The organism is Nocardia sp. NPDC023852, from assembly GCF_040639505.1.
Lineage (GTDB): Bacteria > Actinomycetota > Actinomycetes > Mycobacteriales > Mycobacteriaceae > Nocardia.
In genome coordinates, this window is sequence record NZ_JBFAAB010000010.1 from 115344 (window position 1) to 172223 (window position 56880).

51 protein-coding genes and 1 pseudogene (2 of these 52 running past the window's edge) are annotated in these 56880 nt (G+C 67.8%); 32 read left to right on the forward strand and 20 right to left on the reverse strand.

Translation table 11 applies throughout. The features are described from left to right. The 10 genes from AB0H00_RS16265 to holA form a co-directional block, all read left to right on the forward strand. Positions 1-592 carry the 3' portion of a macro domain-containing protein gene (locus AB0H00_RS16265; protein WP_357266421.1) on the forward strand. 86 nt of this gene lie to the left of the window's left edge, so 592 of the gene's 678 nt are visible here — the last part of the coding sequence; its start codon lies off the left edge, out of view; it ends in the stop codon at positions 590-592. 325 nt (positions 593-917) lie between these two features. Then, the gene (gene nadD / locus AB0H00_RS16270; RefSeq protein WP_357266622.1) at positions 918-1559 is read left to right on the forward strand and encodes a nicotinate-nucleotide adenylyltransferase; all 642 of its coding nucleotides are present in this window, start codon (positions 918-920) and stop codon (positions 1557-1559) included. Positions 1560-1587: 28 nt separating this feature from the next. Then, complete coding sequence (gene rsfS, locus AB0H00_RS16275; protein WP_357266423.1) at positions 1588-1998, forward strand: ribosome silencing factor; 411 nt, start codon at positions 1588-1590, stop codon at positions 1996-1998. 22 nt (positions 1999-2020) lie between these two features. Beyond that, positions 2021-2719: a histidine phosphatase family protein gene (locus AB0H00_RS16280; protein WP_357266425.1), complete on the forward strand. Its 699-nt coding sequence runs from the start codon at positions 2021-2023 to the stop codon at positions 2717-2719. Positions 2720-3521: 802 nt separating this feature from the next. Beyond that, positions 3522-4256, forward strand: a complete 735-nt coding sequence (gene octT, locus AB0H00_RS16285; protein WP_357266624.1) for a diglucosylglycerate octanoyltransferase — start codon at positions 3522-3524, stop codon at positions 4254-4256. A gap of 3 nt (positions 4257-4259) precedes the next feature. Continuing rightward, positions 4260-5102 carry a DegV family protein gene (locus AB0H00_RS16290; RefSeq protein ID WP_357266427.1) on the forward strand — a complete coding sequence of 281 codons (843 nt, stop codon included), beginning with the start codon at positions 4260-4262 and terminating at the stop codon, positions 5100-5102. A gap of 296 nt (positions 5103-5398) precedes the next feature. Then, on the forward strand, positions 5399-5887 hold the full coding sequence (locus tag AB0H00_RS16295) for a GNAT family N-acetyltransferase (RefSeq protein ID WP_357266429.1): 489 nt from the start codon (positions 5399-5401) through the stop codon (positions 5885-5887). Between the two features lie 186 nt (positions 5888-6073). Beyond that, positions 6074-7057, forward strand: coding sequence for a helix-hairpin-helix domain-containing protein (locus AB0H00_RS16300; protein ID WP_357266431.1), 984 nt, complete (start codon positions 6074-6076; stop codon positions 7055-7057). Continuing rightward, on the forward strand, positions 7054-9999 hold the full coding sequence (locus tag AB0H00_RS16305; RefSeq protein WP_357266433.1) for a ComEC/Rec2 family competence protein: 2946 nt from the start codon (positions 7054-7056) through the stop codon (positions 9997-9999). Before AB0H00_RS16300 ends, AB0H00_RS16305 begins: the two co-directional genes overlap by 4 nt. 491 nt (positions 10000-10490) lie before the next feature. Beyond that, a complete protein-coding gene (holA, locus tag AB0H00_RS16310) occupies positions 10491-11462 on the forward strand; it encodes a DNA polymerase III subunit delta (protein ID WP_357266435.1) in 972 nt (323 codons plus the stop codon). A 378-nt stretch (positions 11463-11840) separates the two neighbouring features. Here the strand turns inward: holA and AB0H00_RS16315 are convergent, their stop codons facing one another. From AB0H00_RS16315 to AB0H00_RS16325, 3 genes are all read right to left on the reverse strand, one after another. Continuing rightward, a complete protein-coding gene (locus AB0H00_RS16315; RefSeq protein WP_357266437.1) occupies positions 11841-12473 on the reverse strand; it encodes a maleylpyruvate isomerase family mycothiol-dependent enzyme in 633 nt (210 codons plus the stop codon). Positions 12474-12553: 80 nt separating this feature from the next. Beyond that, on the reverse strand, positions 12554-12742 hold the full coding sequence (locus AB0H00_RS16320; RefSeq protein WP_357266439.1) for a DUF2798 domain-containing protein: 189 nt from the start codon (positions 12740-12742) through the stop codon (positions 12554-12556). Between the two features lie 38 nt (positions 12743-12780). Further along, positions 12781-13851: an aldo/keto reductase gene (locus AB0H00_RS16325; protein WP_357266441.1), complete on the reverse strand. Its 1071-nt coding sequence runs from the start codon at positions 13849-13851 to the stop codon at positions 12781-12783. Between the two features lie 435 nt (positions 13852-14286). Between AB0H00_RS16325 and AB0H00_RS16330 the strand changes: the two genes are divergently transcribed. Then, a complete protein-coding gene (locus tag AB0H00_RS16330; RefSeq protein WP_357266442.1) occupies positions 14287-15135 on the forward strand; it encodes a helix-turn-helix transcriptional regulator in 849 nt (282 codons plus the stop codon). Here the strand turns inward: AB0H00_RS16330 and AB0H00_RS16335 are convergent. After that, positions 15119-15367, reverse strand: a complete 249-nt coding sequence (locus AB0H00_RS16335) for a hypothetical protein (protein ID WP_357266444.1) — start codon at positions 15365-15367, stop codon at positions 15119-15121. The two genes, AB0H00_RS16330 and AB0H00_RS16335, sit on opposite strands and share 17 nt — an antisense overlap. 203 nt (positions 15368-15570) lie before the next feature. Beyond that, complete coding sequence (rpsT, locus tag AB0H00_RS16340) at positions 15571-15831, reverse strand: 30S ribosomal protein S20 (RefSeq protein ID WP_357266447.1); 261 nt, start codon at positions 15829-15831, stop codon at positions 15571-15573. A 685-nt stretch (positions 15832-16516) separates the two neighbouring features. Between rpsT and AB0H00_RS16345 the strand changes: the two genes are divergently transcribed. Continuing rightward, positions 16517-17305 (forward strand): aquaporin, encoded by a 789-nt coding sequence (locus AB0H00_RS16345; RefSeq protein WP_357266449.1) that lies wholly within the window; start codon positions 16517-16519, stop codon positions 17303-17305. A 61-nt stretch (positions 17306-17366) separates the two neighbouring features. Here AB0H00_RS16345 and AB0H00_RS16350 read toward each other — a convergent pair whose 3' ends face one another. Continuing rightward, on the reverse strand, positions 17367-17921 hold the full coding sequence (locus AB0H00_RS16350) for a type II toxin-antitoxin system PemK/MazF family toxin (RefSeq protein ID WP_357266452.1): 555 nt from the start codon (positions 17919-17921) through the stop codon (positions 17367-17369). Positions 17922-18202: 281 nt separating this feature from the next. Here AB0H00_RS16350 and lepA point away from each other — a divergent pair, with 281 nt between their 5' ends. After that, positions 18203-20080 (forward strand): translation elongation factor 4, encoded by a 1878-nt coding sequence (gene lepA / locus AB0H00_RS16355; protein WP_357266455.1) that lies wholly within the window; start codon positions 18203-18205, stop codon positions 20078-20080. A gap of 17 nt (positions 20081-20097) precedes the next feature. Here lepA and AB0H00_RS16360 read toward each other — a convergent pair. Then, positions 20098-20285 (reverse strand): annotated as a pseudogene (locus AB0H00_RS16360) (ATP-binding protein); the annotation flags it as partial. 577 nt (positions 20286-20862) lie between these two features. Between AB0H00_RS16360 and AB0H00_RS16365 the strand changes: the two are divergent. Then, positions 20863-23208, forward strand: a complete 2346-nt coding sequence (locus AB0H00_RS16365; protein WP_357266458.1) for a hypothetical protein — start codon at positions 20863-20865, stop codon at positions 23206-23208. Positions 23209-23287: 79 nt separating this feature from the next. Beyond that, positions 23288-25093, forward strand: a complete 1806-nt coding sequence (locus AB0H00_RS16370; RefSeq protein WP_357266461.1) for a dynamin family protein — start codon at positions 23288-23290, stop codon at positions 25091-25093. 23 nt (positions 25094-25116) lie between these two features. Here the strand turns inward: AB0H00_RS16370 and AB0H00_RS16375 are convergent, their stop codons facing one another. Further along, positions 25117-27105, reverse strand: coding sequence for a glycoside hydrolase family 15 protein (locus tag AB0H00_RS16375; protein WP_357266464.1), 1989 nt, complete (start codon positions 27103-27105; stop codon positions 25117-25119). A 108-nt stretch (positions 27106-27213) separates the two neighbouring features. Between AB0H00_RS16375 and AB0H00_RS16380 the strand changes: the two genes are divergently transcribed. Beyond that, the gene (locus AB0H00_RS16380; RefSeq protein WP_357266466.1) at positions 27214-27492 is read left to right on the forward strand and encodes a hypothetical protein; all 279 of its coding nucleotides are present in this window, start codon (positions 27214-27216) and stop codon (positions 27490-27492) included. 84 nt (positions 27493-27576) lie between these two features. On the opposite strand, the gene AB0H00_RS16385 is transcribed toward AB0H00_RS16380, so the two are convergent. Next, positions 27577-28632: a M48 family metallopeptidase gene (locus tag AB0H00_RS16385; RefSeq protein ID WP_357266469.1), complete on the reverse strand. Its 1056-nt coding sequence runs from the start codon at positions 28630-28632 to the stop codon at positions 27577-27579. Between the two features lie 71 nt (positions 28633-28703). On the opposite strand from AB0H00_RS16385, the gene AB0H00_RS16390 reads away from it, so the two are divergent. The 8 genes from AB0H00_RS16390 (at position 28704) to AB0H00_RS16425 (ending at position 37378) form a co-directional block, all read left to right on the forward strand. Then, entirely contained in the window at positions 28704-28793 is a 90-nt protein-coding gene (locus tag AB0H00_RS16390; protein ID WP_357266472.1) for an Ms4533A family Cys-rich leader peptide, read from the forward strand. Between the two features lie 205 nt (positions 28794-28998). Further along, on the forward strand, positions 28999-30045 hold the full coding sequence (locus AB0H00_RS16395) for a sulfate ABC transporter substrate-binding protein (RefSeq protein ID WP_357266475.1): 1047 nt from the start codon (positions 28999-29001) through the stop codon (positions 30043-30045). A 136-nt stretch (positions 30046-30181) separates the two neighbouring features. After that, complete coding sequence (gene cysT, locus AB0H00_RS16400; RefSeq protein ID WP_357266627.1) at positions 30182-30982, forward strand: sulfate ABC transporter permease subunit CysT; 801 nt, start codon at positions 30182-30184, stop codon at positions 30980-30982. Positions 30983-31120: 138 nt separating this feature from the next. Further along, a complete protein-coding gene (gene cysW / locus AB0H00_RS16405; RefSeq protein WP_357266478.1) occupies positions 31121-31927 on the forward strand; it encodes a sulfate ABC transporter permease subunit CysW in 807 nt (268 codons plus the stop codon). Beyond that, positions 31924-32919: a sulfate ABC transporter ATP-binding protein gene (locus tag AB0H00_RS16410; RefSeq protein WP_357266481.1), complete on the forward strand. Its 996-nt coding sequence runs from the start codon at positions 31924-31926 to the stop codon at positions 32917-32919. The genes cysW and AB0H00_RS16410 overlap by 4 nt, the downstream gene beginning before the upstream one ends. 560 nt (positions 32920-33479) lie before the next feature. Next, on the forward strand, positions 33480-34643 hold the full coding sequence (locus tag AB0H00_RS16415; RefSeq protein ID WP_357266483.1) for an Hsp70 family protein: 1164 nt from the start codon (positions 33480-33482) through the stop codon (positions 34641-34643). 136 nt (positions 34644-34779) lie between these two features. Continuing rightward, the gene (locus AB0H00_RS16420) at positions 34780-35787 is read left to right on the forward strand and encodes a diiron oxygenase (protein WP_357266630.1); all 1008 of its coding nucleotides are present in this window, start codon (positions 34780-34782) and stop codon (positions 35785-35787) included. 7 nt (positions 35788-35794) lie between these two features. Next, the gene (locus AB0H00_RS16425; RefSeq protein ID WP_357266486.1) at positions 35795-37378 is read left to right on the forward strand and encodes an FAD-dependent oxidoreductase; all 1584 of its coding nucleotides are present in this window, start codon (positions 35795-35797) and stop codon (positions 37376-37378) included. A gap of 148 nt (positions 37379-37526) precedes the next feature. Here the strand turns inward: AB0H00_RS16425 and AB0H00_RS16430 are convergent, their stop codons facing one another. Beyond that, positions 37527-38288, reverse strand: a complete 762-nt coding sequence (locus AB0H00_RS16430; RefSeq protein WP_357266489.1) for a glucose 1-dehydrogenase — start codon at positions 38286-38288, stop codon at positions 37527-37529. Between the two features lie 501 nt (positions 38289-38789). Here AB0H00_RS16430 and AB0H00_RS16435 point away from each other — a divergent pair. Both AB0H00_RS16435 and AB0H00_RS16440 read left to right on the forward strand, forming a co-directional pair. Further along, the gene (locus AB0H00_RS16435; RefSeq protein WP_357266492.1) at positions 38790-41081 is read left to right on the forward strand and encodes an Hsp70 family protein; all 2292 of its coding nucleotides are present in this window, start codon (positions 38790-38792) and stop codon (positions 41079-41081) included. 98 nt (positions 41082-41179) lie between these two features. Next, positions 41180-41974, forward strand: a complete 795-nt coding sequence (locus AB0H00_RS16440; RefSeq protein WP_357266493.1) for an HAD family hydrolase — start codon at positions 41180-41182, stop codon at positions 41972-41974. Between the two features lie 261 nt (positions 41975-42235). Here AB0H00_RS16440 and AB0H00_RS16445 read toward each other — a convergent pair whose 3' ends face one another. Next, on the reverse strand, positions 42236-42913 hold the full coding sequence (locus tag AB0H00_RS16445) for a TetR/AcrR family transcriptional regulator (RefSeq protein WP_357266496.1): 678 nt from the start codon (positions 42911-42913) through the stop codon (positions 42236-42238). A gap of 99 nt (positions 42914-43012) precedes the next feature. Between AB0H00_RS16445 and AB0H00_RS16450 the strand changes: the two genes are divergently transcribed. Further along, positions 43013-44434: an NAD(P)/FAD-dependent oxidoreductase gene (locus AB0H00_RS16450; protein WP_357266498.1), complete on the forward strand. Its 1422-nt coding sequence runs from the start codon at positions 43013-43015 to the stop codon at positions 44432-44434. Between the two features lie 48 nt (positions 44435-44482). Here AB0H00_RS16450 and AB0H00_RS16455 read toward each other — a convergent pair whose 3' ends face one another. Beyond that, a complete protein-coding gene (locus tag AB0H00_RS16455) occupies positions 44483-45247 on the reverse strand; it encodes an anti-sigma factor (protein WP_357266501.1) in 765 nt (254 codons plus the stop codon). A 225-nt stretch (positions 45248-45472) separates the two neighbouring features. Then, complete coding sequence (locus AB0H00_RS16460; protein WP_357266503.1) at positions 45473-45883, reverse strand: VOC family protein; 411 nt, start codon at positions 45881-45883, stop codon at positions 45473-45475. A gap of 97 nt (positions 45884-45980) precedes the next feature. On the opposite strand from AB0H00_RS16460, the gene AB0H00_RS16465 reads away from it, so the two are divergent. Next, positions 45981-46931, forward strand: coding sequence for a WYL domain-containing protein (locus tag AB0H00_RS16465; RefSeq protein ID WP_357266506.1), 951 nt, complete (start codon positions 45981-45983; stop codon positions 46929-46931). Positions 46932-47274: 343 nt separating this feature from the next. Here the strand turns inward: AB0H00_RS16465 and AB0H00_RS16470 are convergent, their stop codons facing one another. The 6 genes from AB0H00_RS16470 to AB0H00_RS16495 form a co-directional block, all read right to left on the reverse strand. Further along, positions 47275-48048 carry a sirohydrochlorin chelatase gene (locus AB0H00_RS16470; protein WP_357266633.1) on the reverse strand — a complete coding sequence of 258 codons (774 nt, stop codon included), beginning with the start codon at positions 48046-48048 and terminating at the stop codon, positions 47275-47277. A 133-nt stretch (positions 48049-48181) separates the two neighbouring features. Continuing rightward, positions 48182-49471 (reverse strand): GTP-binding protein, encoded by a 1290-nt coding sequence (locus AB0H00_RS16475; RefSeq protein ID WP_357266509.1) that lies wholly within the window; start codon positions 49469-49471, stop codon positions 48182-48184. Between the two features lies 1 nt (position 49472). Then, positions 49473-50405: a sulfate adenylyltransferase subunit CysD gene (cysD, locus tag AB0H00_RS16480; RefSeq protein ID WP_357266512.1), complete on the reverse strand. Its 933-nt coding sequence runs from the start codon at positions 50403-50405 to the stop codon at positions 49473-49475. A 149-nt stretch (positions 50406-50554) separates the two neighbouring features. Then, positions 50555-51283 carry a phosphoadenylyl-sulfate reductase gene (locus AB0H00_RS16485; protein WP_357266515.1) on the reverse strand — a complete coding sequence of 243 codons (729 nt, stop codon included), beginning with the start codon at positions 51281-51283 and terminating at the stop codon, positions 50555-50557. A 20-nt stretch (positions 51284-51303) separates the two neighbouring features. Beyond that, the gene (locus AB0H00_RS16490) at positions 51304-53109 is read right to left on the reverse strand and encodes a nitrite/sulfite reductase (protein ID WP_357266518.1); all 1806 of its coding nucleotides are present in this window, start codon (positions 53107-53109) and stop codon (positions 51304-51306) included. Between the two features lie 136 nt (positions 53110-53245). Further along, on the reverse strand, positions 53246-53347 hold the full coding sequence (locus tag AB0H00_RS16495) for an Ms4527A family Cys-rich leader peptide (protein WP_357266521.1): 102 nt from the start codon (positions 53345-53347) through the stop codon (positions 53246-53248). A 201-nt stretch (positions 53348-53548) separates the two neighbouring features. On the opposite strand from AB0H00_RS16495, the gene AB0H00_RS16500 reads away from it, so the two are divergent. From AB0H00_RS16500 to AB0H00_RS16510, 3 genes are all read left to right on the forward strand, one after another. Further along, on the forward strand, positions 53549-53944 hold the full coding sequence (locus AB0H00_RS16500) for an SgcJ/EcaC family oxidoreductase (protein ID WP_357266524.1): 396 nt from the start codon (positions 53549-53551) through the stop codon (positions 53942-53944). Between the two features lie 210 nt (positions 53945-54154). Then, positions 54155-55315, forward strand: coding sequence for a radical SAM family heme chaperone HemW (hemW, locus tag AB0H00_RS16505; protein WP_357266635.1), 1161 nt, complete (start codon positions 54155-54157; stop codon positions 55313-55315). A 246-nt stretch (positions 55316-55561) separates the two neighbouring features. Then, a complete protein-coding gene (locus tag AB0H00_RS16510) occupies positions 55562-55777 on the forward strand; it encodes a hypothetical protein (protein ID WP_357266527.1) in 216 nt (71 codons plus the stop codon). A gap of 7 nt (positions 55778-55784) precedes the next feature. On the opposite strand, the gene AB0H00_RS16515 is transcribed toward AB0H00_RS16510, so the two are convergent. Beyond that, entirely contained in the window at positions 55785-55952 is a 168-nt protein-coding gene (locus AB0H00_RS16515; RefSeq protein ID WP_357266530.1) for an AraC family transcriptional regulator, read from the reverse strand. 125 nt (positions 55953-56077) lie between these two features. On the opposite strand from AB0H00_RS16515, the gene AB0H00_RS16520 reads away from it, so the two are divergent. Further along, positions 56078-56880, forward strand: the 5' portion of a protein-coding gene (locus AB0H00_RS16520; RefSeq protein ID WP_357266533.1) for an LLM class flavin-dependent oxidoreductase. The gene runs 118 nt beyond the window's last position; only the first 803 of its 921 coding nucleotides appear in the window; its start codon is at positions 56078-56080; its stop codon lies off the right edge, out of view.

Sequence of the window (56880 nt, forward strand, 5' to 3'; positions counted from 1 at the left end):
CGCCGACAACCCCGAGATCGAGATCCATAGAGGCTCAATTCTCGAGAAGTACGTCGATGCCTGGGTCACCCCGACCAACTCCCGGGGTCGGATGGACGGAGGGGTCGACGCGGTCATCAAGCGGCACCTCGGGGCGGGGATCCAACTGCGAGTGCAGCGGACGATCCGTGATCAGTGTGCAGGAAGACTTCCGGTTGGAAGCGCGGTGTGCGTTCCGTCCGGGGCGACCAACCCGAAGTTCCTGATCTCCACGCCGACTATGGAAACGTCGGCACAGAACGTCAGCGAAACCCTGAATGTGGCCTTGGCGTGTGCTGCCGGGTTCCAGGCGATCCACCGACAGAACAACGAGGCGCCAGGCAGCATCGAGTCTGTGGCGCTGGTCGGCATGGGCGCCGAAACCGGCCGTGTGCCTGCCCGCGTGTGCGCCAACCTGATGTGGACGGGCTACACGTTGTTCAAGGACTACCGGTTCGAAGACTACGACGACCTGCGCAGCACAATCATCGCGCAACTCGACGACATCGAAAATGCGCCCACCGACCAGCGGGTACGCATCGTGCGACCCGAACGCTCCGCGACCGGCCGCTGATCGACCGGCATTCTCGGACGGTGCGGTCACCAGGTCCAGCGCACGTCGCGGGCGCCCGCCTCGAGATCATCCTTCACGAAGGCGTGTGAACTCGAAGAACCCGACGGGCCATGCGCTGCACTTCACTCCTGGCGGGTGGGAATCTTTCACCGTTGACGTGCAGGAATGGCGAGTTCACTGCCTCTGGAGCTCGAGAAAGCCCTGTGCGATGCGTGTCATGTCGACCATGGTGCCGAGCCCACCGCGTGGGCGGTCGTCCGCAGTTGACGTCCGCCCCGCTGACCGGCCCGAGCAGGCCGGAGCCGACCCGTTAAGCTCGGCAGTCATGCACGAAACAGGTCGGCGCCGCCGCAAGCTGGGCGTGATGGGCGGCACGTTCGACCCTATCCACCACGGTCACCTGGTCGCGGCCAGTGAGGTCGCGAACCGCTTCGACCTGGATGAAGTGATCTTCGTCCCAACCGGCGAGCCATGGCAGAAGGCGCATAAGCAGGTCAGCCCGGCCGAGGACCGCTATCTGATGACCGTTATCGCGACCGCGTCCAACCCCCGGTTCTCGGTCAGCCGCATGGACATCGACCGTGGCAAGGTCACCTACACCGTCGATACGCTGCGGGAGATGCAGACGCAGAATCCCGACGCCGAGCTGTACTTCATCACCGGTGCTGACGCTCTGGCCAGCATCCTGACATGGCAGGATTGGGCGGAACTGTTCGAACTGGCGAAGTTTGTCGGGGTGAGCCGTCCGGGGTACGAGCTGAACACCGATCATCTCGAGGAGCATCTGCGGGATTTTCCGGCCGACGCGGTGACCATGATCGAGATCCCGGCGCTGGCGATCTCGTCGAGCGAATGCCGTCGCCGCGCCGCCGAGAACCGGCCGGTGTGGTACCTCGTCCCCGACGGCGTGGTGCAGTACATATCGAAGCGGCACCTGTATGTGCCCGGAGCAGCGGAAGGTAGCTGAGCGTGAGCGAGCGCAGCGAGGTGCGGGTATGACGGCGTCTGTCGAGTCGGTGGAGATTGCGCAGGTAGCCGCGCGTGCGGCGGACGAGAAGCTGGCCGCCGACGTGGTGGTGCTCGACGTGTCCGAGCAACTGGTGATCACCGACTGCTTCGTGATCGCTTCCGCGCCCAACGAGCGCCAGGTGAATGCCATCGTCGACAACGTGGAAGAGAAGCTGCGCGCGGCCGGGCACAAGCCGGTCCGGCGCGAGGGCACCCGAGAAGGCCGCTGGGCACTGCTGGACTACGTCGACGTCGTGGTGCACATTCAGCACAACGACGAGCGCAATTTCTATGCCCTGGAACGTCTGTGGAAGGATTGCCCGGTCGTGCCGGTCGAGGGGATCACCGGCACGCCGGAGGTTCGGTCCGGCGCGGCGACGGAGGACGAGGCCCGGTGAGCGAACGAGCTGTCGCGACAACATGCTTCGCGGCCACGCCGATCATCGGTGGGGCGAGACCGTGAGCAAATACGCCGGAGTGCGCACCTTGATCCTGCTGCGCCACGGGCAAACCGAATGGAATGCCACCGACCGGATGCAGGGCCAGATCGACACCGATCTCACCGAGCTCGGTCGCAGGCAGGCCAAAGAGGCTGCCCGCGAACTCGTGTCGCGCAACGCCATCGCGATTCTCTCCTCGGACCTGCGCCGTGCGTTCGACACCGCTACGGCGCTTGCCGACCACACCGGGCTGACCATCGCCCCGGACACCCGGCTGCGGGAGACCGACCTCGGCGACTGGGAGGGATTGACTCACCTCGAGGTCGACGCCGACTACCCGGGCGCGCGCATGGCGTGGCGGCTCGACGCGAGCTACACCCCGCCGAACGGTGAGAGCAAACTCGAGGTCGGCGCGAGGTCGCTGCCGGTGGTCCAGGAATTGCTTGTCGAGCGGCAGGACTGGCCCGGCCGGACTATCATCCTGGTGGCGCACGGCGGGCTGATCGCAGCCCTCACGGCCGCGCTGCTCGACCTGCCGCCCCAGAACTGGCCCATCCTCGGAGGACTGGCCAACACCAGCTGGGTGCAGCTCAGCAGCCACGGCCCGAGCATCGAACAGCCCGGCTGGCGTCTGGATGTGTGGAACGCAGCGGCGAAGGTAGCACCCGATGTCCTCTGAAGAGCCGATCAGGTCGGTCCCGGACGAACTGTTCCGGAAGGTTTCGGCCAAAGCCGAACGACACTTGCCGGACGCGCTGTTCGGCGGCCCGCCACCGGCTCGACACGAATCCGGTGTCCAGCCCGACGGAGCGTCGTCGGGCGCGATCGGTGAATCCGGCGCGGCGGAAACGCCATCCGCCGAGGAATCCGATGGAGCGGACGCGGAGGGTGACGCAGCGGTAGCCGATGCTGTCGGAGTCGTCGTCGCGGATGGTGATGTCGCGGCTGCCGCCGTGGTGGAGTCTGCTGATCCGGCAACCGATTCCGTCGTCGTGGGGGTCGAGACCGGCCCATCCGCCGCAGCCGCCGTCGATATCGACCGCATCCGCGACGACGAGCTTGCCGTCGGGGTCGTCGCCGACGCCGAAGCCGCCACCGCCGCGTGGCCTGCGGCTGACGCCGAGGTTGCCGCCGACGTGGCCCGTGCCCTGAACGCGGAGCTTGCGGCTGATGCGGAGCCTGCCGCCGACTCGGAAGTCGCTGCCGCCCAGTGCGCCGCCGATGCGGAGGTTGCCACGGACGCGGGGCTTGCCGCCGCAGACTCGGCCGCGGATGCGGAAGTTGCCGCGGCCGCGGGGCTTGCGGCTGATGCGGAGCTTTCCGTGGACCCGGAAGTTGCCGCCAACGCCGATTCTGCCACCGGCCTGGTTCTCGCAGCGGAGTCGGAATCAGTTGCCGAGTCCGCCGCTGACGCGGTAATTCAGGAAGCAGAGTCTGTCGTAGTTGCCGAATCTTCCTCTCCCACAGCAGAATCGGTGGAAGTGGAAGAACCCGCCGAACCGCGGAATTCCCCGCGCCCCGTGCTGCTGGTGATCGCCGACTCGCTCGCCTATTTCGGGCCGAAGGGTGGGCTGCCCGCCGACGATCCGCGGATTTGGCCGAACCTGGTTGCCGCCGAATTGGATTGGGACGTCGAACTGGTCGGCCGTATCGGCTGGACCTGCCGCGATGCCTACTGGGCACTCATCGGTGATCCGCGCGTGTGGGCCGCGGTACCGCGCGCCGGTGCGGTGGTCTTCGCCGTCGGCGGCATGGACACGCTACCCTCGCCACTGCCGACCGCGCTACGTGAGCTGATCCGTTACGTGCGCCCGCCCGCCATCCGCCGCGCGGTCCGCGCCACCTATACCTGGTTGCAGCCGAAACTCTCGAAACTCGGCCGTCCCGTGGCGCTTCCGCCGAAGGTGAGCGTCGACTACCTGGAACAGTCGCGCGACGCGCTGGCTCAGCTGCGGCCCGATCTGCCGGTTGTCGCGGTGCTGCCGTCGGTGCATCAATGCGACGCCTACGGGCGCGTACACTCCGGTCGGGAGCGCGCCGTCAAGGCGTTGCGAGCCTGGTCGGGCCGCACCTCGGTGCCGCTGGTCGACCTCGCTGAAGCGGTGCGCGACAACATCTTCTCCGGTGAGGCGAACCCGGACGGAATCCACTGGGGCTGGGCGGGGCACACCGCCGTGGCCAACGCGATGGTGAAGACCCTGCAGGAGGTTCGGTAGTCCGTGGCCGTCGTGGTCGTCACCGATTCGTCCGCCAGCCTCCCTGCCGAACACGTCGACGAGCTGGATATCGTCGTCGCCCCGCTGCATGTCCTGATCGGTGACCGGGCAATCAGGGAAGGTGTGGATCCGGTCGATATCGACTACGCCGCGGACACGGTGACCACTTCCGCGGCGTCGCCGGGGGAGCTTCGCGCGGTGTACGAGCAGGCACTGATGCTCAGCGGCGGTGACGGCGTTGTCGCGGTGCACATTTCCCGGCAACTGTCCGCGACCTGGGAAGCGGGTCGGCAGGCTGTCCGCGACATGGACGCCGCCGACCGGGTGCGCCTGGTCGACTCGCTGGGCGCTGGGCTGGCGACCGGGCTGCCGGTGCTTGCCGCCGCGCGGCGGGCGCGTGCCGGGGCACCGCTGGACGTCGTCTACGACACGGCGGTCACCACCTCCAGCCGCGCCCGCGCGTTCATCCTCGTCAACCGCACGGAGCAGCTGCGGCGCGGTGGCAGGCTGTCGTCCGCGGCGGCGTTCTTCGGCACGGAGTTGGTCACCAAGCCGCTGTTGCACATCGTCGAGGGGCGACTCGAACTCCGCGAGAAAGCCCGCACCCGCTCCAAGGCGTACGCGAAACTCGTCGCGGCGGCCGTCGACGCCGCAGGCGAGGGCGGCGCGGCGGTCGCCGTCCAGCATCTCGCCGCCGCGGACGCGGCAAACACCGTTGCCGCCCAGTTGCGTGACCTCATCCCCGGCATCCGTGAACTCGTGATCGCCGAATTCGGCCCCATTCTCGCCGTCCATCTCGGCCTCGGCGCCGTCGGCGTTCTCGTCGTCCCCGGCGGCTGCGCCTGACCCGAGCAGCGATCTCGGTGATCCGTATTCGAGCGCGGCGGGCATCGGTCAGGAGCTTGCTCGATGTGCCGAACGTCGGTGCGCTCCCCGATTTCTGCTGATGGACGGCTCCATTCCACAGAAACCGGCAGCGGTGCCACTCAGCCGGCAAAGCGCACTCCGCAGCGCGGCCGCAGCCGATAGCTGTACCGCACCACTTCATCCATCCCGACAACCCAGCCGCCACCACCGACATCAAAAGGAGGAAAGCGCTTCCTCCCGCTCGTGAACGAGGAGGAATTCGCGCTGAGCATCTGATGAGGAGTTCCGCGATTCCACCGATCCGTCCGCCGCTGACCGTGTCCTCGGTCCACTGGGAGCATCCCGATGCGGTGGCACTGCGTGCGGAGATGGCCGCCGAGGTCCGACCGCGCTACGCCGACCTGGAGCAGACGTTGCGCACCGACCCGCATGCGGTCGATCCCGCCACTGTGCACCGCACCTTCGTCGCGTACTCGGATGAGCCCGTCGGCCACGCCGGGATCCGCTGGAACGTCGACGATCTCGAAGTCAAACGGATGTTCGTTCGTCCGGCGCACCGCGGTTCCGGCGCCGCGGCGCTGCTCCTGGGCGCCGCCGAGGACGCCGCCCGCGCGGCGGGGCGCCCGCGACTGATTTTGCAGACCGGTCACCTGCAACCGGAAGCGGTTCGGTTCTACCGACGCAGTGGCTACCATCGGATTCCGATCTTCTCGCCGTACGAGCCGCTGCCGTTGTCGAACTGCTTCGCCAAAGATCTGAGCTGACGTGTCGGATCAGCGTATTGCGGAGGAGGAATGGCGGGGTGCAGTCGGTGTCGCGCCAGGCTTGTCGCAGCCGCTGACCCGTGTCTCCGGATCGAGTTGTCCACAGTGCGATCGCTATCAACAGGTTCATTGAATTCGCTGGTCGTGTGGGGCCTTCCGCCGTGCTGTGGCACTACCGTCGCCGCCATGTCACGACAGGACGAACGCGAGCGAGTGCGACGGCGACTGGGCGCCCTGACCGCCCAGATCGGGGCGAGCAGAACGGCCGGTGCGGGCCTCCGCGCGGCCGGTCGGCCCGCCGGGTTGGGGCAATGGGATCTCGAGCAGTTGCCCGCCGACCTGGACCCGGCGGAGGAGAACGAGCGCGAGGTCGGTCGCGTGCGGTCTCCCGGCTGGCTCGAGGAACCGGTTGTCGGCTCGGGCTGGCGGGATCGCCTTGTGCCGGTACGGTTCCGGGGTGTCCGGCTCGATCCGGGCCGTCGCGGTGTGCGCGCGCTGGTGGTGGTCGGGCTGGCCGCGATGGCGGTCGCCGCGGTGGTCGTGTTCCGTGAGCGTCCGATAGCCCAGGCGGTTCCGCCGCTGCCCGCGATACGGTCGACGGCCGCTTCGCGACCTGCCGCGGTTCTGTCGGCGAGCACAGCCGCGCCGCCCGGTGCGTTGCCGGTGCACACTGATCCGGGCCAGTCGGCGACCGAACTGGTCGTCAGCGTCGTCGGCCTGGTCCATCACACCGGTCTGGTCCGGCTGCCCGGGGGATCGCGGGTCGCCGACGCGATCGCCGCGGCAGGCGGACCGACCGACGGCGCCGACACCAGCGGCCTCAACCTCGCCCAGCGTCTGTCGGATGGAGACCAGGTGCTGGTCGGTCGGGTTGCACCGAACCCGGGTCTGCCGCAGCCCGGCAGCTCGACGATCGGCGCGGGCGGTCGCCCACCGTCCGGCTCGTCGTCTTCCTCGGGCCGCCCGTCGGGCCCGGCGGCCAGGGTCGACCTCAATACCGCTTCCGAGACCGAACTCGACGCCCTTCCGGGTGTCGGGCCGGTCACCGCCCGCGCCATCGTCAGCTGGCGTACCACCAATGGTCGCTTCACGTCCGTGGAGCAACTCGGGGAGGTCGAGGGAATCGGCCCCGCCCGGCTTGCCCGGCTGCGCGATCTGGTGACGGTATGAGGTCCGGCTCGAGCGGCGCGATCGGCTCGACGAGCGCAACAGGTGCACGTTCGGAGGGGGACGACGCCACTGCACACGCCGGCGGTCACCGTTCGGCTCGAGACGATCCCGATGCCGCGCAGGTGCTCGATGCCAGGCTATTGCCCGCGGCCCTGTGCTGCTGGGCAGCGACGATCGTGGCGTTGACGGCGGGGTGGAGGACGGGAGTGATGCTGGCCGCCGCATTGGCCGTGTTGGCTATCGGGCTGTGGGTGCTGTTGCTGTGGGCGATCGCGCACCGCGGTGAACGATGGCGGGCCGTGGCGGTGGTGGCACTCGCGGCCGTGGTGCTCGGCGCGGGATTCGCGGCCGCCGCGGCGTGGCGGGCACATCGGGTGGCGACACATCCGCTGCGGGCAGCGTCGGGACAGTCGCTACACGTAGTAGCGACGCCGACCGACGATCCGAAAGCTGTGCGCAGCAAGACATTCGGTGGTGATAAGCAATGGGTGATCCGGGCGGATCTGCGGGAGTACCGGCGCGGCGGCGCGACAGTTCGTGCCGGTGGTGCGGTGGTGGTCCTTGCCACCGGGGAGGAATGGGCCGAGCTGTCGCCCGGCAGGCCGGTCGAGTTCCTGGCGCGGGTGGATCAGCCGCGTCGAGCCGATCTCACCGTCGTGGCGCTGAGCGCGCACGGACCGCCGAAGGTCGTCGGACCGTTGCCGTGGTGGCAGGGCGTCGCGGGCTCGGTGCGTGCCGACTTCGCGGCGGCGGCCGCGCGGGTTCTGCCGGCCGACGCCGCGGGGCTCCTGCCTGCGCTCGTCGTCGGCGACACCTCGGCGCTACCCGCCCAGGTCCGCGACGAGTTCGACGTCGCGGGGATGCAACACCTCTGTGTGGTCAGTGGCGCGAACTTCACCATCCTCTTATCCGTCGTGTTGTTCGCCGTGCGGCTGTTGACACTCGGCCCGCGTACCGCGGCGACTGTCGCGGCGGCGGCGCTGCTCATGTTCGTGGTCGTCGCGCGTCCGGACCCGAGTGTGCTGCGTGCCGGGGCGATGGGTGCGATCACGGTGCTGGCCTTGATCACCGGTCGTCGGAAACAGGCACTGCCCGCGCTGTGCGCCGCGACCATCGCGCTGCTCGCCTTGTGGCCCGGACTCGCCGTGAACGCTGGTTTCGCGCTGTCGGTTGTCGCGACCGCCGGTCTGATTCTGGTGGCGCCCAGCTGGGCCGATTGGTTGCGGGCCAGGGGGTGGTGGCGCGCACCCGCCGAGATCGTCGCGGTGTCCGCGGGAGCGTTCGTGGTCACCGCGCCGATCATGATGGCACTTACAGGGCGGCTCAGCCTCGTTGCCGTCCTCGCCAATGTCCTTGTGGCACCGGTCGTCGCGCCGATCACCGTAATAGGGGCAGGTGGTGCGGTCCTGTCGTGCCTCTGCTCGCCACTCGCCGGTCTCGTTCTACGGTGCGTCGCTCCACCGATGTGGTGGTTGTTGTTCGTCGCCGAACATGCGGCCGCCCTACCCGGGGCGTCTGTCGCGGTGCCGGACGGTGTCGCGGGTGGGCTGATGGCGACCGTCGTCATCGCGACCGCCATCGTGGCGCTGCGCTCGCGTGCCGTGCGTCGAATCGCCGCCGCGGTCGCGCTCGGCGTCGCGGCGATACTGGTCCCGGTCCGCGTCTGGCATCCCGGCTGGCCGCCGAACGGCTGGATCCTCGCGGCTTGCGACGTCGGCCAAGGCGACGGCCTTGCCCTCGCGGTCGGTCCCGGCACCGCCGTGGTGATCGACGTCGGACCCGACCCGGGTCCGATCCGAACCTGTCTGGACCGCCTCCATATCTCGCAGATCCCCCTGCTCATCCTCACCCATCCGCATGCCGACCACATCGGCGGCCTGACCGGCGCCTTGCAGAACCGAGCGGTCGCCGCTATAGCTGTCGGCCTGCACGAACTCGACGGACTCCCACCAGCCATCGCATCCGAACACGCGCACCCGCCCCTTGGGGCCGACGCGAACTGCGAATCAAATAATCCCGCGACACCGTCAGGCGAGCGGAGACATGCGGACGCCTGGCCCAGCCGTGTGCGCGACATCCGCGTGGGCCCCAGAGTTGCGCGGTTCCGAACCGGTGCCGGACACGATAGTGCTGTCGAGGGTAATGCGGGTGCGCGGTTCCGTGCCGGTGGCGGGCGCGCCGCTGAGAGTGACGCGGATGTGCGGTTCCGAACCGGCGACGGGCTCGATAACGCAGTCGAGCGTGACGCGGGTGTGCAGGTACGTACCCACGACAAGACGGCATCCGTGGCCGAGTGGCGACTGTCCGGAGGCGACCGGACCGGCGACGGCGCTTCGGCACGGGCGGACATTCCTTGCCGGCCTGGGGGATACGGGCATGCGCCGACGGTGAATCGGGCCGGCAGCACCGACCCACTGGTGCCGGTCGCGGGTCTGTCGCAGGTCGCGACCGTCGCCAGAAATGCAGGGGTGCCGCTGTTGGAGGTGTCCGCCGGACAGGTGTTGAGTTTCGGCGCGGTCGAACTCGAAGTGCTGGCGCCGAACCTGCGTGGGCCACGGCCCATCCCCGGAGCCGAAGCGGATGACGCGAACGATCGCTCCGTGGTCGTCGCCGCCAGCACTCCCGCTGGTCGCATCCTGCTCACCGGTGATATCGAAGCACCCGCGCAGCGCGCGCTGATGCATGCCGGAATCCCCATCCAGGCCGATATCCTCAAGCTTCCACACCACGGATCACGCACTACCACAAGGGATTTCCTCGACTCTGTGCGTCCCCGCCTCGTTCTCGTCAGTGTCGGCGCAGACAACACTTTCGGCCACCCGAATCCCGCCGTCCTCGCGGAACTGTCGGCTCTCGGCGCGACGGTGGCCCGCACCGACCAGCGTGGCGACATCGTGATCGTCGGCGACGGCCGAAGCCTGGGCATGACGACCTCTCGCTGAGTCACGAGGTCGGAAGGTCCTCATCGAATGGGCGATGCGGCTTGTCGATCGCCCGGGGGCCACTAAGCATGGTGATGCAGTTGGGCCGCTGGTTCGGTGCGCGCGGCTCCGGAGAATTCGCGGCGGTGTAGTTTTTCGGTGTCGTCAGCTGACTTCGGAGTTGGCCGCGGCGGCGACCAAAGCGAGAGCTGCATCGCGGGCGTGCGAGCCTGTGTCGGACGCACGGTGGCATTCGGCGACCGCTGCAGCGCACCGACGGCGGGAGCCGAGGCGATTCGGCGGCTTCAGTCGGCCGACTAGGTGCCGGGCTCCGATTCTCGGTGGGAGATCGTAGGATCAGGCCGTGGGCGAGCGCAGCGAGCGAGCGATGGGCACAGCCGAGTTCTCGGTCATGGTGGAGTCGAGCGCTAGCGAGGTGAAGGCATGAGGGAGCGAACCACCGAGGCATGGCCCTCGGGCGCGGTGGAGTCGGGTATGGGGAAGGCGCTGTGATGAGCGGGCGTCCCGCGCAGTTGCACTTGGCGCTCGGGGAAGAAGAGCTGCTGATCGAGCGCGCGTTGGCGGAGGTTACCGCGCAGGTGCGGGCCTCGGCGCCGGACGGGGACGCGGTGCCGGTGGATCGGCTGCGGGCGGGGGATGCGAGCACTGCCGAGCTGGCCGAACTGCTGAGCCCGTCGCTGTTTGCCGAGGATCGGGTGATCGTTCTCGAGGCGGCGGCCGAGGCGGGCAAAGACGCGGTCGCGGTGATCACCGAGGCGGCCCAGGACCCGCCCGAGGGCGTAGTACTGGTGGTCCTGCACTCCGGGGGCGGGCGGGCAAAGGCTCTGGTGCCCGCGTTGCAGAAGGCTGGAGCCGTCACCCACGACTGCGCGAAGCTGACCAAGGCCGCGCAGCGGATCGAGTTCGTTCGCGGCGAGTTCCGCAACGCCGGTGTCCGGGCGTCGGGCGAAGTCGTGCAGGTCTTGGTGGAAGCGGTGGGCTCGGATTTACGCGAGTTGGCGGCCGCGTGCGCGCAGCTGGCCGCCGACACCGGAGGCAAGATCGATGGCGCGGCCGTGCGTCGCTACTACTCGGGCAAGGCCGAAGTCTCCGGGTTCGATGTGGCCGAACTCGCAGTCGCGGGCGACCGCCCCGGCGCGATGGAGGCACTGCGCTGGGCGAACGACCGTGGCGTGCCGTATGTCCTGCTCGCCGACGCCCTCGCCGATTCGGTGCACACCATCGCGCGGGTCGGCTCGGCAGGCCGCGGCGACCCGTTCAAACTGGCCCAGCAGCTCGGCATGCCGCCATGGAAGGTCAAAAAGGCGCAGGCGCAAGCCCGCAGCTGGACCCCGGCGACTATCGGCTCGGCCCTCCAGGTGGTCGCCACTCTCAACGCCGACGTCAAAGGCGGCGCCGCCGACGCCGGTTACGCCCTCGAACATGCCCTCACCCAGATCCTGGATCTGCATGGCGCAAGCTGACCGAGGTGGATCCATCGGGGACTTCTGAGGTCGTCACCAGTTTCGCCGGTGGGTGCTGATCGCGACGCGCCAGGCCCACAGAGGTAGCCGACTGTCGGCCTTTCCTTCGGCCGTCCCACCTCGACCGTCGCGGTTGCGGTGTGGTGGTGCCGAACAGTGTGCTGGAGCGACACGCCGCGCCGTGCCAGCCGATCGGAGCGGCTTCCGGACTGCCGAGTCGCTGGCGCCGGCGAATCCAATCGGTTCCGCGAACGGACTTGGCTCGCGCCATCGCTTATCCTGCGTCGCCCCACACACCACTGCGTTGTCGCCCGGTTGGCCAGTTGCGCGCTTCAGTCGCCGCTGTCCGCGCCTTCGGTTGTGCGGACTTCCGGACACCTACAGTCTGTTCGCGATTCGCTGCACACCCGTCCCGGTCACGCCGTCGAGCCCAGCTGTGCGCCCGGTCGCCATAAGCAGCAGGTCGCTCAGTGGTCCGCGAATCTCCTCTGTCCCGGCACCTGTCGACCAGTCCGCGTCCGTGGATATCAGCCGAACGCCGTGCACCCGCTTCTCCGCGCCGTAGAACGGGCTGCGCAGCACATGTTCCAGCGCGACGACCGCCTGTTCGGTCGGCATCGCCCGCCCCCGCCCGAGTGGCCGCGCGATGTCCTGTCCATGGATCATGGTGTCCACCAAAGGATCCAGTGGACCGGCTCCCGGCGCCCGCCGCGCCGATCCGGCACCCTCGCGTAATTGCGCGATCAGCTCGGCCGGTGTGTAGCGGGCGGCGTGATCGCGTGCCATCCGCTCGGTCATCCGATTCCAGTTCCCCCGAGCCCGGATCACTCCGGCGATCGTCGGCCAGAAGGTGACCCGGTTGGACAGCGTGACGTGGGCGAGCACGTCGTGTACGGTCCAGCCGGGACACAGGGAGTCGGCCAACCACTCGTGTTCGTCCAGCTCGTCGAGGAATTCGGCGAGCCCGAGCCGTTCGGCCTGGGTCCACGCCATGATTTCGTCCAAGTCCATCGTCGCTCTCCGTGGTCGGTGTTGTCACCGATACAGACGATTCGGCGGACCGGAATTCATCGCCCCGAGCGGTGACGTGGCTACGGGGTCTGGACTAGTGCTGCGGTGGCGCGGCGAACCAAAGGCAGCACCAGCAGCAGCGTCGGAAACGCGATGGGCCAGGACACGGCCCAAGAACGCAGCCACACGCCGACCGCGACACCGTCGCTCATCAGGGTGCTGATCAGCGAAACTATGCAGGTCATCAGGATCGACAGCAGCATGGGCATGAGTACCGCCGCGTCGCGGGCGGACAGCTTGCCGATGATCAGTCGCGCCCTTCGATTTTCAGGTCTCCGAAGGTCACGCTGCGCGTCATCGGGCGGGCGAGCATCTCGTGCGGGAAGCCGAGGTCGAGGGCACTGGCCTGCTCCAGCCGGACGAGCTGGGCCGCGTCGAACTCGACGTCGAGCGCCCCGAGGTTGTCCTCGAGCTGCGCGGCGGTACGCGCGCCGATGATCGGCGACGTGACACCGGGGTTGCGCAGGGTCCAGGCCAACGCGACTTGTGCGGGGGTCGTGCCGATTTCGCCCGCGACCTCCTTCACCACGTCGGCGATGGCGAGGCCGCGTTCGGTGAGCGAGCCGTTGGCGGCGGCCACGTTCTTGCGGCTGCCCTCGGGTGAACTTTCCGCCTCGTGGTCCAGATCGGCGCGGCTGTACTTGCCGGTGAGTACGCCACTGGCCAGCGGCGACCACGGGATCACCCCGAGGCCCAGCTCACGCGCCATCGGGATGAGGTCGCGTTCCACGGTCCGCTCGATCAGGCTGTATTCGATCTGTAGCGCGATCAGCGGCGACCAGCCACGTAGGTCGGCGATGGTCTGCATCCGGGCGACCTGCCAGGCCGGTGCGTCGGAGATGCCCACGTAGAGCACCTTGCCCGTGCGCACCAGATCGTCCATGCCGCGCAGGATTTCCTCGACCGGGGTCAGGAAGTCCCAGGCGTGCAGGTAGAGCAGGTCGATGTAGTCGGTGTTCAGCCTGCGCAGGCTGGCCTCGACCGAGGCGAACATGCTCTTGCGGTGGTTGCCCCCGGAATTCGGGTCGCCCGGGCGGCGCAGCATTGTGTACTTGGTTGCCAGCACCAGGCTTTCGCGGTTGTCCGCGGTGAATTCGCCAAGCAGTTGCTCGGAAGTACCGTTGGTGTACTGGTTGGCCGTGTCGATGAAGTTGCCGCCGCGGTCGACGTAGGTGTCGAAGATCTTGCGTGCCTCGTCCTTGTCGGCGCCCCAGCCCCAGTCGGCGCCGAAGGTCATGGTTCCGAGGGACAGGGGAGACACCCGAAGACCTGAGCGACCGAGCAGCCGATAGGTGTCGAGGGTGCGGGCTCCGGACATGTCCAGCTCCTTGTCGTCGAGATGCTGCGTTGTCGGTACCCAGTCTTCAGCTGCGCGCGGTGCGCGGTAAGGGAGGCTTCTTCCTGGGAAAGCCAGTCCTAGGCAGCCGTAGGATCGACGGTGATGACTGGCACGGTGAATGCGACGGCGCCGCGACCTCAGGCCTGGAGGCGGAAGCTTGCGTAACCACGGAGGGCCGGAGAGCGGCGCAGATTCAACACGGCGCCGCGACCTCAGGCCTGGAGGCGGAAGCTTGCGTAACCACGGAGGGCCGGAGAGCGGCGCAGATTCAACACCGCGCCGCGACCTCAGGCCCGGAGGCGGGGAAGCTTGCGTAACAACGGAGGGCTCGAGAGCGGCGCAGATTCAACACCGCGCCGCAACCTCAGGCCCGGAGGCGGAAGCTTGCGTAACAACGGAGGGGCCGGAAGCGGCGTGGATCGAACACAGGAACTGGCGGCCTTCCTGCGGGCCCGGCGAGAACGCCTGACCCCACGCGACCTCGGATTGCCGCAGCGCAGACAGGCGCGGCGGACGCCGGGACTGCGGCGTGAGGAGGTCGCCGAGCTGGCGGGAGTGAGCACGGACTACATCGTGCGACTCGAACAGGGACGCGGGCTGCGGCCGTCGGCGGAGGTACTCGAGGCGCTGTCACAGGCGCTTCGGCTGAACAGCGACGAGCGCGTCTACCTGTTCGATCTGGCGCTGCAGCGGCTGCCGAACAACGGCAAACCGAGCACGGTGCCCGCGCCGGCGCTGGCCATGCTGGTGCGCGATCTGTCGCCGTTGCCCGCGATGCTGGTGAACCACCGCTACGACATCCTGGCCTGGAACCGGGAGATGGCGCGGCTGATCACCGACTTCGGAGCCCTGCCAGAGCGGCAGCGCAACTCCATGTGGCTGTGCCTGATGGCCCCGGGTATGCGGGAGTTCTACGTCGAACGGGAACGCATCATCCGCGAGGGCATCGCGGATCTGCGCGCGGCGTGGGCCGCCCACCCCGACGACCAGGTGCTGGCCGAGCTGATCGCCGAGTTCACCGCGCACAGCCCTGAGTTCGAACAAGCGTGGGCCCGCCACGACGTCCGGGTGCAGGGGCGCGGGAACAAGCCGCTGCGCCATCCGGTGGTGGGCCCGCTGGTGGTCACTTATGAGGTCCTGATGCCGGTGCAGGATCCGGACCAGAGGATCATCATCTACCGGGCGGCGGACGAGGATTCCCAGACCGCGCTGGATCGGCTGGCCGCCGATCCAGCCGTGACCGGGACTACTCCGCGGAGCTGAGTACCACCAACTCCTCGTCGTCCTCCGCGTCCTCGTAGCGGCCTTCCCACTCCTCGAAGGCGGGCACGTCCTCGTCCCGCGTGACGATCCACTCCAACGAGTAACCGCCGTCATCGTCGGGAACCAGCACATTCTCGATCTTCAAGCCGAATCCGAGCACCTCGGCCGCCCGGATCACATCCGGCAGGTCCTCGGCGCGGACGACGGTCTGATTGGCATACACGGTTACCATGCGCCGAATGGTAGCTGGAACCATAGACTCGGCGCGGGCTGATCCGGAATCCCCTGGAGAGGGCCAGGTGGAACCGAATGGACGAAGGACGGATCCGCCGAACGTCGGCGCCGCGGTCTGGGCACGACAAAAGCCGCCGTGGTCATCGAGGCCACGGCGGCTGCGTCAGAGCGTGGGCGGTATCGGCGTGCGGTACCGGCGCGTCAGAGCTTGTTGAGAGCCAACGCCAGGGCCGATTTCTTGTTGGCGGCCTGGTTGGCGTGGATGACGCCCTTCGAGGCGGCCTTGTCCAGCTTGCGGCTGGCGAACTGCAGACGCTCGATGGCCTGCTCCTTGTCACCGGTGGCCGCGGCCTCCCGGAAGCTGCGGATGGCGGTGCGCAGCGCGGACTTGACCGACTGGTTGCGCTTGCGCGCTTCCTCGTTGGTGCGGATCCGCTTCATCTGGGACTTGATGTTGGCCACGCGTGTTTCCTCGTGTTCCTGTCTGGTGGATGTTTGTCCTGAAAAAGTTCGGGAGCGCGCGACACAACCCCGGGTAAATGGGTAACGCAGCGCCGAAGATCGAGGGTACCAGTCGCCCTTCGGCACACGAAATCGGTGCGTGTCCGACCTGAAGTGCGGATGACCGCTGTGTCCGGAAGGAGTTCCGCCGGGCGGAGGCGAGTGACGTGCGGAACTTTCGGCGCGACCAGCTGGGTCGGGCCGTTGCGTCCGCGATGGGCGGACGGCGCCTATGCGCACTCGGCCCTGGCGTCGCTGCGCAGCAGGGCGTCCAAGCCGGTGTGTTTCCGGCTATCTGTCCCGCGACCGGTCCGCCGAGATCGGCGTAACGGTTGCTGAATAGTCGCTAGCCTGGACGGGGCGTGAACCGACGACTGATGGGGTTACGTCCCGACGGTCAACCCCGACGAACAACATCTCCAGCACTGAACAGCACGTTTCCATGGAGGTCGGCCGCGATTATGCCGATGTTCCGCCTCTGAAGGGCATATTCTCCGTAGGTGGCTCCACCGATCTCGAAGTCGATGTAGAGATCACCAGGCTCGCGTAGCGTCCGGCGAGCAACCGTTGATCTCGAGCGGCTCTGTTGTCGAAGCGGTACCACGGCTCGCAAGAGCACCACGTCTGGAACACGGAAGGTGGACAGATGTCTCCAACGGCTCAGGAAGTCGTGGAAGAGGTTGCCGAGAACAAACCGATTCCCGACAGCAAGAAATGGGGCGCCGAGGCGATCGGCACCTTTGTCCTGGTGATCGGCGGCGTCGGCACGGCGGTGCTGGCGGGGGAGCGGGTCGGCGCGCTCGGGATTGCGCTGGCCTTCGGACTCACGCTGATTTTCCTGGTCTACGCGATCGGGCCGATCTCGGGTTGCCATGTCAACCCGGCGGTCACGATCGGCCAGTTGCTGCTCGGCCGGGTGGGGGCGTTGTCCGCGGCCGGATACGTGATTGCCCAGTTGATCGGCGGTTTCTTGGCCGGCATCGTGTTGTTCGCGCTGGCCAAGAATTTGCCATCCTATGACCGCTCGGTAGACGGGCTCGGTGCGAACGGGTGGGGCGCGCACAGTCCGTCGGCGAAGACCGGGCCGCTCGGTGAGGTGGTCGTGCAGAACGGTTACGGGATGGCCGCCATGATCATCATCGAGGTGATGCTGACGGCACTGCTGGTATTCGTGGTGCTGGCCTCCACCGACCAGATCTCCGACGTACCGCTGGCCGGGCTGTCCATCGGTGTCACGCTGGCGGTGATCCACTTGGTCTCGATACCGGTGGACGGCACCTCGGTCAACCCGGCCCGCAGTCTCGCCGTGGCCCCCTACCAGAACGGTGCGATGGGACAGGTCTGGGCGTTCGTGGTGTTCCCGCTGATCGGCGGCGTGCTCGGCGCGTTGGTGTACGGCCTGCTGTTCGGCCGTTCCCGCGAGATGCTCTCCTGATGGCGTGGCCCCGGGCCGGACAGTGGGCCGTGTCGGTCCGGGCCCCACGTTCCGGAGCGGCTCAGCTCCACCGGTATTCGATCACCAGCCGGTGTGCGACCAAGTCGAAGGTCTTGCGTGGCAGGATCGCTCCCTCGCGGCGGATGCTCGCCTCCGGCACGTCGAGTACCCGGTCGAGCCGGACCCAGCTGGGCCGTGCGTCGTGGTCCCAGGACCCGCTGCCGATGCCGATCCAGTTGTGGTCGTACGCGCGTTCGGGATTCGACGACAGCATCAGGCCCAGCAGCGTGCGGCGGTCGCGGCCGACCACCAGCACCGGCCGGTCCTTGCCGTTGCTCGGATCCTCCTCGAAGGGCACCCAGGTCCAGACGATCTCGCCCGGATCGGCCCGTCCGTCCAGCTGCGGCGAATAAACGATCTGTCGTGCCCGCTCGGCCGTCGGGACCGGTGTCGACGCGGCAGGACGCACGGACACGCCGCTGGGCGCGCGACGCTGCGCCAGCGTCCCCACCAGTCGTTCCACCAGCTTGGGTCCCTGCTGCTTGACGATCTTGGGCCCCTGCTCCTTCGCGAGGAGACCGAGTTGCTTGCCGAGAGAGTTCCAACTTCGGGCCATCCCTGGAGAATAACGGCGCGTCCGCCTCTTCTCATCCGCGCCCGATTCGCCGTGTCGCCGAGGTTATCCGCGATCTGGGCGGCGCATGATTTCGGAGTGCGGCGGGAACCGGGGGCAAGCCACGAGATTCGCGGCCCCGTCGGGTGCGAGTCTCGCCAGCTCGGACGCGAGCCATCGAGGCGCGAACACGCAGCGCCGCAGGCGCTGTAAAACCAACACAGCACCACTGGCGGAGCCTTCGCACTGCTCATGGGACGATAGACGGCAGTTTGCCGATACCCATGAGGAGTGGAGTGCCCGCCAGCTTCGCCGACACGACTTTCACCGATCCCACCCGGATCCGGAACTTCTGCATCATCGCGCACATCGACCACGGCAAGTCGACGCTGGCCGACCGGATGCTGCAACTGACCGGTGTGGTCGAGGAGCGGCAGATGCGCGCTCAGTATCTGGACCGGATGGATATCGAGCGCGAACGCGGCATCACGATCAAGGCCCAGAACGTGCGGCTGCCCTGGAACCCCCGGACGGGGGAAAGCGTGGGCACCGATTTCGTACTTCATCTCATCGACACTCCCGGCCACGTGGACTTCACCTACGAGGTGTCGCGTGCGCTCGAGGCATGTGAGGGCGCGATCCTGCTGGTCGACGCCGCGCAGGGCATCGAGGCACAGACGCTGGCCAACCTGTACCTGGCGCTGGACAAGGATCTGACGGTCATCCCGGTCCTGAACAAGATCGACCTGCCCGCCGCCGACCCGGAGCGCTATGCCGCCGAGCTGGCCCACATCGTGGGTTGTGAGCCGTCGGACGTGCTGCGCGTATCCGGCAAGACCGGTGAGGGCGTGGCCGACCTGCTCGACCAGGTGATCGCCCAGGTGCCGCCGCCGGTCGGCGACGCCGGCGCGCCCGCCCGCGCGATGATCTTCGACTCGGTCTACGACACCTACCGTGGCGTGGTCACCTACGTCCGCGTGGTGGACGGCAAGCTGACCCCGCGCGAGAAGATCAAGATGATGTCTACCGGCGCCACGCACGAGCTCCTGGAGATCGGCATCGTCTCTCCGGAGCCCAAGCCGACTCAGGGGCTCGGCGTCGGCGAGGTCGGCTACCTGATCACCGGCGTGAAGGACGTGCGTCAGTCGAAGGTCGGCGACACGGTGACCGGCGCGCGCGGCGGCGCGACCGAACCGCTCACCGGGTACCGCGAGCCGCGCCCGATGGTGTACTCCGGCCTCTACCCGGTGGACGGCTCCGACTACCCGGACCTGCGTGATGCCTTGGAGAAGCTCCAGCTCAACGACGCCGCGCTGACCTACACCCCGGAGACATCGGTCGCGCTCGGGTTCGGTTTCCGCTGCGGCTTCCTCGGACTGTTGCACATGGAGATCACCCGTGAGCGGTTGCAGCGCGAATTCGACCTGGATCTGATCTCGACCGCGCCGAACGTGGTGTACCGGGTGGAGATGGAAGACGGTGCCGAACAGGTTGTCACCAATCCCTCTTATTGGCCGGAAGGCAAGGTGCGCAACGTTTACGAGCCGATCGTGAAGTGCACCATCATCTCCCCGAGCGAGTTCATCGGCTCGATCATGGAGTTGTGCCAGTCCCGCCGCGGCGAGCTCGGCGGCATGGACTACCTGTCCGAGACCCGCGTCGAGCTGCGCTACACCATGCCGATGGCCGAGATCATCTTCGACTTCTTCGACTCGCTGAAGTCGCGCACCCGCGGGTACGCGAGTCTCGATTACGAAGAGGCCGGTGAGCAGGAGTCGCAGCTGGTGAAGGTGGACATCCTGTTGCAGGGCGAGGCGGTGGACGCGTTCAGCGCGATCGTGCACAAGGACGCCGCCCAAGCCTACGGCCACAAGATGACCACCAAGTTGCGCGAGCTGATCCCACGCCAGCAGTTCGAGGTGCCGATCCAGGCCGCGATCGGCTCGAAGATCATCGCGCGCGAGAACATCCGGGCCATCCGCAAGGACGTGCTCGCGAAGTGCTACGGCGGTGACATCAGCCGTAAGCGCAAGCTGCTGGAGAAGCAGAAGGAAGGCAAGAAGCGGATGAAGACGATCGGCCGCGTCGAGGTCCCGCAGGAAGCCTTCGTGGCCGCGCTGTCCTCGGATGCCGCCTCCGACAAACCGAAGGACAAAAAATAGCGCCGGCCTGGCTCGCGTAGACGCACGCGCAAGTCTGTGCCCCCCAGCGGGCTTTCGTCGAGTTCGGCTGTGCCGGAATGCAATTCGGTCTGCTGACGGACCAGGGCGAGCCCCAGGCCGGAGCCGGGGGAGCCGGGCCCCTGACGAAGCGGTCGAAGGCGGCGGCGCACACGGCGTCCGGGACGCCGCGACCGTCGTCATCGACGTCCGGGTGGAGCGATCAACCTGCCGGGCGCCGACGCGTCCGGCCGGATGCGGACGACGACCTCGCAGGGAGCGGCGGGCTGGAGCCGCTGCGCGGCGGCCGCCGTGGCCACCGGCGGTCAGCGCGGCGGCAACGCAGGCTCCGGTGACGACGACGGCAATGCGCGCCCGAGGGCGCCCGGTAGATGTGGCCGTGGTGCTGTCTCCTTCGCGATGCTGCCGACCCTGTGGTTCGGCGAATTCGACAGTCGCGAGCGGATCTTCAGCACTCCTCAGACTGCTGTGAGAAATTTGTTAGTTCTCGCCTATTCGGCGGGTGGATGGTCGAAGCAACCACCGGAAAGTACCGGGCACCTGGCAACGGTGTGTTTTCGAGACTGCGTCCAGTCCGTAAAGCCACCCGAAATAGGGCTTTCGTTCCTGAAACGCTGATGGCAAGGTCGTGTTGCTCGCCACGGTCATATTCTCTACAGTCCTGAAGAATGTGACAGGCGAGTATTCCCGAAATATTGTTAGGTGATCTTCACTCGGTCGGTCCGGCGCGGTGGGGATGCTGGACACTCGAGAGTGGAGTTTCTATGACGCGTGATCTGCCCTTCGACGACGACACCGAAGCGGCCGAACGCGCGGGTGACACCGCCTATCGTGTGGCAACCGGCGTCGCGCGGGTCGCGCGTGCCGGTGCGTATGTCACGGGCGGCGCTCTCGTGGCCGCGAACGGCGGTGGTGTTCCCGCGCAGCCGGGCGAGTCCCGGCTCGACAGCTGGAACACCGGCTGGGCGCACAACAGCGACCCCGATCCCGACGAGCCGAGCCCGGTGATCACCTTCCCGGACCCTGTGGTGGAGCCCGCGCCGTTCGCACCGCCGCATCCACCGATCGCCCCTGTCGCGCAAGGAGCGGGTGCACCGGGCTTCACACTGCATGTTGATGTTCACGTCGACGTCCGCGTTGGCGGTACCGGTAGCGCGCCGATGTCCACGTTCGACGGCGATTACAGCGGAACCGACGCGGGCGTGCCGATGCAGACCCCGCTGGGCGCCGACGATGGCGGGCACGGAACACAGGTGCCCGGATCGTCCGGTGCCGGAATCCCGGGACTGGGCGGAATCCCCGGTGTGCCGGGCATACATCCTGCACCGGGCATCCCTGGTATGCCCGGTATGTCGGGTCTCCCTGGTATGTCGGGTCTCCCTGGTATGTCGGGTCTCCCTGGTATGTCGGGTCTCCCCGGTGTGCCGGGTCTCCCTGGTATTCCCGGCATCGCCGGTCACAACGCCGCGCTGCCGATCGCCGGGCGGGGCGGCTTTGTGTCCGACGAACTGTCGACGCTCGAAGCCGCCCACACCGAACCGTCCGGTGATGCCGACCTTCCCGGCGGCCACGGCTTCGGTCTGCCCGGCCACGGACTCGGCCAGGCCGGGCACGGCTTCGGCTTGCCCGGCACGAACGGCTTCGCCGCGCCCGGCTCCACGATCTTCGACCTTCCGGGCAGCAACGGCCTCGGTGCGACGCCGACGGCGGCAGATCCGTTCGACGGCATCGGCGTGGGCGGCGATCAGCTCGGGGTTTTCGTCGGCACACAGTGGTCGGTCGACTTCGGGCTCGGCGGCCAGAACGGGGTCTACTTCACCTCGGAGCTGGAGGTCGATGTCGCGGTCGGCCAGGTTGGGGACCAGCTCGACGATTACACCGACTGGCTCTCGGACGGCATGCACGTGCCGTACGGCACCGATCGCACGGTCACCGAGGCGCAATCGCCAGGCCAGGGAAATCCTGGTCTCGCCGGCGGCGTCACGATGCCCCCCGCCGGCACGTCCGCCGGGCAGTTCTCGGCGGCGACCGGGGCGGCCCAGCCGCTGGCGACCTCGATGCCGATCGCCGCCGGATCCGCTCCGACCGCGTCGGTGGTGCCCGTCGGCCCCGTCGCCCCGGTGGCCCCGGCCCAGGCCGCGTCCGCGGCCGCTCCGGTCGTCGCGGCCACCCCGTTGCAGACCACCATTCAGCCGGACGCCGCCTCCACACCGATCGCGAATGTGCTTGCCGCGTCAGAGGGGCCGTCGGTGCTGACGGCTCCGGCCGCGGCCGTCCCCGCGCTGTTCGACGCGGTGCGGCCGACGCCTGTGGTGAAACCGGCGCCGGTGACCGATTCGCATCCGTCCGACCCGACCCAGTCGCCCATCATGACGGTGACCACGCCGACGACGATCATCAAGACCACGCCGACGCCGGTCATCTCCGGCCACGTCACCACGCCGCCGACCATCCCGTCCGTGCCGACAACGCCGGACGACGACATCACCAGAATCCCGGGCGCGGGCACCATCACGGTGCCGAACGGCGGTGTCACCGGTCCGGACGTGACGATTACCAAGCCGCCCGGCGCGACGATCACCCACACGCCGGTGCACCCGACGTCTACGCCGGACGACGACGTGACGACCCCGGGTGGCACGGGCCGCCCGAGCACCGGAGCGGGTACCTCGCACACCCAGCCGACCGACGACCTGCCGACCAACGACCTGCCGACCGTATCCCGTCCGTCCGAGCCCACGTATTCCGCGCCGGAGCAGCCGACCGTCGCGCCGACCTACAGTGCGCCCGCTCACCCGCACACGGTCGACATCGATCCGCCCACCCCGGTCGCGCCCACCCACATCGCTCCCGCGCCGACCCACGTACCCGCTCCGCTCAAGCCACCGGTCATCGACCCCAAGCCGCACGGGATTTCCGCTCCGCTCGCGGTTGACCATCCCGCCGATCCCGTTTACGCCCCGCTCCCGATCGCCGACCACACGTTCGCCGACCACTCGGTGCTCGCCATGGTCTCAGGCGGCAGCCTGTCCGGTGCACTGCTGCCGGAGACGACCATGACCGAGACACACCACATGACGTTCGGTGGGCTGGACTTCCCGCTCATGTAGCGGGGCTGAAAGATTGGACGACTGCGGAGTATTCGCAGGGGGTATATCGATCAAGAGTCACCGAGAGTAAGGAGCAGGGTTGTCTGCCGCTGCCGGGCTGAAGGCCGCGACGGTGAAACATCCGGACGCGATGGCCCCGCTCATCCGAATACTCGACGAGCTGCGGGAGACGGCCCGATTCGCGGGACGTGACGACCTGGGCAGTCGGCTGAACATGGTCCACGCCAGGGTGACCGATCCGCGAGTACGGCTCGTGGTCGTCGGCGAGCCGAAAAATGGCATGAGCACGCTGGTCAACAGCTTGGTCGGCGCGTCGGTCAGCGCGACGAACAGCGATCTGAGCGTCCCGGTGATCGTCGAGTACGGTCCAGAGCCGACCGCGACGCTGGTGCGTCAGACCGAGTCGGGCCGCACCGAGCGTCATTCCGTCGATCCGCTCGATCCGGGCCCGGCGCTGGCCACCCAGGGCGTCGTACGGGCTGAATTCACCCATCCGAGCCCGCTGCTCGCCGACGGCGTCGTCGTCATGGACGCGCCGGGCGCGCTCGGCGACAACCGCACCACTTGGTCTATGATCGCTGCCGCCGACGCCGTGCTCTACGTCGGCGACGCGGGCGCCGAGCTGACCATGGAGCAGATCGCCCAGCTGCAACGCATCCAGCAGATCTGCCCCACCGTGGTGTGCGTGCTGAACAAGATCGACCTGCACCCGAACTGGTCGCACATCCAGCAGCGGAACCGAGAACTGCTCGACGCGGCGGGTCTGGGTTTCGCGGTGGCGCCGGTGTCGGCGGCGCTGCACCGGCAGGCGGGGTTGTCGGGCGACCATCAGCGCGACATCGAATCCGGTGTCCCACAACTGATCGAGCACCTGCGCGACTATGTGGTCACACGCGCCGACGCGGTCGCGCTGGAAGCAGCGGTGCAGGACATCCACCTGGTCGGCGACCACCTCGCGGTGACGTTGCGGACCGAGTCCGAGGCGCTGCGCGATACGCGGCGCAGGGCCGAGCTCACCGGCCAGCTCGTCCGTGCCCGCGACGAGGCCGATCAGCTGCGGCAGCGCACGGCGAGCTGGCAGGTCGCCCTGGTCGATGGCAGTACGGAACTGATGGCCGATATCGAGCACGATCTGCGGCACCGACTGCGCAGCCTGATCCGCGACGCGGAGGCCGAGATTGCCAAGTCCGATCCGGCTCGCCGATGGCGGGACTTCGGCGACGACCTGGACACACGGATCTGCCAAGCGGTGGAGGAGAACTTCGCCGTAGCGCACTACCGCTCCATGGAGCTGAGCGAGCAGGTTGCCGCGAAGTTCCCGGCCGACAACCACACCGCGCCACTGCTCGACCTGCGTCTGGCCGACCCGGAAGAGGTGCTTCGACACGTGCAGCCGCTGGAACCGCTGGAGAGTGCGAAAGCCGGTGTCACCCAGCAGTTCCTGACCGGTTTGCGTGGGTCCTACGGCGGCATCCTGATGGTCGGGCTCGCCACCAGCTTGCTCGGCATGTCGCTGGTGAACTGGTACTCGGCGGGCGCGGGCGTGCTGCTCGGCGTCAACGCGCTGTGGGACGACCGCAAGAACCGCAAGCTGCGCAGGCGCGCCGAGGCGAAGGTCGCGGTCGCCCGGCTGATGGACGATGTGATCTTCCAGGTCGGAAAGGAGTCGCGCAACCGCTTGCGCGGCATGCAGCGGGTGTTGCGCGACTACTTCACCGACATCGCGACGGAGGCGTCGCGCCGCGCGGACGAGGCGTTGCGCGTCGCGGAGGAGGCCTACGGGAAGTACGGCGATCGCAGGGAGGAGCGAATCGCCGACCTCGACGCGAGGCTCCGCAAGCTGCGTGTGCTCCGTGCGGAGGCCGACGGCCTCGTCGCCGAGTAAGCAGCCATCGGCCGGAGGGTCGGTCAGACCGGATGGCCCTGTGGCGCGTGCGCGGGCTGGAATTGGCCCGCGTGCCGGGATTCCTCAGCCCTGATCACATGTGTCAGGGCGTTGATCAGCGCCAGGTGGGTGAACGCTTGCGGGAAGTTGCCGAGGTGGCGGCCGCTGCGTGGATCGATCTCCTCGGCGTAGAGGCGCAGCGGGCTGGCAAAGCCGAGCAGCCGCTCGCACAGATGCCTGGCACGCTGAAGCTCGCCGATCTCCACCAGCGCGGACACCAGCCAGAACGAGCAGATCGTGAAAGCTCCTTCCGCTCCGGTCAATCCGTCGTCAGTGGTTTCGGTCCGGTACCGCAGTACCAAGCCGTTCTCGGTGAGCCGATCGGCGATGGACAGCACCGTGGCGCGCACCCGATGATCCTCCGGCGGCAGGAAGCGGGTGAGCACCACCAACAGCAGTGAGGCGTCCAGAGTGTTGCCGCCATAGGTCTGGGTGAACACTCCTTCGGAGTTCACGCCGTTGGCGAGGACGTCGTCCTTGATCTCGTCGGCGATGGTGTGCCACTCGGTGGCGTGCTCGTACTGGCCGTGCAGTTCGGCGAGTTTCGCGCCGCGGTCCAATGCCACCCAGCACATCACCTTGGAGGAGGTGAAGTGCTGCGGTTCGCCCCGGATCTCCCAGATGCCGCGATCGGGTTCCCTCCAGTACGCGATGGCCGCGTGCACCTGCCGAACCAGGAACGGCCACAACGTCTCCGGTACCTGCTGGCGCGACTTCACGTGCAGGTACACCGCGTCGAGCATGGTGCCCCAGATGTCGTGCTGGTCCTGGTTGTAGGCGCCGTTGCCGATCCGCACCGGCCGGGCGTTGTCGTAACCGCCGAGGTGGTCGAGGATGCTCTCGGTGATATCGCGCTCGCCGCCGATGCCGTAGAGCACCTGCAGCGGGACGGGTTCGCCGTTCTCGCCGGTGGTCGCGTCGTTGAGGAAGGCGAAGAAGTCGTCGGCCTCGCGGTCGAGACCTAGCGTGTACAAGCCCCACAGCGCGAAGCTGGCGTCCCGCACCCAGGTGTAGCGGTAGTCCCAATTGCGTTGTCCGCAAGGTGTTTCCGGTAGTGAGGTGGTCGCCGCCGCGAGCAGTGCTCCGGTCGGAGCGTAGGTGAGGCCCTTGAGTGTGAGCGCGCTGCGTTGTAAGTAGTCGCGCCATGGATGATCCGGGAAGTTGCCGAGCGTAATCCACTGGCGCCAGCACTCGGTGGTCTGCCACATCCGCTGTGCGGCCTCCTCGAAGGTGCGCGGCGCGGGCAGATCCGACCAGGTGAGCGCGACGAAAACCTCGTCGCCCTCCCTCATCCTGGTGCGGGCGCGCGCCTCCCTGCCCTCCAGACCGAGGCGCAGATCGGTGGTGAGCACCAGGCTCGGGCCCGCGCTGGGGTCGTCGCTGCGGACCGCGGTCGCCTCCTCGTACACCTTGCCGGTGTATTCCCAGCGGGCGGTGGCGCGGTGGTACTCGAATGCGGGCTCACAGCTCATCTCGAGTTCTACCGTGCCGCTCACGCATTTCACCGTGCGCAGCAGCAAGTGCTCGGCATCCCAGTCCATCGGCGTGCGCCGGTGCGTCTTGCTGCGCTGATTGTTGTTGTGCCAGGGCCCGAGCGCCAGCGCGTCGCGCACGATCAGCCATCCGGTGTCGGTCTGCCAGGTGGTCTCCAGGATCATCCCGCCGGGCAGGTAGCGGCGGGCGGCGGGGACGCTGACGCCGTAGGGCCCGATCCGGAAGTGCCCGGCGCTGCGGTCCAGCATCGCGCCGAAGACGCTCGGCGAATCCGGCCGTGGCACGCACATCCATTCGACCGCGCCGTTGCTGGCGACCAGACAGCAGGTCTCGCAGTCGGACAAGAAGGCGTAGTCGTCGATCGGGGGATAGGCGCCGTAGCGCCGCGTTTCGATCAACGAAGTCGGCACCGGGAGGTCGTACGGTTCGTCGACGGTGAGATCATCGGAGGACGCCATACCCCATCTTCGGACCGATCCGCCCTGTCGTCTACTGCTACGGCGTCTTGTCGGTCCCGGGGTGGTCGGTGTCGAGGCGCACCTGGGCGGACCTACTAGGCTGGAGCCGTGCATCGCATAGCAGGTTGGTGGGACGGCTTCGAGCTGTGGGTCGCGGGATTGCCATTCATTCCGCAGTTCCTCGTGGTTCTCGTGGGGATGGTTCCGATCAGCTTCGCCATCGCTTATGGGCTGGACCGCCTTCTGCGCTCCGTGCTGCGCATGCTCGACCGCAGGAACGCCGCCTTGGCGGCGCCGCCCGCGATCAGGTCCGGTTCGGCCGCCGGGGAACCCGAGCTCGTCGTCACCGCCGAGAACCGTCAGCCCGTGCAGAGCGGGGCGCGGTGATGCCTCGTTCGCGGGTCCAGCTCGCGCTGGTCGCTCTGCTCTTGCTCGTCGTCGTCGCCTGGTTGTTCACCCGCTGAGCGCCGGTTAGTTCTCGCCCGTCCGCCAGTCGTTGAACCGCTTGCCGAGCTTCGAGACCGTGTCGCCGACTTCATGTGCGACCGTGCTCGCCGCCGAGCCGACATCCCTGCCCAGGGTGCGCACAGTCCGGATCAGCGGGTCCTCCGACTGGTCGAAGTTCGCCTTGTAGGCGCGAGCCGCCTCCCTCATCTCGTCGCCGATCCGGGTGTTCTTGTCCTGCTCGCGGCGGGGATAGTCGCCGGCAACCATGCGGTCGTAGTCGCCGCTCTGAATCCAGCGGCGCAGCTCGGCGGCGCGCAGCACGGAGAACGGGTGGCTCTGTAGTTCCAGGTTGAGCAGTTTGAGCACCCCGTCGCGCAGGTCGCCGGACCGCTCGTAGTCGTCGGCCTGGGCGAGGAACGCCCCGTGGTTCATCTCCTTGATCCAGGTGCCGCCCGCCGTCTTCATGTGCACCCGCACCGAGGCGTCGACGTCCTGGCCGCACAGTAGTCCGGCGCGGTCGCCGGACAGCTCGGACTTGCGGCTCCACTCCATCAGCGCCGCGACAATGGCGCGCAGCGCCCAGCCACCCACCGGCATCCATCCGACGCTTGCCGTGATCCGCAGCAGGTGCATCAGCATGGTGCGGTACACCGCGTGCCCGGACAGCGCGTGCCCGAGCTCATGACCGATCACGAAGCGCAGTTCCTCGGTGTCCATCAGGTCGATCAGTCCGGTCGTCAGCACGATGAACGGCTGGTCCATTCCGATGGTGAAGGCGTTCACCTGCGGGCTCTGTAGCACGAAGAGCTCCGGCGTCGTGTGCGCATCGAGGATCTCCATGCAGTCCTGGCGCAGGTGGTGCAGCGTGCGGAACTGACGCTCGTCCACCCGGACCGCGGTGGCCAGGTACAGCAGCCGGTGCTGGCGTTCCCGCAGCAAACTCGACAGCGTCCGCAGCACGACATCGAACCCGGGCAGCGAGCGCAGCGTCACCAGGGCGGTGCGGTCCGCAGGGTGTTCCCATGCGCGCGTGCTGATGCCGGGGAATCGCGTGCGGACCCGGTCTGGGCTGGTGGTCATGGGATGAACCCCCCTTTATGTCGAAACTCTATGATTCGAACTCAGACGCTGTGCTCTGCTACAGTCTGCCCGTGTCTTCGAGTGCCGTGCCGCGGGTCCGCCATGAATTGGCGTTGATCGCTATCGGGAATCTCGCGGTCGCGGACATTCTCTGTCGCTGATCGGAGACCGGGTCCTTCTGTGCCTCCCTGCCCTCGTAGACTGGCGCGCAACCTTTCCGCAGACGTACCCGAACACCGGCGGCCGATTCGGCCGACAATCGCGCCATCGCCACAACACTGGCGGCAGGTCTACTGATTACCGCAATGTCTCCGCCACCGATGACTACTACCGGACAATGGCGGTCCGCAGGAAAGGCCAACCCTGATGTCTCGCAAATCCTGGCTCTCCTCGCGCCGACGCTACGGCGCCGTCGCACTCACTGCGCTCGCGGCGGTCGCGCTCACCGCGTGCGGCGGCGGAGCCAGCGACTCGACCGGGGGAGGCGGCGCCGATGGCAGCGGTGGCACCCTGAACCTCTATGCCTACGCTGTGCCGAAGCCGGGCTTCGACAAAGTGATCCCCGAGTTCAACAAGACCGAGCAGGGCAAAGGCATCCAGATCCAGCAGTCCTACGGCGCTTCGGGCGATCAGTCCCGCAAGGTGAAGGACGGCGCCGAGGCCGACATCGTGAACTTCTCCGTCGAGCCCGACATCACCCGCCTTGTCGACGCCGGCCTGGTGGACGAGAGCTGGAATGCCGACGCCACCAAGGGAATTCCATTCGGCTCGGTTGTCGCGATCGTGGTCCGCAAGGGAAACCCGAAGGGCATCAAAGAGTGGGACGACCTGCTGAAGCCGGGCGTCGAAGTGGTCACACCGAACCCGTTCAGCTCCGGTTCGGCCAAGTGGAACCTGCTCGCGCCATACGCGGCCAAGAGTGACGGCGGCAAGAACCCGCAGGCGGGCCTGGACTTTCTGAGCCAGCTGATCTCCACAGACCACGTGAAGGTACAGCCCAAGTCGGGCCGCGAGGCGACCGAGACCTTCTTGCAGGGCACCGGTGACGTGCTGCTGAGCTACGAGAACGAGGCGATCTTCTCAGAGCGCAACGGTGACCCGATCGAGCACACCGTCCCGCCGGTCACCTTCAAGATCGAGAACCCGGTCGCGGTGCTGAAGAACAGCAAGAACAAGGAGAAGGCCGTGGCCTTCCGAGACTTCCTGTTCACCACCGAGGGACAGAAGGCATGGGCCACGGCCGGTTTCCGGCCGGTCGACCCGAACGTGGCCGCCGACTACGCCGAGGACTTCCCGACGCCCCAGAAGCTGTGGACGATCGCCGACCTCGGTGGCTGGAAGACCGTGGACAAGGAGCTGTTCACGCCGAACACCGGATCCGTCGCGGTGATCTACGACAAAGCGACCAAGTAACCGGGCGTTTTTCGGATACGGAAGCTGAACGATCGTGACTGACAGCAGTAACGCCGGGACCGAGCCGGCCGGCCCCGGCGGCTCCGGCACCGAGACCGGTTCCGCGCGCCGAGCTGGACGCTGGAATTGGTCGTGGCTGCGTGTGACCGGCTCGGTGGGCCCGCTCGGCATCGCCACCGCGGTGCTGTGGCTCAGCATCATCGTGCTGCTGCCGCTGGCCGCGCTCACCGTGACCAGCTTCGAGGACGGCTGGTCGGGCTTCTGGGATGCGGTCACCGCGCCCGCCGCGCTGGACTCGCTCCGTATCACCGTGCTGGTGTCGGTGGTGGTGGGGCTGATCAACGTGGTGATGGGGACGCTGATCGCCTGGGTCCTGGTCCGCGACGAGTTCCCTGGTAAGAGCATCGTCAACGCGTTGATCGATCTACCGTTCGCGCTACCGACAATCGTGGCGAGCATCGTGCTGCTGTCGCTGTACGGGCCGCAGAGCCCGATCGATATCCACCTCAACGCGACGCAGCCCGGTCTGGTCGTGGCATTGGCGTTCGTTACCTTGCCGTTCGTGGTGCGTTCGGTGCAGCCGGTGCTCATCGAGGCCGACCTCGAGGTCGAGCAGGCCGCGCTCTCGCTCGGAGCGGACAACTGGACCACCTTCCGCCGGATCGTGCTGCCTACGCTGGCGCCCGCGATCATCAGCGGCGGAGGCTTGGCCTTCGCTCGCGCGATCGGCGAATACGGGTCGGTAGTGCTGATCGGCGGTGCCATTCCGCGCAAGACGGAGATGGCTTCGCAGTACATCCAGAAGCAGATCGAGATCGACCGGCCGGTGAACGCGGCGGCCGTCTCGGTCGCGCTATTGGCCATCTCGTTCGCGACGCTGCTGGTGCTGCGGCTGCTCGCCGAACGCGCCGCGCGCAAGGAACAGGCGACCCGATGAGACATAATCGCGCAGCGCTCGTCGGGTCGCCGGGGTGCGGGAACGCCCGCAGGATGGAGCCGACCCGATGAGACATAATCGCGCAGCGCTCGTCGGGTCGCCGGGGTGCGGGAACGCCCGCAGGATGGAGCCGGCCCGATGAAACTATCCGCACCGACCCGCGTCTCACTCCGGACGGTGGCGCTGGGTTATCTGTTCGTGTTGCTGGTTCTGCCGTTGGTCATCATTCTGTGGCGCACTTTCGAGCGGGGCGTCGGCGCGTTCATCGACTCGATCAGCACGCCCGCGGCTATCTCGGCCTTCCAGCTGTCGATTTTCATCGTGGCGATCGTCGTTCCGGTGAACGTCGTCTTCGGCATCGTCACCGCGATCGCGCTGGTCCGCGGAAAGTTCCCCGGTCGTAGCCTGGTCCAGGGCATCGTGGACCTGCCGTTCGCCGTCTCACCGGTGGTGGTCGGCGTGTCGCTGATCCTGCTGTGGGGCGCGGGGGGCTGGTTCGGCGGGCTCGAAGCCCTGGGACTCGAGGTGATCTTCAACTTGCCTGGCATGGTGATCGCCACCATATTCGTCACGCTGCCGTTCGTGGTGCGCGAGGTCGAGCCGGTGCTCCATGAGATCGGCGATGACCAGGAGCAGGCCGCGGCCACCCTCGGCGCGTCTCGATGGCAGACGTTCTGGCGGATCACCTTGCCCGCAATCCGGTGGGGCCTCACCTATGGTGTGGTGCTCACGGTGGCTCGCGCGCTCGGGGAGTTCGGCGCGGTGATCATGGTGTCCTCCGCCCTCCCCGGCAAGTCGCAGACGTTGACGCTGCTCGTGCACGGGCGATACATCAACGATCACAACACCTTCGGTGCCTACGCTGCCGCAACCTTGCTGATGGGCATCGCTCTCGTCAGCCTCCTGCTGATGACCCTCCTCGAACGTAAGCGGGGCACCAAGTGATCACCGTGACCAACGCGAAGAAGAACTACGGCTCGTTCGCGGCCCTCGACGACGTCACCATCGACATCCCGTCCGGTGAGCTGACCGCACTGCTCGGCCCCTCCGGCTCCGGCAAGTCGACGCTTCTGCGCTCGATCGCCGGGCTCGAGTCGCTGGACTCCGGGGTGGTCACCATCGCGGGCCGCGACGTCACCAGGGTGGCGCCGCAGAAGCGCGACATCGGCTTCGTGTTCCAGCATTACGCGGCGTTCAAGCACATGACGGTGCGTGACAATGTGGCGTTCGGCCTGAAGATCCGTAAGCGCCCCAAGGGCGAGATCCGCAAGCGTGTCGACGAGCTGCTCGGCATCGTCGGGTTGGACGGCTTCCAGCACCGCTACCCGGCGCAGCTGTCGGGAGGGCAGCGGCAGCGCATGGCGCTGGCCCGCGCGCTGGCCGTCGACCCGCAAGTGCTGCTGCTGGACGAGCCGTTCGGCGCGCTGGACGCGAAGGTCCGCGCAGACCTGCGCACCTGGCTGCGCCGCCTGCATGAGGAAGTCCACGTGACCACCGTGCTGGTTACGCACGACCAGGAGGAGGCGCTCGACGTCGCCGACCGGATCGCGGTGATGAACAAGGGGCGCATCGAGCAGATCGGCAGCCCGGAGGACGTGTACGACCGTCCCGCCAACGAGTTCGTCATGTCCTTCCTCGGCGCGGTGGCCCGGCTCAACGGACATCTGGTGCGCCCGCACGACATTCGCGTCGGCCGCGACCCGAGTATGGCGCTCGCCGAGCACGAGGGCACCGCGGAATCGGCGGGCGTCACAAGGGCGACGGTGGAGCGCGTGGTCCATCTCGGTTTCGAGGTGCGTGTCGAAATGCGTAATGCCGCGACCGGCGACCTGTTCGCCGCGCAGGTCACTCGCGGTGACGCGGAGGCACTGCGGCTGTCGGACGGCGAGACGGTCTACGCCCGCGCCACCCGTATCCCGGAACTGCCTACGCATTAGCGGTCGGTGCGAATTCGGCCCACGGCGCGTCGTTCTCGACGCGCCGCATGTCGCTTCGCAGCTGGAATGTAGCTGAGCTCCTCGAGTTCTCGGCGGATGCAGTCTCGTCCGGGCATGGACGGCAGTCTCCGGCCGCGCTGAAACCGCCGGGGACGGCTCCCCTTCGTGGTCGGGCATCCCGCCGGTTACGGCTTTCGGGTCAGCTCGGCATCGTTCCGAAATCAGTACGCCGATCCGGTTCAGCTAATTGCTCGCTTCCATTTGTTCTGGGAGATCGCCGCAGTTGGAAAGGCATCAAAGTGAAATCGATGCGATGGTTACCGCTGTTTGGCAAACATTGGGATTGCCGCGCCGAACCCTGCGTGGCACAAGGAAATCCGACCGGTCGGCCTGTGTGAGGGGCGGCGCGCGGGTGGACCGACCGATGGGTCGAGCCGTGTGCCGCGGCTTGAAACAGGCGGCATGCGGACAATTGGTTGTCCGGGGTTGGCATGAAGATCGCGGAGTGGTTGCCTGGACGGCGTTCGAAGCAAATCGGCACGGCGATCAGGTGGATTGCGATGGCGGTTGGTCTCGGTTTGAGCATCGGTACGGTGAACACGGTTTCCGCCCTGGCGGAGGAAGGTTCGGCCAAGGCTCCGCCGCGGCCGCGCAAAAAGCTGCGCCCGCAGGCGATTACCCGCCGCACCACGCTGACGTTCTACAGCACCGGAGTCGCCAGGGTTGGCATGATTCCCCGGCACGGTCGCGCGATCACCGAATTCGCCGACCTCACCCAGCGCTCGACCGCCCGGGCGCGGGTCGGGCGCCGTACGCTCTCGCCCGCGAATCTCGTCGCGACGGTCGCCGACTGCGTGATCCGTGAGGTGCTGCATGATCATCCGTCCCGTGGCGCCGGTGTCGGCATCGCGCTGACTCATCCGGCCCGTTATACCGACGAGCAGGTAGGGGAGCTACGTGCCGCGCTGGACGGCGCGGACCTCACCCAGGTGGCTTTGGTCGCCGAACCCATCGCGGCGGCAACGTGGCTCGAGGCCGATCGCGGCCCGCTCATGCCCGGCCTCGCGCTGGTCTACGACCTCGGCGGCGCCGGCCTCGACGTCACGCTGGTCCGGGTCGGCGTGGGGCGTCCGCGCAATCCGATCGTCGGTGAGTCGTTGCGCTCCACCGAGTTCGGCGGACGCGCGTTCGGGGCGCGGTGCGCCGAACGTGCCGGAACCGGTCTGCCCTCGTCCTCGATAACGGAGTCGGCCGCCGATGCCGACGAGCTGCGTTCGGCGCATATCAAGAAATCCCTCGAACTCGTGTACCGCTGCCTGCGGACGGCGGACGTCACCATGGCCGACGTCGATCGCGTCCTCGTGGTCGGCGGTGCGGCCCGGCCGGTGGAGGTGGCGCGAGTCCTCGCGGACGAGCTGGCCAGGCCGGTGATCACCGCGCCGGACCCGGAGCGCACCATCGCCGACGGCGCCGCGATCATCGGGCGCAGGGCGGCCGCCGAGGCCGAGGCTGCCGCCGAGCCGCCGGCCGAGCAGCGCCGGGGCGGCCGCCGCGGGGGCGCCGGTCGTCCCGCGGCCACCCGTGCCTTGCTTCTGTCGCGTCGGACCAAACGCCGGTTGGCCAGGGGTGCCGTCGTCGCGGCGCTGTCGTTGGCCGGTATCGGTCTGTCCGTCGTGCCCAGTGATGGGGTGATCGTGGGCTTGTCGCAGCTCGGGCTGCGGTAGGCGGGTGTCCGGCGATGCCCGCGATGAGGGCGGGCATCGCCGGACCATCCTGGCGACTATCGGGTTGACGTAACTCTCCGTTGGTGTAACTATGGGATACAGATAAAGGTCCCACCAAGGAGAGGCAGTGACGACGATGTCCACAGCCGTGACGCCCACAGTCGATCCCGATCTGGCGAAGGCGCAGGAGTACGCCGCGAAGCTGCTGCTGCTCTCCGAGGGTTCGGTCGACAAGCACTTCGACCCGTTCGAGGACATCGACTGGGACAACCCCGACTTCGCCGCCGACGCCGGTGAAGATCGCTGGATTCTGCCCGTGTCCGCCGATACGCTCGGCCGCCACTCCTGGTACCAGGCGCTGCCGACCGAAACCAAGATCGCGGTCGGCAAGTATCGGCAGTCCAATATCGCCAAGGTCGGCCTGCAGTTCGAGTCGATCTTGATCAGCGGCATGGTCATTCACAACTTCGGCCTGCCCAACGGCTCGCCGGAGTTCCGGTACTGCTCTCACGAGATGATCGAGGAGCACAACCACACGCTGATGTTCCAGGAGATGGTCAACCGAATCGGGCTGGACGTTCCCGGGATGGGTCCGCTGGTCAGCAAATTCAAGTACTTGGGCGCGCCGGTGGCGGCTCGGTTCCCGAACCTGTTCTTCATGGCCGTCCTGGCCGGCGAGGAGCCGATCGACCACATCCAGAAGCAGATCCTGCGCTCGGGCGAAGAGGTGCACCCGATCATGCGCGGGGTCATGGCCATCCATGTGGCGGAAGAGGCGCGGCACATCTCCTTTGCGCACGAGTTCCTGAAGAACCATGTGCCCCAGACGAAAACGGGCCAGAAGTTCGTGCTGTCGCTGGCCATGCCGATCGTCATGTGGATCCTCGGCCGCGCCATCGTGACCCCGCCGCGGTCGTTCTTCGAAAAGTTCGACATCCCGGAGAAGGTCCGCAAGGAGCTCTTCTACGGGTCCGAGGAAGCCAAACAGACCTTCAGTGACTACTTTTGCGATGTGCGAACCCTGGCCAAGGACATCGGGCTGATCAACCCGGCCTCCAAAGCGGTCTGGAAGCTGCTTCGAATCGATGGCCACACCACCCGGTACCGCTCCGAGCCGCGGCGCGCAGCGAGCAAGGTCGCCTGAGCCGACCATGCCCTACGTCGTCACCCAGTCCTGTTGCGGCGACGCGTCCTGCGTGTACGCCTGCCCGGTCAACTGTATCCATCCCACACCAGACGAACCGGACTTTCCGACGGCGGAGATGCTGTATGTGGACCCCGAGGCGTGCGTCGACTGCGGCGCCTGCGCCACCGCGTGCCCAGTCGACGCCATCGTGTCATCGAAGAAGCTGACCGAGGAGCAGAAGCCGTTCATCGAGATCAACGCGGATTTCTACCGGCAGACGCGCCCGCGCCCGCTGCTGGCGCGGCCGGTGCCCGCGGCGGAAATCCATACCGAACGGCAGCCGCTCCGGGTGGCGATCGTGGGGTCCGGGCCGTCGGCGATGTATGCGGCGGACGAGTTGCTGACCCAGCCGGATGTGTCGGTGACCGTGTTCGACCGGCTGCCGACGCCCTACGGGCTCGCCAGGCACGGCGTCGCGCCGGACCATCCCAAGACACGTAAGGTCAGCGAACTGTTCGATGTGATCTCGGCGCAGCCGGGGTTCAAGTCGTACCTGAATGTCGAGATCGGAGCGCATATTTCGCATGCCGAGCTGCTCGACCACTTCCACGCGGTGATCTACGCGGTGGGTGCGTCCTCGGACCGCAAGCTCGGCATCCCGGGTGAACGGCTGGCGGGCAGCGTGTCGGCCACCGACTTCGTCGCCTGGTACAACGGGCATCCTGGTCACGCCGCCCGTGTCTTCGACTTGTCCGGGCAGCGCGCGGTGATCGTCGGCAACGGGAACGTCGCCTTGGACGTCGCGCGCATTCTGACCAGTGACCCCGACACGCTGGCCGACACCGATATCGCCCCGTACGCGCTGCGCGCGTTGCGGGAGAGCAAGCTCGAGGAAGTGGTCGTGCTCGGCCGCCGCGGTCCGCTCGAATCCGCGTTCACTGTGCCGGAATTCGTCGGCCTGCTCGGCTCCGATGTGGATGTCGTGATCGAGGGGGAGCTACCCGAGCCCGATGTGGAGCTGCCCTATCAGGTCGAACAGAAGCTGCGGCTACTGCGCAGCCTGCGCATCCGCCCCGGCGGCACGCGCAAGCGGATCGTGTTCCGATACTTGGCCGCGCCCACCGCGATCCTCGGTAGCGACCGGGTGACCGGCATCGAGGTCGGCCGCACCGACCTCGTCATCGATCCGGACGGACGCGTCCGCGCGGTCGCGACGGGGGAGACCGATCGGCTCGACGCGGGCCTGGTCCTCACTTCGGTCGGCTACCGCGGCGTTCCGGTGCCAGGTCTGCCGTTCGACGAGACCGCGGCTGTGATTCCGAACCAGGACGGGCGGGTACTGGACCGTGTCGGCGGCGCGCTGCTGCCGGGCAGCTACGTCACCGGCTGGATCAAGCGCGGTCCCACCGGCTTCATCGGAACCAACAAGTCCTGCGCTCAGGAGACGGTGCGGCAGCTCGCCGCGGACTTCAACGCGGGCCGACTGGCCGAACCCGGCGGCACCGCCGCGGAGTTCGACCGCTTGGTGCGTCGGCGCCGGCCCGCGGTCCACGCCGGGGGAGCCGTCGCTCGCCCGAGCCGCGTCCGCCGTCTGCTGACCCGCACCTGACCGAACCCCGTCTCGAGGTACCGCCACCGCCGGTACCTCGAGGTCACACATCGCGGTATTTCGTTTCCTTTCGGCCACAGGCCCAGGCGATGAGGGTGTGGGCCAGGCGTCCGGCCCTTCGGCGCTCGCGGCGACCGGACCCGGATGGTCAGCGCGCGGTGAAGCCGCCGTCGACGGCCAGCGCCGCACCGGTGACGAAGCTCGCCTCGCGGCTGAGCAGGTACGCACAGAACGACGCGATCTCCTCCGGCGTGCTGATCCGGCCCAGCGGGTGCAGCGCGGCGATGGTCGCCACACCCTCTGGCGTCGCACCCATCGTGTTCCGGAACGCCGGTGTGTCCACCGCCCCGGACACCAGTGCGTTGACCCGAATACCTTTGTCAGCAGCCTCCAATGCCGCCGCCCTGGTCAACCCGACCACGCCGTGCTTGGCCGCCACGTACGGCGCCACCGAGCCCATTCCGACCACGCCGAGATTCGAGGCGTTGTTCAGGATCGCTCCGCCACCCGAGGCGACGAGCGCGGGAATCTGGTGCCGCAGGCCGTAGTACACACTGGTGAGGTTGAGCTCGAGGTCGGCGCGCCAGCCCGGCTCCTCGATCTCTTCGATCGGCCCGAAGGCGTGCACGGCGCCCGCATTGTTGAATGCCGCGTCCAGACGGCCGTATTCGGACAGCGCCGCCTGGGTCAGACGTGCCACGTCCTGCTCCACCGTGACATCGGTCGGCACGAACAGCGCCTGTCCGCCGGTCGCGCGGATCTCGGCGGCAACCTGCTCGCCCGCGTCCTTGCCACGCGCGCCGAGGACGACTGCGGCGCCTTCGCCGGCGACCCGCAGCGCCACCGCCTTGCCCACCCCCGAGCTGGCGCCGGTGATCAGGACGACCTGCTCGTTGAACCGTGTTCCCATCTCTGCACTCCCTTTCCACTCGCGACTCACCTCGGTGGTGGTCGCGCTGTCGAGTCAAGCTGGCGGAAGCGGCCGAGGCTGGCGTATATCGGACTTTGCATTTGACGTGTCATTAATTGCTGCGGCGCGGTGGTTCCATGAAATCCCCAGCAGGGGCAATGATCTGGTTACCGACCGGTCGGTGTCGATCACGCGGTGTGGTTCTGAGGGGGAAAGCCGTCCTTCGGTTGGGTTAGGACCGCAATATCTCAATCGCTATAAAGTAGCGGAAACATGGGGCGTGCAGTCGAATTGGCATGTCGAGGGTGCTGAACGCGAGGTCTTTAATCGTTTTACCTGCAGGCTCTGAGCGATCACGGCGAGTATCGAAACACTGCAGATCAATTACGCATATGTATTGACTCGAAGCAGCTAACCTGTAGTCGCTGTTTGGAAGACGATCGCGGCCACATGGTTCTCCTATGTGATGGACGTGGTCACGGTGCGTTGACGGGATAGCAGATGACCACAGGCTTGGGTTTCAGCATCGGTGCAGTGAACTCCGTGACGGCATCGGTGACCGGAGAGCGCACTCGTCCCGTGGTGCGTTCGCGGCGCACCGCGGTCACGTTCGACAGCGCGGGCCGACTCCGTATCGGTGGAATTCGCCAATCCACGACGGCAGTCAAAGATTTCGCCGACCTGAGCCGCGACCCGGATACTGTGATCGTCGGGGGCCGCATCTGGTCGCCCGCCAACCTGGTCGCGGCGGTGGTGAACGAACTGCGCGCGACCGAGCCCGGCGCATGTGCGTCCGGCGTCATCGCGACGTACCCAGCAAGCTATTCCGACAAGCAGGTCGCGCTGCTACGCCAGGCGCTGGACCTCTCCGGTGGAGGCGACGTGCTGCTGGTGCCCGAGCCGGTGGCGGCGGCCGAATGGTTGGAACACGAGCACGGCCCCCTGGAGTCGAGCTTCGTCCTGGTCTATGACCTCGGCGGCACCAGCCTCGACGTGACCGTCGTGCGCGTCGGCCCGGATTGGGACAACCATCCGATGATCGGAAAGCCGGTTCGCTCCTACGATTTCGGTGGCAGGCCGCTGGGATCGATGATCGCGCGTTACGCCCCGGACGTCACGCCGCGGTCCGCGGGCGTGTCGATGACGTCGATCGTCGATATCGACCGGCTGCGCACCGCACATGTGCACGACTCGCTCGAGGTGGTCCGCACCTGCGTTCGGCAGGCAGGGATCACGATGTCCGATATCGGTCGTGTCCTCCTGGTCGGCGGCGCGTCCCGGCCCGCCGAAGTAGCGCGCACGCTCGCCGAACTCGGCCGACCCGTGGTGATTTCGGCCGACCCCGGACAGACTGTCGCAGCGGGCGCCGCCCTCATGGCGGCGCGGACCATGGCACTCGGCGCGTCCGGCGTCCGGGCGGGCGCGCAGCGCGTGGCCGTGTTCTCCAGCGCCGCCGTGGTTTCAGCGGTCGCCATGTCGGCCGTCACCGTCTTCGGCGGTCCCACTGTTCCCGAGCTGTCACCGATGCTCGACCGCTTACCGGATATCGACGCGCCGACCGACGCCCTCCTGTACGACGCGCGGGGCGAGGCCGCCGAGGCATGGTCCTGGATGGCCGCCCCCGTGCGATGGAACTCAGGGCAGGTGATGCCGTCGTTCCTTTCGCCGCGAACCTCCGCGTACAGCCGGTTCATCAAGCCGGCGCCTCGCAGCACGGCGCCTGGCCCTTCGGTGTCCAACTCACCGAGCGGCCCGCATCGGGAACCTCGAACATGCTGCGGCCCGGAGGGATCCCGAGGCGGGACGTACTCCAACCCGGCCTACTTCGTGAACCCGCTGCCGTTCGGTCCTTTCGTCCACCGCGTCCCCAAAGTCCCCGATCAGCCGCCCGTGCCTGCTCAACCGCCGGTGCCTGCTGAGCCTCCCGCGTCGGGTAACGAGGCGCCGACCGCACCGCCTGTGGCGGCGCCGGTCCCGGCACCGGGCGCGGCCGCACCTGCGCTCCAGTCGGGTTCGACACCTGGGGTCCCGAACCGCGGGTCCACCCCGACCAGCTCCGGCGCGACGACGCCGGGTCGTTCGACCGAAGCTCCGTCCACCGGGGGTGTGTCCGGTACTCCGGCATCCGGAACGCATGGTGGAAACCACGGCGACCCCTCTGGTGCCACCCCACCGGGCGACTCCTCCTCTGGCGGTGCTTCAACCGGTGGCGCGTCGTCAGAAGCGTCTGAGGGAACCTCGACCGGTGGAGTGTCTTCGGGCAACGGTGCCCCCGGCGGTACCACCTCAGGAGATTCCTCGACAGGTGGTTCCGCCTCGGACGGTTCTACTGGTGGTCCCGCGGGTGGTGCGTCGTCGGGCGGCACCACGGCGGGTACGTCGCCCGGTGGTTCCGCGTCGGGTGGTGGCGCTGGGCGTCCGTCTTCCAGTGGCGCGTCGTCGGCCGGAAATTCCCCGGGGGCTTCGTCTTCCAGTGGCGCGTCGTCAGCCGGAAACTCGGCGGGGACTTCGTCTTCCGGTGGTGCGGCAGGGCGTCCTGGCTCGAATGGGGCGTCTACCTCCGGTCGTGCGTCCTCTGGTGGCTATGCGGGAGGTACGTCGCCCGGTGGTTCCGCGTCGGGTGGTGGCGCTGGGCGTCCGTCTTCCAGCGGCGGGTCCTCGGCCGGAAATTCCCCGGGGGCTTCGTCTTCCGGTGGTTCAACGGGTCGTTTCGGCTCGGGAGGGCCGAACTCCGGCGGTTCGTCGTCCGGTGGCGTCGGCGGCCCAGGCGGGGGCGGAGCTCGCGGTCGTTAGAACCCAGCCGAGTCGGCACCGAATTCCCCGGCGCGAGCAGTTATCTCGGTGCTGCGGATCGGCTGACGAGCGCCGCGGTCCGGAGGCACAATGGGTTAGTGGTATCCGGGGGACCCCAACTGATCGCGCTGGACGTGGATGGGACGCTGCTGGACACCGGGACACCGGTCAGTGCGCGCGTGCTCGCTGCCGTGCGTGCTGCCGTCGAGGCAGGCGCGCATGTCGTCGTGACGACCGGGCGCACCCTGCTGACGACGCGGTCCGTGCTGACCGAACTCGGTCTGAACGAAGGGCACGCGCTGTGCTCGAACGGGGCGGTGCACATCGACGTGGCGAAGGGGGAGCCGGTCACCGTGCAGGCCTTCGACCCCGCACCGGCCGTCACCGCGCTGCGTGCGCTGTTCCCGGAAATGATCTTCGCCGTGGAGAAGGTCGGAATCGGAACCTGGGCCACCGGCATCAGTCCAGGCGAGTTCTCGATCGGGGAGTATCTGCTCGTCGACTACCACGCGTTGAGCAGCGAACCCACCCCGCGGCTGAACGGCTGGTGGCCGGACGGGTCGCCGGCGGAGATGCTCCGTGCGTTGCGCACCCTCCGGGTGCCGGGTGCGAGCTGGGTGCACGGTGAGTTCGGTCCGTGGTTGACCGTCTCCCGTCAGGGGGTGTCCAAGGGCTGGGCGCTGGAGCGACTGCGCGTGTCCCTCGGCATTCCACACACCGCGACCTTGGCCATCGGCGACGGCTACAACGACCGGGAGATGCTCCGTTGGGCAGCGCATTCCGTGGCGATGGCGAATGCCCCCGCAGAGGTGCAGAGCCTGGCTGACGAGGTTACCGACCACGTACTCGAGGATGGCGTCGCGACCGTCTTGGAGCGCTGGTTTCGCGCCTGACGTGGTCGTCCTTTCGGTCGGGGTCGCGCCCATCGCGGTCAGGTTCGTTGCGTGCGAAGTGGCGAATGGCCATGCCGCTGAGCTGTGGTTCGCCGGATGATTCCCATTGACGCGATCGAGTTGCCAGGTGATCGCGGCAACCGGTACCGCTGCGCACCGACGAGTCGCTGCTTGTCACGCTCACCCCGCTGTGTGTCGCCGGAAACAGGCGCCACGATGCTGACGTCACCGGCAGGCGGCGAAAGTCCGTGCAATCCGTGGTTATGCGGGCCGAAGACCGTCCAGGATCGCGCCGAGACCGCGCTCGAAGCGTTGGCCCGCGTCGGCCTTCGCGTAGCCGGTGAGGAACTCGGCCGCAGGCGCGATCTCCGCGCCGTCGGCAGAGCTCAGACGTGGTAGATCGGCGGTGAGTTCCGCTACGGTCGAACTGGTTCCAGCCCAGGCCGATTCGGCAAGCGCCGCGCCGAGCACGTAGTAGTAGAAGCCCGTTGTCGCGGATTCCAGTCGCTCGCCGGTGAATCCCGCGGCGGTGAGCACTCGCAGGATCGCACCGAATTGAGCGACGGCCGCGGGTCCCATCGGCGGGTTGTCGCCGACCAGCGCGGCCGCCCAGTGGTGGCGCAGCAGCGCTTCGAAGGTGCGCCGTCCGATCGCGGCGAGCTCGGCTCGCCAAATCGCGCGGGGTTCGGCATCTTCCAGCGTCTCGGCGAAGACCGCGTCCAGCGCGTATTCGAGCAGGTCGTCCTTCGTGGCGATGTAGCCGTAGAGCGTCATCGGCGGGACGCCGAGCCGCTCGGCCAGCTTGCGCATGGTCAATCCGGCGACTGATTCCTCGTCGAGCAGCGCGACCGCGGCCGTCACGATCCGGTCGAGATCCAGCGAAGGCCGACCGCGCCCGGCCTTCGTCGGGCGCAGCCATATCGACTTCCTCTCGGGCATTGCCCGATCATACGGGGTCGCGTACATTGAACGGTGTTCCGTACATTGTACGGAGGATCGTACAATGTACTACCAGTGCTCGAACTCCGGGAGGTAGTGATGTCGACACGTAACGTGCGCAAGACCGATGTGGTGGTCGTCGGTGGCGGAGTGTCCGGACTGGCCGCCGCGCGGCGGCTGGTCGAGCACGGCCGTTCGGTGAGAGTGCTGGAGGCCGGAGCGCGCGTCGGCGGACGAACACTGACCGGCTGGGCGGGCGCTCTCGCGTTGGACCAAGGCGCGACCCTCGTCTATCCCATGCAGCACAATGTGTTCCGGCTCGCTGGGGCCCTCGGCGTCGAGCTGTTCGAGAGCCGATCTGACGGGCGTTTCCTGCTCTATACCGAGGGCGCCAGACACAGTTTCCGATTCGGCGACTCTCGCGGCATGAAGCTGTTCGGTATGCCGGTTCTGCGTCCTGTGCTCCGCGTCGCCCTCCACGTCGCGGCGCTCCGAACCACCCTGCCGCTGCCGCCCGAGGCGATGATGCAGGTGCTCCGCGCAATCTCGGCGCTGGACAGACTCGCCGCCACGGTGCCCGCGGCGGCACCATGGACCGCCCCTGACGCCGATCTGCTCGATTGCCGCGCCTTCGATTCCTGGCTGCGCGAACAGGTGCCGTCGCCCCAGGCCCGCCGGTTGCTCGAGGCGAACGTTGCCGGATACCTGCCCGCGACCACCTCACTGCTCTACGCATTGCACTTCTTCAACACCTGGGGCGGTGTGCGGAGACTACTCGGCACGCCCGCTCGGGTATATCGATTCAGTGGTGGTGCACAGGAATTGGCGCTCGCGCTGGCTGCGGCACTGGGCGATCGCGTGGTTCTGGACAGCTCCGTGCTAGAGATCGCCCAGCACTCCACCGGCGTAGTGGTGCGCTGCGCCGACGCCGAGTTCGCGGCGGAGCGAGTGATCGTCGCGATGGCTCCCTCAGGCGTTCGAAAGCTGCGCTTCGAGCCTGCACTGCCCGTCGATCGCAGAGCGCTGCAGGACGCTTGGCAACCAGTGCACGGCCGCAAGGTCAATATCGTTTACGACGAACCGTTCTGGCGGCAGGACGGGCTGTCCGGTTCCGCGCTCACCGATCTCGACGTGGTACCCGGGCTCACCGACGCCTCACCGCAGGACGGGAATGCCGGCGTCCTGGCCGGCTATCTGCCTGCCGACCGAGGACCCGCCGACGCCGCTGAACGCCGCCGTGCGGTGCTGGCGGTGTGCGCCGAACTCTTCGGGCCGCGCGCTCGCACACCCCGGCACTATGTCGAAAAGAACTGGCAGGACGAGCCGTACGCGCACGGCTGCGAGGGCGGTCTCACGGTCGGCGCACTCACCTCGGCGCGTCGCCTGGCCAGCACGCCGGTCGATCGCGTGCATTGGGCAGGCGTCGAGACCGCCGACGCATGGATCGGCTTCCTCAGCGGCGCCATCCAGGCGGGCGAGCGCGCCGCCGACGAGGTCCTCGCGGCGAGCCCGGCGCGATGACCGCTCGTGGGCGGTCAGTGTCCAAGCGTCCAACCCCTGTCGGTCGGCTCAGGCCAGGTCGATCCGGACCGCGATCGGCGTGGTCGGCTGCAGCGAACCGTCGGTGGGTTCGGTAGTGATCACGACGAACGCGGTGTCGTCGCGCAGGTCGGCCACCTGCTCGGTGCGCCCGCCCGCGGTGTGCATCATTCCAGCCGACCGCGGTGCGCCCGCGTTAGGAATCAGCCACAGCTGGTAGCCGTGTTCGTGGTCCAGCGCGGGCAGGCCGACGGCCGAGACGACCACCTTGCCCACGCTGTGCGACAGCAGCGCTGTTGCCGAGCCGCCCTCGGCCACCACAGTGCCCTTGCGGGTGACGGAATCGGCCGCCCTGTGTACCTGCTCCGTCGCGACTGTCTCGTCGCCATGGGCGGTCCGATCGGCCAGCGCGAACCCGGTGATCGCCGCGACCGCGACTGCCACCGCCGTCGCGATGCCGATCACGAGTCGCGTCGCCCACGGGTGACGGGCGGGCAGCGGTGCGATGTAGTTCTCCTCGAACAGCTCCAGCGGCGGCAGGATGTTCGTGTGGCCGAGCGCGTCGGTTCGGGGCGGGATGTCGGCGCGGCCGAGCGTGTCGAGCGGTGGCATGATCCGGGTCGAGTCCAGCTCGCCCCGTCGGTCGACGGGCGACTCCCCGTGTGTGCGGATCTCGGGGACCGCCCGGTCCTGGATGGACTCGTCATCCCCCTGAACCAGGTCCGGGGTGTTTGCAGTGCCGGTGACGCCATCGGCGCCCAAGGCGCCGTGTACTGCTCGGGCGCGGATGACCATACGGTGTCCTTCCAAGCCTGACCAAGCCGGATGCCGTCTGCGCAGCGACGGCGTGTGCGGCCGATCATATGACGCAGATCATGCCGCAACCATTTGGTTACCCGGCGCGCCGCGAAGCCGTCCCACCTGAGATGGTGTCGCGGTGCAGGCGACCGGTTGGGAAACGTTGCGGGGCATGGTGCTCGCACACGAATACCCGCCCGGCACCATGCTGCCGTGTCCGGACTACGCCGGGCCGGTTTCGGCGAGGATCTCGAGGTAGTGCGGGTTCGTCATCAGGCCGAGGACGTTGCCGAACGGGTCTACTACCGAGGCGGTCACGAACCCCGTTCCGGTGCCGCGTTCGGTGATCGGGTCGTATTCCTTCGCGCCGAGTTCGAGCAGCCGGTCGACCGTTGCTCGCAGATCGTCGACATGCCAGTTGACGATGGCGCCGCCCGGCTCGTTGCGCGCACCCGCCGGGGCGTAGGCGCGATTCACGATGCCGAATTCGTGTTGGTAGTCGCCGATGCGGAACTCGTAGTAGCCGTTGGGGACGTGGAAGTAGGGCTCGACGCCCAGGAACTCCGTGTACCAGTCCTTCGCGGCCTCCAGGTCGTCGGCGCAGAAGGTGCTCGTCGCCATTCCTCGCAGCATGTCGGATCTCCTTCGATGTGCTCGTTGGTGCTTGTGAAACCATCATCCAACTTGAAGTGCTCACCAAATGAGCACTTTTTTCGGCAGAATTGTGTGCATGCGAGCGGACAGATTGGTGGCCATCCTGTTGATGATGCAGACGCGCGGACGGGTGACCGCCGCGCAGGTCGCCGCGGAACTCGAGACCTCGGTAGCCACCGCGCGCCGCGATCTCGAGGCGCTGTCGGCAGCCGGTGTGCCGGTATATCCGCAGCCTGGTCGTGGCGGTGGGTGGTCGCTGGTCGGCGGTGCGCGCACCGACCTGAGCGGGCTGACCGCGGGGGAGGCGCGTGCGTTGTTCCTGCTGGCAGGTCCGTCCGCGGGTGCGGTGCCGGAGGTGAAATCGGCGCTGCGCAAACTGGTCCGGGCGCTGCCGCAGCCCTTTCGTGAAGACGCGGAGGCGGCGGCCGACGCCATCGTGATCGACCCGGCCCGCTGGGGTGCGAACGCCCGGCAGCTGCCGCCGGTCGTGACTCTGCTGCAGCGAGCGGTGGTCCAGCGCACCAAGGTTCGGCTGCACTACGCCGACCGGGCAGGCGAGCGCTCCGAGCGTCTCGTCGACCCGTGGGGCCTGGTCGACAAGGACGCAGTCTGGTATCTAGTGGCCGGAACCGAGCGTGGGCAGCGAACCTTTCGTGTCGATCGCATCGCAGAGGCGATCGCGACCGACGAAAAGTCGCACCACCCCGCCGATTTCGATCTCTCCGCCGCCTGGGAGCAGGTGGTCGACGAGATGGAACAACACCGCGCGACTACCGCAGCGACCGTTCTCGTCCCTGAGCGCCTGCTACCCATCCTGCGCGACCAGCAGGGCAGGAACTGTGTCGTGGACGGCCCCACCGACGACGGCCGTGTCCAGGTCCGCGTCACCGCCCCGACCGCATGGATGGTCGCTCAGCAGCTGGCCGGGTGGGGTGCCTCGCTCGAAGTCCTCGGCCCACCCGACGTCCGTGTCGAACTGGCCCGCCTCGGCACCGAACTGGTCGACCGCTACCGGAGTGGGGGCTAGTGCGCCGCCCTCCAGGGTTGTGGTGAGGGCCCACGCGGGGGCGAAGAATGGGCTGTCGCCACCGCCCGTTCCATCGTGGACAGTCTGCTCGACCGAGCCTTCGCCGCTGCGTCGATTGCATACGGACCAGCGGACCTGCCGCGAAGCGGGGATTCGGTCACACGCCGATACGCGTCGGCTGCCCACCGAACCAACTCGGAGTGGATCCGTCGGTGAGCTCAGCAATCCGCAGCGGCGCATCTTCCAGAACTGAGTGGGGCCACGCAGTAGCTGAACGCTGGTCGCATTCTCTGCCGAGTGGCCCCTGCCCTTCGGGCGGCGGCACCTTCGCGGCTACGTCCGGTCAGGCCGAGAGCGCGTGCGGCTCGGCGATCGCCGTCTGGTAGCGGTCCAGGATGACGTCGGTGAGGGCCGGGTGCGGGCCGAGGACGTCGGCGTGGATCTCATGCGGCGCCGCACCGACCAGACGGTCGGTCAGCCGGCCCGGGGCGAGGAACCAGGGCGCGACGAAAACACGGCTCGCGCCGTCGGCACGCAGTGTCCCAATCGCCTCGGCCACCGACGGTTCGGTGGTGGCGAAGCAGATCTCGGTACGCCATCCGGTGAGCGCGGCGAGCCGACCGGCCACCTCGGCGGTGCGCGCATTGGCGGTGCCCGAGGACGAGCCGACCGCCGCGACCGCTATGCCGAGGCGACGATCCGCCAAGGGGTGCACAGCATCTCGCGCGGAGCAGGCGGCCAGGACACGATCCCGCAGCGCGGCGATCAGTCCGATGTCCGGGCCGAGTACGTCGGCCTGGGTCAGCCGCAGCTGTGGCTGACGGGCCCGGGCCGCATCGAGCAGACCGGGCAGGTCCACTCTGGCGTGGAAAGCGCTGCCGAGCAGCAGCGGAGTCACCACCGCGTGCCTATGTCCCTGGGCCGCGACACCATCCACGACCTGCTCGACCGAGGGCGCGTTGAGATCGAGGAAGGCGAGCCGGACATCGATATCCGGGCGTGCGGCCGCGACGGCGGCGACGACCGCCGACACCGTCGCCGCCGACCGCGGATCACGACTGCCGTGGGCCACCGCGATCAGCGCCGGCGGCTTCGAGGAGGTCACACCGCCGGTCATGGCGGGTGGGTAGCCGAGCCAGGTGGTCGCATAACTCGATCGGGCGGCCCGGAACGTCGCGGCGCCGGATGGCGCCGGGCCGGACCCGCGCACGACCGACGCGGCGCCGAAGGGGGCCTGCGTGGGGGGCATCTCAGGCGCCGACCTCGACTGCGGTCAGCACATCGCCGACCAGTCCGGCGGCCAGCGTATTGCCGCCGGCCGGGTCGATCAGTAGGAAGCTGCCGGTGTGCCGGTTCACCCGGTAGTCGTCGGCCGCGATCGGCTCGGCGACCCGCACCGAGATGCGTCCGATGTCGTTGAGTGCCAAAGACTCCGGGTTCGGGTCTGCGGCGAGGCGCTGCTCGTCGAAGCGCTCGATCAGCGTGCCGGCGATCGCCTGGGTGGTCCGGGTGCCGTGCTTGAGCAGCAGGCGTGCGCCCGGGCGCAACGGCTTGTCGCCCAGCCAGCAGACGGTCGCGTCGAACGTGTCGATCGGCTCCGGCGCGTCGGCGACCGAGGCGATGATGTCGCCGCGCGAGATGTCGACCTCGTCGGCCAGGATCAGCGTGACGCTGCGGCCGGTCTGCGCCACCGCGAGCTCGCCGTCCGGGGTGTCGATTCGCTCGACGGTGGTCCGGATACCGGAGGGCAGCACGACGACCTCGTCGCCCGGCGCGACCGTGCCCGCCGCGATCTGTCCCGCGTAGCCGCGGTAGTCCGGGTACTCGGAGGTGCGCGGCCGGATCACGTACTGTACCGGGAACCGCAGTCCCAGTGAGTGATTCCCAGTACTGTCGGCGTCGACCGGTACCGACTCCAGATGCTCGATCAGCGAGGGGCCGCGATAGTACGGGGTGTTGTCCGAACGGGTGGCGATGTTGTCGCCGTGCAGTGCTGATACCGGAATCTCCAGCACGTCCTCACTCGACCAGCCCAGCCTGCCGGTGAGTTCGGTGAACTCCGCGGAGATGTCGGCGAACACGGTGGCGGCGTCGTCGACCAGGTCGATCTTGTTCACCGCGAGCACCAGCTTCGGCACGCCGAGCAGTGCGAGCACCGCGGCGTGCCGGCGGGTCTGCTCGATGACGCCCTTGCGGGCGTCGACCAGCAGGATCACCAGCTGCGCGGTGGACGCGCCGGATACCGTGTTGCGGGTGTACTGCACGTGCCCGGGGGTGTCCGCGAGCACGAAAGAACGCCGCGGCGTAGCGAAGTAGCGATAGGCCACATCGATGGTGATGCCTTGTTCGCGTTCCGCGCGCAGCCCGTCCACGAGCAGCGAAAGATCCGGTGTGGCAAGACCTTTGTCCACCGACGCGCGCGTGACGGCGTCGATCTGGTCGGCCAGTACGGACTTCGTGTCGTAGAGCAGGCGTCCGACCAGAGTGGACTTGCCGTCGTCGACAGAACCGGCGGTGGCCAGCCTCAGTAGGTCGGACATGTCAGAAATAACCCTCTCGTTTGCGGTCTTCCATCGCGGCCTCCGACACCCGGTCGTCCCCGCGGGTCGCACCGCGTTCGGTCAGTCGAGACGCGGCGACCTCCGCGAGGATCGCGTCGTTGTCGGCCGCGTCGGAAAGAATGGCGCCGGTGGACGATCCATCACCGACCGTGCGGTAGCGCACCGACCGGGCCTCCAGCACCTCGCCGTCGCGCGGGCCGCCCCATACGCCCGGCGTCATCCACATGCCGTCGCGCTGGTACACCGGACGCTCGTGTGCGTAGTAGATGCTCGCCAGATCGATGTCCTTGCGGGCGATGTAGCGCCAGATATCCAGCTCGGTCCAGTTGCTCAGCGGAAATACGCGCACATGTTCGCCTGGTGCGTGACGTCCGTTGTAGAGGTTCCACAGCTCCGGGCGCTGCCGCTTCGGGTCCCACTGTCCGAAGGCGTTGCGCAGCGAGAATATCCGTTCCTTGGCGCGTGAGCGCTCCTCATCGCGACGGCCGCCGCCGAATACGGCGTCGAAGCGGTGCTCGCTGATCGCGTCCAGCAGCGGGACGGTCTGCAGCGGGTTGCGGATGCCGTCGGGACGCTCGGTGAGCCGCCCGTCGGCCAGATAGTCCTCCACCTTGGCCACGTACAGGCGCAGGCCGTAGCGCTCGACCACCTTGTCCCGGAACTCGAGCACCTCGGGCAGGTTGTGCCCGGTGTCCACGTGCAGCAGCGCGAATGGCAGCGGCGCGGGCCAGAAGGCCGCGAGCGCCAGGTGCAGCAGTACGGTGGAGTCCTTGCCGCCGGAGAACAGGATCACCGGCCGCTCGAACTCGCCCGCCACCTCGCGGAAGATGTGGATCGACTCGGACTCCAGCGCGGCAAGCGTGTCGAAATCGCTGATGCCGAGGGAACGTTCGCTTCGGATGGTTTCGGTCATGCTGTGTCCTTCTCTGCATGCCCGAGGTGCCCTGCGTGGTTATGCATGCTGCCTCCTCCGGGCCCTGACTCGGTCATGCTGTGTCCTTTTCTGCATGCCCGAGGTGCCCTGCGTGGTTATGCATGCTGCCTCCTCCGGGCCTGACTCGGTCACGCTGTGTGCAACCCGCATTCGGTCTTGGCGCGGCCGGCCCAACGGCCGCTTCGCGGATCGGAGCCCGGCTCCGGCTTCCGTGTGCACGGAGCGCAGCCGATGGATGGATAGCCCTCCTCCACCAGGGGGTTGACGAGGATGCCGTGCTGCTCGATATAGTCCTGCATCTCGTCGTCGGACCACGGCGCGATCGGGTTGATCTTCACCAGTCCGAACGCCTCGTCGAACGAGATGAGCGGCGCGTTCGCCCGCGTCGGCGCCTCGACCCGGCGGATACCGGTGACCCAGGCGTTGTACCCGGCGAGCGACTTCTGCAACGGGACGACCTTGCGCAACCGGCAGCACTCGTTCGGCTCGCGGGCGAACAGATCCTTGCCCAGCAGCCGATCCTGCTCGGCGACAGTGTTTTCCGGGCGGACGTTGATCACGTTCACCCCGTACACCGCCTCCACCGCGTCCCTCGTGCCGATGGTCTCGGCGAAGTGGTAGCCGGTGTCCAAGAAAAGCACCGACAGCACATCCGATTTGTCCTTATGGACCTCGGCGGCCAGGTGCACCAGCACGCCGTCCTGCATGTTGGAGGCGACGATGTAGCTCGCACCGAAGGTGTCTTCGGTCCACTGCAGGAGTTCGGTCGCCGAGGCGCCGTCGAGCTCGGCCGCGCCTCGGGTGGCGATGGCTCGTAGCTCGTCCTCGCACAGCTTTTCCGCGAGTTGGGTTGTCACAATTGATCTCCCGTCGAGACTTATCTCAAGTCGGCTTCGTCGGCGCGAACCGCCCACTGGGCGAATCGCTCGCCGTCTTCGCGGTGCTTGACGAAGTTGCGCACCACGCGCTCGATGTAGTCACCGAGTTCGCTGCTGGTCACCTTGTGCTGGCGCAGCTTGCGGCCGAAGGCGCTGTCGAAACCGAGGCTGCCACCGAGGTGAACCTGGAAACCCTCCACCTGATTCCCGGTGCCGTCGTCGACCAGCTGGCCCTTGAATCCGATGTCGGCGATCTGCGACCGGGCGCACGAGTTCGGGCAACCGTTGATGTTGATGGTGATCGGGACGTCCAACCGCGCGTTGAGATCCGCGAGCCGCTCCTCCAGCTCGGGCACCAGCACCTGGGACCGCTTGCGGGTCTCGGCGAAGGAGAGCTTGCAGAACTCGATACCGGAGCAGGCCATCAGGTTCCGCCGCCACAGCGAGGGGCGGGCCTGCAACCCTAGCGGTTCGAGCTCGTCGATCAGAGCGTCGACCTTGTCGTCGGCAACGTCGAGCACGATCAGCTTCTGGTATGGGGTGAACCGGATGCGGTCGGAGCCGATCCGCTCCGCCGCGTCGGCGACCTTGGTCAGGATGGTGCCCGACACCCGGCCCGCGATGGGGGAGAAGCCGACGGCGTTGAGCCCATTGCGCAGCTTCTGCACGCCGACATGGTCGATCGGCTTGGTCGGCTGCTCCGGCGCGGGGCCGTCGATCAGCTTGCGCTTCAAGAACTCGTCCTCGAGCACCTGACGGAACTTCTCGATGCCCCAGTCCTTGACCAGGAACTTCAGTCGGGCCTTGGTGCGGAGGCGGCGGTAGCCGTAGTCGCGGAACAGCGAGACCACGGCCTCCCACACGTCGGGGACCTCCGCCAGCGGCACCCATACACCGACCCGCTGCGCCAGCATCGGGTTGGTGGACAGCCCGCCGCCGACCCACAAGTCCAGACCGGGGCCGTGCTCCGGATGGACGACGCCCACGAACGCGACGTCGTTGATCTCGTGTACCACGTCCTGCTGGCCGGAGATCGCGGTCTTGAACTTGCGCGGCAGGTTGGAGTACTCCTTCTTGCCGATGTAGCGGCGCACGATCTCGTCGATCGCGGGCGTCGGGTCGATGATCTCGTTCAGCGACTCGCCGGCCAGCGGGGAACCGAGTACCACGCGCGGGCAGTCGCCGCACGCCTCGGTGGTCTTCAGCCCGACCGCCTCGATCCGCTTCCAGATCTCGGGGACGTTCTCCACCTCGATCCAGTGGTACTGCACGTTCTCGCGGTCGGAGAGGTCGGCGGTGTCGCGGGCGAACTCCGTGGAGATCTGGCCGAGCGTGCGCAGCTGCGCGACGTTCAGCGCGCCCGCGTCGCAGCGGATGCGCATCATGAAGTACTCGGCCTCGAGAATGTCGATGTTCTCGTCGCCGGTCCAGCTGCCGTCGTAGCCCTGCTCGCGCTGGGTGTAGAGACCCCACCAGCGGAACCGGCCACGCAGGTCGCCCTTGTCGATGCCGTCGAAGCCGGTCTTGGCGTAGATGTTCTCGATCCGGGCGCGGACGTTGAGCGGATTGTCGTCCTTCTTGGACTGCTCGTTCGGGTTCAGCGGCTCGCGGTAACCCAGCGCCCACTGGCCCTCGGCCTTGCGGCGCACGGGTTTGCCTGTGCGGGCGCGTGGCCCGGTCGCCGCCACGGGACGCGGGCGGTCCGGGCGGACACGGCGTTCGGAGGCGGGGCGTTCGGGGCGCGCGTGGTGCCCCGGCCGGGGTTCGGGCTGCTCGTTCGGACCGGCGCCGGTACTCGACGTCATGGGGGTCGCTCCTGCGGGGTGGATGGTACGTCCGTCGTGAGGGCGTGAGGGGCTGACTCACGCCTGCGGTGTCAGCGGGCCGAGGAAGTCGGTCTCGGGAATCGCCGGGGAGACCCGGACTGTGGCGCCGCTCGAGCTACCGGAGGAAACAGGGCAGACAGCAGGCGCTACAAACGCGCTTGTAGTCGACGTGGCGACGTGCCACAAGCCGTACTCCCAAAACGCGCATGGGGGCCATTGTGCCACGTCAGCAATAGCCTTCCGACCCCGCGGCCATATTTTCCGCAATTTCGAGGGAAATTCCCTGGACTGTCGACCTGGTTTGTGACGGCAGTCATAGTTCCCCTGCCGAACGGGCTTGCGAGAGATCCGGTGGTGGGCTGTGACGCCGAGCACGCCGCTTGACCTGAAGTCTGCTCGAGGTAGCAGACTCTGTGCCATGAGTACTTCAGCCGCCGATACCGACGCCATCCGCGCGGTGGTCGCCGCCGTTGAGCACGCCCAGCAGTATGAGCTCGTCGACGAGTTCGTCGCCTTGTTCCGCGCGGACGCGATCTGGACTACCGGGCACGGCAAGCGTCTCTACGGCCGCGCGGCCATCGCCGAATTCACCGCCGAGGTACTGCCCGGGGCCACCGAGCACGGCAAGGCGACCTATGAGGTCGAGCACATCCTGTTCATTCGCACCGATGTGGCGGCGGTCAAGGTGCGCCAGCGCTACTTCACCAATGACGGCGCACTCGACAGCGAGGGCAGCCCGATGTACGTGATGTCCAAGGAGGACGGCCGCTGGCTGCTGACCGCCAACCAGAACACCCCGGTCGTGGCGGATTGAGCCGCTCGTGGTTCGGCTGCGCCGGGCGATGAGCCCGGCCCAAGGGGGGCGCGGGTGGGTCACCCGGACGCCACTCGGGTCCGCTCGGCGGGCGGCGGTAGTTCCAGGGTGTGCCACGGGCCCGGCCACCGGTGCGGCCGCGGCGACGTTCACACTGGACAGGTGAGTTCTTCCGCCGTCGTCTCCTCGAGCGCCGAATCCTCCGCGCCCGTGCTGCGTGATTTCGGACGTGGGCCGTTCGGCGTCTATGTGCATGTTCCGTTCTGCGCGACGCGGTGCGGATACTGCGACTTCAACACCTATACCGCGGGTGAACTCGGCTCCTCGGCGTCGCCGCAGTCCTGGCTGGAGGCGCTGCGTGGGGAGTTGGCCACGGCCGCGCGGGAGTTCGGGGCGTTGCCGACCTCGACCCCGGAAGTGGCCACGATCTTCGTCGGCGGAGGGACGCCCTCGCTGCTGGGTGGTGACGGGCTCGCCGCGGTGCTCGCCGCGGTGCGCGGCGAATTCACCCTCGCGGCCGACGCCGAGGTGACCACGGAGTCCAATCCGGAATCCACCTCCCCGGAATTCTTCGAGCGCATCCGGGACGCCGGGTTCACCCGGGTCTCGTTGGGTATGCAGTCCGCCGCGGCGCACGTGTTGAAGGTGCTCGACCGGACGCACACCCCGGGCCGCGCGGTCGCTGCCGCCCGCGAGGCGCGCGCCGCCGGCTTCGAGCACGTCAACCTGGACTTGATCTACGGGACACCGGGCGAGACCGACGCCGATCTCGATGCCGGCCTGGACGCGGTGCTCAGCGTCGGCGTCGATCATGTCTCGGCATACTCGCTGATCGTGGAGGACGGCACCGCCCTGGCTCGCCGGGTGCGCCGCGGCGAACTGCCCGCGCCCGACGACGATGTGCTCGCCGCACGCTATGAACGCATCGACGCGCGGCTCGGCGCGGCCGGGTTCGGCTGGTATGAGGTATCGAACTGGGCCGCGGGCGATGGCGCGGTCTGTCGGCACAACCTCGGCTACTGGGACGGCGGCGACTGGCTCGGCGCCGGGCCAGGCGCGCACAGTCACGTGGGGGGAGTGCGCTGGTGGAACGTCAAACACCCGGCACGCTACGCGGACCGGGTCGCCGAGGGCGGGTTGCCTGTGGGGGGCTGGGAGGCGCTCGGTGCCGACGAGCGTTATCTGGAGCGCGTGATGCTCGCCGTCCGGCTGCGTACCGGTCTACCGCTGGCCGAACTCGACGCGTCCGGGACCGTCGCGGTGGATCGGGTCGTGGCCGATGGCCTCGCGTACCTGTCGGGTGATCGGCTGGTGCTCACCGATCGCGGGCGGCTGCTCGCCGACGGTGTGGTTCGAGAGCTGCTGAGTTAGCCGTACCGGGCCACGGACGTCGATGCCGTGTGGCCGGCTGCTCCGGAGAAGACCTACGGGTGCAGGGCGACCCGGTCCGGCGCCGCCTACGAGATGACAACTCGCACAACGATGTTCGGTGCGGTCGTGTGCCGTGCCGAGCGCCGGTCCGGTGCCGGGATTCGGCGTTTCGATCAAGTGCTCGTTCGGTTCGGGTATCGCGGTGCTGGCGAGCCTTGTAGGCTTCGACCAACCCCAAGGAGACAAATGGCGTCGGCACGACACATCACCCTTATCCATGAACCGGGCGAGTTCGCCGAGGCGAGGAAAGCGGAGAAAGCGGAGAACGCGCGCCAGAGCGCCGTCGCCGCCCGCACCGTCGCCAGCTACGCGAAGAACGCCGCCGACTGCGAGTCATTATTGGCGATGCTCGGCCTCGACGCCCTCGCGGGCAAGCAGGCGAAGGTCTGCGATCGCGGCTAGTTCGCCGCTACGGCTCGCCCTCGGCCGTCGCGACCCGCCGCCATTCCCGGGGCGACAGTCCATAGGCGGCGCGGAAGCGCCGGGCGAAATATGACGGATCGCGAAAACCCCAGCGCCGCATGATCATCGCGATCGTCCGGTGCATATGGTCCGGATCGGTCGAATCCGTGCGCACCCGGTCGAGCCTCTAGCAGAGGATACGACTGGCACCATTGCCGCGGTCATGCGCCGCTAGGCGGCTCGTGGAGCCGCCCGTGTCGGGGCGGCAAGGGGCTCGGGCGGGGTCTAGTGTCGGGGCTTATGCGATACGCGATCTCGGTTCCGCAGCATGTCGATGACGGTGCGTTTCAGCCGACCGAACTGCGGGCGTATCTGAATCGGGCCGAGGAACTCGGCTTCGAGAGCGCGTGGATGACCGAGCAGATCGTCGGGTCCGCGGCCAGCCTGAGCCCGCTCGAGACCTTGGCGTTCGCCGCGGCATGCAACCAGCGGCTGCGGCTCGGCTGCGCAGTGTTCGTCACGCCGCTGCACAACCCGGTCCACCTGGCGAAACGGATCTCGACGCTGGACCAGCTCAGCCGCGGACGCGTCGAGGTCGGCGTGGGCATCGGCGGACGCAACCGGATGTTCACCGCCTTCGACGTCGACCCCGACGACAACCTCGTGACCCGTTTCAACGAGGGCCTGCGGGTGATGAAGGCGCTGTGGACCCAGCCGACGATCGACATCGAAGGCCGCTTCTGGCAGCTGGCCGGAGCCACCATGGAGCCCAAGCCATTCCAGAAGCCCTACCCGCCGCTCTGGTTCGGCGGCAGCAAGCCCGCCGCCCTGCGCCGGGCCGGCCGCCACGGTGACGGCTTCTTCGGCGCCGGCTCCACCACCACGGCACAGTTCGCCGAGCAGGTTCCGATCGTCCGCGCTGCCCTCGCCGAAACCGAAAGGGACACTACGGGTTTCCGTATCGCAAAACGCGTCTACATCGCCGTCGACGACAACACCGACCGCGCCCGGTCCCGCATGTCCGATGCGCTCATCGCCCAATACGGCGACTACGGCAAAACCCTTCTCCCGGTCGCCGTCTGCGGCCCACCCACCGCCTGCAT

What these genes read in the sequence shown, in the direction of transcription:
- AB0H00_RS16305 (WP_357266433.1), top strand. Translation starts at nt 7,054, where the DNA reads ATGAGGTCCGGCTCGAGCGGCGCGATCGGCTCGACGAGCGCAACAGGT.
- AB0H00_RS16470 (WP_357266633.1), bottom strand. Translation starts at nt 48,048, where the DNA reads ATGACCGGCGGTGTGACCTCCTCGAAGCCGCCGGCGCTGATCGCGGTG.
- AB0H00_RS16315 (WP_357266437.1), bottom strand. Translation starts at nt 12,473, where the DNA reads ATGGACTTGGACGAAATCATGGCGTGGACCCAGGCCGAACGGCTCGGG.
- AB0H00_RS16445 (WP_357266496.1), bottom strand. Translation starts at nt 42,913, where the DNA reads ATGCCCGAGAGGAAGTCGATATGGCTGCGCCCGACGAAGGCCGGGCGC.
- AB0H00_RS16510 (WP_357266527.1), top strand. Translation starts at nt 55,562, where the DNA reads ATGGCGTCGGCACGACACATCACCCTTATCCATGAACCGGGCGAGTTC.
- AB0H00_RS16375 (WP_357266464.1), bottom strand. Translation starts at nt 27,105, where the DNA reads ATGGCGTCCTCCGATGATCTCACCGTCGACGAACCGTACGACCTCCCG.
- nadD (WP_357266622.1), top strand. Translation starts at nt 918, where the DNA reads ATGCACGAAACAGGTCGGCGCCGCCGCAAGCTGGGCGTGATGGGCGGC.
- AB0H00_RS16425 (WP_357266486.1), top strand. Translation starts at nt 35,795, where the DNA reads ATGCCCTACGTCGTCACCCAGTCCTGTTGCGGCGACGCGTCCTGCGTG.
- holA (WP_357266435.1), top strand. Translation starts at nt 10,491, where the DNA reads ATGAGCGGGCGTCCCGCGCAGTTGCACTTGGCGCTCGGGGAAGAAGAG.
- AB0H00_RS16495 (WP_357266521.1), bottom strand. Translation starts at nt 53,347, where the DNA reads ATGGCCCCCATGCGCGTTTTGGGAGTACGGCTTGTGGCACGTCGCCAC.
- AB0H00_RS16295 (WP_357266429.1), top strand. Translation starts at nt 5,399, where the DNA reads ATGAGGAGTTCCGCGATTCCACCGATCCGTCCGCCGCTGACCGTGTCC.
- lepA (WP_357266455.1), top strand. Translation starts at nt 18,203, where the DNA reads ATGAGGAGTGGAGTGCCCGCCAGCTTCGCCGACACGACTTTCACCGAT.
- cysD (WP_357266512.1), bottom strand. Translation starts at nt 50,405, where the DNA reads ATGACCGAAACCATCCGAAGCGAACGTTCCCTCGGCATCAGCGATTTC.
- AB0H00_RS16415 (WP_357266483.1), top strand. Translation starts at nt 33,480, where the DNA reads ATGGCGGTTGGTCTCGGTTTGAGCATCGGTACGGTGAACACGGTTTCC.
- AB0H00_RS16430 (WP_357266489.1), bottom strand. Translation starts at nt 38,288, where the DNA reads ATGGGAACACGGTTCAACGAGCAGGTCGTCCTGATCACCGGCGCCAGC.
- AB0H00_RS16435 (WP_357266492.1), top strand. Translation starts at nt 38,790, where the DNA reads ATGACCACAGGCTTGGGTTTCAGCATCGGTGCAGTGAACTCCGTGACG.
- AB0H00_RS16320 (WP_357266439.1), bottom strand. Translation starts at nt 12,742, where the DNA reads ATGCCCATGCTGCTGTCGATCCTGATGACCTGCATAGTTTCGCTGATC.
- cysW (WP_357266478.1), top strand. Translation starts at nt 31,121, where the DNA reads ATGAAACTATCCGCACCGACCCGCGTCTCACTCCGGACGGTGGCGCTG.
- AB0H00_RS16420 (WP_357266630.1), top strand. Translation starts at nt 34,780, where the DNA reads ATGTCCACAGCCGTGACGCCCACAGTCGATCCCGATCTGGCGAAGGCG.
- AB0H00_RS16460 (WP_357266503.1), bottom strand. Translation starts at nt 45,883, where the DNA reads ATGCTGCGAGGAATGGCGACGAGCACCTTCTGCGCCGACGACCTGGAG.
- AB0H00_RS16500 (WP_357266524.1), top strand. Translation starts at nt 53,549, where the DNA reads ATGAGTACTTCAGCCGCCGATACCGACGCCATCCGCGCGGTGGTCGCC.
- AB0H00_RS16280 (WP_357266425.1), top strand. Translation starts at nt 2,021, where the DNA reads ATGCTTCGCGGCCACGCCGATCATCGGTGGGGCGAGACCGTGAGCAAA.
- rsfS (WP_357266423.1), top strand. Translation starts at nt 1,588, where the DNA reads ATGACGGCGTCTGTCGAGTCGGTGGAGATTGCGCAGGTAGCCGCGCGT.
- AB0H00_RS16455 (WP_357266501.1), bottom strand. Translation starts at nt 45,247, where the DNA reads ATGGTCATCCGCGCCCGAGCAGTACACGGCGCCTTGGGCGCCGATGGC.
- AB0H00_RS16350 (WP_357266452.1), bottom strand. Translation starts at nt 17,921, where the DNA reads ATGGCCCGAAGTTGGAACTCTCTCGGCAAGCAACTCGGTCTCCTCGCG.
- AB0H00_RS16395 (WP_357266475.1), top strand. Translation starts at nt 28,999, where the DNA reads ATGTCTCGCAAATCCTGGCTCTCCTCGCGCCGACGCTACGGCGCCGTC.
- AB0H00_RS16490 (WP_357266518.1), bottom strand. Translation starts at nt 53,109, where the DNA reads ATGACGTCGAGTACCGGCGCCGGTCCGAACGAGCAGCCCGAACCCCGG.
- AB0H00_RS16300 (WP_357266431.1), top strand. Translation starts at nt 6,074, where the DNA reads ATGTCACGACAGGACGAACGCGAGCGAGTGCGACGGCGACTGGGCGCC.
- AB0H00_RS16465 (WP_357266506.1), top strand. Translation starts at nt 45,981, where the DNA reads ATGCGAGCGGACAGATTGGTGGCCATCCTGTTGATGATGCAGACGCGC.
- AB0H00_RS16335 (WP_357266444.1), bottom strand. Translation starts at nt 15,367, where the DNA reads ATGGTAACCGTGTATGCCAATCAGACCGTCGTCCGCGCCGAGGACCTG.
- AB0H00_RS16325 (WP_357266441.1), bottom strand. Translation starts at nt 13,851, where the DNA reads ATGTCCGGAGCCCGCACCCTCGACACCTATCGGCTGCTCGGTCGCTCA.
- AB0H00_RS16345 (WP_357266449.1), top strand. Translation starts at nt 16,517, where the DNA reads ATGTCTCCAACGGCTCAGGAAGTCGTGGAAGAGGTTGCCGAGAACAAA.
- AB0H00_RS16385 (WP_357266469.1), bottom strand. Translation starts at nt 28,632, where the DNA reads ATGACCACCAGCCCAGACCGGGTCCGCACGCGATTCCCCGGCATCAGC.
- AB0H00_RS16365 (WP_357266458.1), top strand. Translation starts at nt 20,863, where the DNA reads ATGACGCGTGATCTGCCCTTCGACGACGACACCGAAGCGGCCGAACGC.
- AB0H00_RS16450 (WP_357266498.1), top strand. Translation starts at nt 43,013, where the DNA reads ATGTCGACACGTAACGTGCGCAAGACCGATGTGGTGGTCGTCGGTGGC.
- AB0H00_RS16475 (WP_357266509.1), bottom strand. Translation starts at nt 49,471, where the DNA reads ATGTCCGACCTACTGAGGCTGGCCACCGCCGGTTCTGTCGACGACGGC.